This is a genomic window from Vibrio sp. 1069 (assembly GCF_033340555.1).
The window spans coordinates 1-51,710 of sequence record NZ_JAWOWP010000023.1; the positions used below are offsets into that span (position 1 = coordinate 1).

Sequence of the window (51,710 nt, forward strand, 5' to 3'; positions counted from 1 at the left end):
TTCAATTTAAGATTTTGTTCGGCTCAATGAATACTGAACATTACATAAAGTAATGTTTGAATTGACTGTGCTGAATCCGAAGATTCAATGGTCACTTCGTTTCATTGAAACCTAATTTGATACCGAAGTATCGAATTGGATTATCATCAACGAGTGCCCACACAGATTGATAGGTCTATATTGTTAAAGAGCAACTCTTCTTTGTGATTGACATCACTTCGGAAGAGGCGGCCATTCTAGCGATATAATTTATTGTGTCAAACACTTTCTTCAAATTATTTCGTTTTTCTTTTCAGCCTTATCAACTTCGCTTAAACCCTTGTGAGGCCTTGCCCTGTCGACGAGGAGGCATTATAGAGATCGCGCTCACATTGGCAAGTGTTATTTTTCAAAAATTGCAAAAATAATGGTTAAACGATGAGTTTTCGATCAAACCTTTATTTATTCAACTTTACCCCAAACTCTCACACAACTTATCCACAGAGTTGTTCTTTGAGGCGTGTTTTTCAAGTACCATAAATAAAGAAAGCTGCTTTATTGCAGCTATCTTTATTAAACTTAACCTAAACTCTATTTAAAGAGCATTATGGCTATATGCCAGACCCATCTTGTTCAGAGCCATCATCTTCGTGTAGGCCACATTCTCGCTTTAAGCCAAAGAATCGAGTTTCTTCCTCTGACATTCCCGGCTCCCATTTACGAGTGGTATGTGTATCACCAACTGAAAGGTAACCTTCATCCCACAATGGATGGTATTTAAGGCCGTGTTGTTCTAAGTAGTAATGAACATCTTTATTAGTCCAATCAATTACTGGTAGAAATTTAAACACACCGTTCTGAATTGATAGAATCGGTAAACCTGCACGAGATTTACTTTGCTCTCGACGCAGTCCAGAGAACCACGTTCCAACACTAAGCTCTTTTAACGCTCGACGCATCGGCTCAACTTTATTGAGCTTGTTGTATTTTTCAATTCCCTCTACGCCCTGCTCCCATAATTTTCCATATTGAGCTTCTTGCCAATTCGCACTTTCTTTGGCTCGATAAACTTTTAAATTTAGGTTGAGAGCATCTGTCAGCTCATCGATAAATCGGTACGTCTCAGCAAACAGGTAACCAGTATCGGTTAGAATGACGGGGATGTCCGCTTTGGCGCGAGTAACTAAATGAAGCATAACCGCGGCTTGAATACCAAAACTAGAAGAAACCGCGAACTCGCCTTCTAGATTATCTAAAGCCCACGCTACTCTCTCTTGTGCTGAAAGCTTTTCGAGCTCGACATTAATTTGAGCAAGACGGAGGATTTGCTCCGTCTTTGTTAATGTCAGTAACTCTGTGAGCTCCAGCTTGGATGCTACAGAATCAAGCATGAAAGTCCCTCTTTGATACGAGCACTTCTTGGATAATGCCAGCACGAATAGTGAAATCGCCAAAGGCTTCGCCTTCTTCACGCTCTTTCGACCATCGAGCCACCAGCAGATCAATCTCTTCTAAGATTTGCTTATCCGTGATGTTCTCTTTATACATTTTTGGTACTCGAGTACCGGCACGGTTACCACCTAGGTGCAAGTTGTAACGACCCGGCGCTTTGCCAACTAGACCAATTTCAGCCAACATTGCGCGACCACAACCATTTGGACACCCAGTTACACGCAAAATGATGTTGTCATTTTCTGGTAGGTTGTGCTTCTCCAGAATCCCCTCCACATCAGTAACAAACTGAGGAAGGAAACGCTCAGCTTCTGCCATCGCTAGCGGACAAGTTGGAAAAGCAACACAAGCCATTGAGTTCTTACGCTGTTCACTTACGCCGTCGTCCATTAAGCCATGTTCACGAGCGATCTTTTCAATCTTCGCTTTTTCGTTTTTAGGTACACCCGCAACAATTAGGTTTTGGTTTGCTGTCATGCGGAAATCGCCTTTGTGGATTTTGGCAATTTCAGCAACACCCGTCTTAAGTGGTTTACCTGGAAAGTCTAATAAGCGACCGTTTTCGATGAAAAGCGCTAAATGATATTTACCATCAATTCCTTCTACCCAGCCAATACGGTCACCACGTTCTGTGAATTCATATGGACGGCTTTGCTCAAACTTAACACCAGCACGTTTCTCGACTTCCGCTTTAAAGACATCGCTACCGACACGATCCAATGTGTATTTGGTTTTTGCGTTCTTACGGTTTGAACGGTTACCCCAGTCGCGCTGAGTTGTTACTACAGCTGCGGCAACATCAAGTGTCTTGTCCAGCGGAATAAAGCCAAAGTCGTCAGCGCGGCGCGGATAAGTTGATATATCGCCATGCGTCATCGCTAAGCCGCCGCCGACCAGGACGTTAAAGCCTACCAGCTTACCGTTATCTGCAATCGCTACGAAGTTGAGATCGTTAGCGTGTACATCTACGTCATTTTGCGGTGGGATAACCACTGTAGTTTTAAACTTACGTGGTAAGTAGTTCTTGCCTAGAATCGGTTCGTCTTCTTCCGTGCTTTCTACTTTTTCACCGTCTAGCCAAATCTCTGCATAAGCGCGCGTCTTTGGTAATAGATGCTCACTGATCTTCTTCGCCCATTCGTAAGCTTCTTGGTGTAACTCTGACTCCACTGGGTTAGTGGTACACAACACGTTACGGTTTACATCACCCGCGGTTGCAATCGAATCAATGCCAATACTGTTGAGCGTTTGATGCATCAACTTAATATTCGGTTTTAATACCCCATGAAACTGGAACGTTTGGCGAGTCGTCAGACGAATACTTCCATATAAAGAGTGCTCCGTTGCGAACTTGTCGATCGCTAACCATTGCGTTGGCGTGATGATGCCTCCAGGCATACGAGCACGAAGCATCACATTATGTAATGGTTCCAGTTTTTGCTTTGTGCGTTCATTACGGATATCACGATCGTCTTGTTGATACATACCGTGGAAACGAATTAACTGGAAGTTGTCGGCAGTAAAGCCACCAGTAATACGGTCCTGTAAATCTTGCTCAATAGTGCCACGTAATAAGTTGCTTTCTCGCTTCAGGCGCTCGTTATCAGATAGCGGCCCTAACTCTTCACCTAATACAACCTGCTTATTATTGTCCGTAGAAAAAGTCATTAGTACACATCCCTCTGATAACGTTTCGCTTTACGTAGGTCATTAATAAATTGTTCTGCATCGTCACGCGGCATCTTGCCTTCTTGTTCAGCAACGATAACCAATGCGTCGTGCACATCTTTTGCCATACGCGTTGCATCACCGCAGACATAGATATAAGCGCCTTCTTGGATCCACTGCCACACTTGAGCTGCGTTTTCTAAGATGCGATGTTGTACGTAAACCTTTTCTACTTGGTCACGACTAAAGGCAACATCCAATCGGCTTAGTACTCCTGACTTGAGATACTTTTGCCATTCCACTTGGTACAAGAAGTCTTGAGTGAACGTGCGATCACCAAAGAACAACCAGTTTTTGCCTTCAGCATCGCGGTTTTCACGTTCCTGAATAAAGCTACGGAATGGTGCGATCCCTGTGCCAGGACCAACCATGATAATTGGAGTACTATCATCTTCCGGCAGTTTAAAGTTGTTGTTATGCTCAACAAATACTTTAACTTCATCTCCCTCTTCGAGACGCTGTGCTAAGAAACTAGACGCACCACCATATCGTTTTTCGTCGTTTTGTTCGTACTCAACCAAAGCAACCGTTAGGTGTACTTCTTCATCGACCTCTTCTTGGCTTGATGCAATAGAGTAAAGGCGTGGAGTAAGACGACGAAGCAAACCAATCAATTCATCTGCGGTTAACTTGGTTTTCTTTTCTGCCAGTACATCAACGATTTGAGTATTTGCAGAGTACTCGCGAAGCTTATCTTTATCTTCAACTAACTTTTGTAGCTTCTTGCTACCGGATAACTCGGCAAACTTTGTGATGAGCTGTGGGTTAGATGTTGTGATTTCATATTTACTCACAAGAGCACTGTGGATTGACAAGCTTTCACCATCAACGTCAACAGTCTCAACCCCAGACAAACCGACCTTACCAAGAATGGCGTTTGCAAGTTCCGAGCTATTTTCAAACCACACACCTAGTGCATCACCTGGCTGATACGTTAAACCCGAGCCTTCTAAGTCGATTTCTATATGACGGACGTCTTTTCCAGAGTCACGGCCCGTGATTTTTTGACTGGTCAGTAACGTCGCAGTGTACGGATTCTGTTTATTGTAAGGAGAGTGCGCAGTCGCAGCTTGACCCACAGGAAGTTGAACCACATCCGCTTCAGAGCCAGAAGACAGTGTATCTTTTACCTTGTCTAACGCATTCTTACGCCATTCAGTTGCAGGAGCCTCATAATCCACATCACAATCAAGACGCTCGATAAATGGAGTCGCGCCTAGCTTTGATAGGTAAGTGTCGAAGTCTTTACCGGTCTGACAGAAGAATTCGTAGCTAGAATCTCCCAATGCAATAACACCATATTGCAGGTTTGGCAGCTTAGGGGCCTTCTTCGATTGCAAAAACTCATGTAGCTCAATGGCATTGTCTGGCGCTTCGCCTTCGCCGTTAGTCGATGCCACAATAATGACATGCGTTTCTTTGGCTAAGTTTTTACCTTTGTAATCGCTTGCATCAAAAAGTTCGACTGCAATTCCTTCTGCTTTTGCTTCCTGCTCCAGAGCTTCAGCAACACCTTTAGCATTGCCCGTTTGGGAAGCAAAAATAATACTCAACTTACCTGCTGGCTTCGCTGATACGGCTGCCGTTGCTTGTGCAATTGGCGTTACCGCTGTGTTTGGTTGATTTTGAGCTAATCCCCAAAAATACCCACTGACCCAAGCAAGTTGCTGTGAAGACAACTCAGAGACAGTTTGTTGGAGTGAGCTAATTTGTTGGTCATTCAGAGGGCTTGCGATTGGAGGATTTCCTCCTTGCCCATTATTATCTTCAGACACATTCTTGTGAGAATACTCATTCTTTTGAAAAGACATTATCACGACATCCCTATTCATTGCGTGACGATAGAGTACCCACTCTCCTTAATAACAAGAAAGAATAGAAGTGAATGTTTTATAACTTTTTGGAAGTAAGAACGGCTTACTTTTTGCTCATCGATCTTCAATGCGGACTTGTTGAAAGCCTACTGCCATTGCCGATTTTGACGCAGTATCCAAATCTTCATAAAGACATTCTTCGCCGTGACTGTCCGTTAGAAAAACAAAACCACCGCGCGCATGTCTGAACTCTACAACCCAACCACCCTCTTGGATTGCAGGCTCAATAATCGCTTCGATAAGCTGATTTTCACGGAATAGATGTCTTAGTTCATTTATTGTCATCGCTATCCCTGCTTTAACTTTCACATTGCTCCTAGGTAAGCATGGTCTAAGTCAGCCAAATAGGGAGAAATTTCGATTGGATATAATGAAGTGATATAAAAAAACGCCGCTTATAAAGCGACGTTTTAAGTAAATCGAATATCTAATATGGCTGAGTTTAGAACGCGTATTCCGCACTCACAAAGAAGCCGTTAGCAAAAATAAACTCTTTCCCTAGATCCGACATGAATTTATCGGACTCTAAATCAATCACACGGTAACCTCCACGAAAAGCCAGTCGAGCTTTTTCGAGCGGTACATTGTATTGAACACCTGCCATGAAATCGGTGCTTTTGATGCCTTTGTTGTCACCAAAGTTTATCTCACCAATCACATCAAAGTTTGTATCCGGAACTTGAATTTCTGCGTAACCATACCAAGCCCAAATCAGCTCATCAAATTCTTCTACACGCCTGCTTGAGCCAGCATCAATGTATTTAGTGTCACTTAAATTACTGAACGTGAGACCCGCATCAAAGTGCAATAAATCATGCTCTAGAACGTGGTAATACAAGGTTAAATCGAGCTTATCGAACCCCATGTAATCCGCATCAACACTTGAGTAACGAAGGCGCGCATTAGGGACGTATTTAACATCATGTTCAATCGCCGCGTAAAAAGTGCCTGCGGTACTGCTATCTCGTCTCACTTCATTAACTTTAGTGTCGGCAGCCCATACCTCTGCGCCGACTTTTGTCGATACAGAGTACTCTGCAAAAACAGGAAAAGATACTGCCAACGATAATGCCGTTAAAGCGATGTTCGCTTTATTTGTCATGTAGTATTTACTCCGAGATAGCTGATATTCACGTAGAGGACGTGGGAGGAAATATACCATATTCTCACGCCTCTCCATCAACTAAATGATGTTACTCATTATTTATAGCGGGGCTGAGCGACGTAATTCTTGAAGAACCAAATACCCAATGCAATCACGATTAACCATGGTAATAGTTTGAGTACCGCTCCAACCATTCCCAGTAAAAACATCACAACTAACGCAATACCAGTTGCTGCGAATACGGTCATCATTGTGATACCCGTAACCAACAAGGTCGCCGCAAAGACTAAAATAAAGATTAGCTCCAACATAATCACTTCTCCATTTGTTTTCAATAAACAGAGCAGTTTCCATACCAACTTATAGAGAAGAATTTAAGATTATGATTTTTAATAAAAAAACAAAACCAGAGGCATTTCTGCACTCTGGCTTTATCATTCTTTAGTTGGTAATTTTAGCCATTCACTGGCGAATTTTACACATTCAATTCTTTTGGAATCTTAGCTAGCGCGTCTTGCAATACTTCTAGACCAGAACCTGGTTTGTGCGCATTTTCACTGATATGACGACGCCATTGACGAGCACCGGGCATGCTTTGGAACAAACCTAACATGTGACGGGTAATGTGACCAAGGTACGCACCTTTCGCTAATTGCGCTTCAATGTATGGGTACATCTCTTCAACAATTTCGCTGCGTTTCTTCACTGGAGCGTTAGAGCCAAACAACTCTTGGTCTACCGATGCCAGTAGATATGGGCTTTGGTATGCTTCACGACCAATCATCACACCGTCAAGATGCTGAAGATGTGCTTTTGCTTCTTCTAATGACTTCACGCCACCGTTAATCGCAATCGTTAGGTGTGAGAAGTCTTGCTTCAATTGGTAAGCGCGTGGGTAATCCAATGGTGGGATCTCACGGTTTTCTTTTGGGCTTAAACCACTTAACCAAGCTTTACGAGCATGGATAGTGAACTGCTCACAGCCACCCTTTTCTGAAACAATAGAAACGAAATCCGTTAAGAACTCGTAAGAATCTTGATCATCAATACCAATGCGAGTCTTGACTGTTACAGGGATATCGACCACGTCTTTCATTGCTGCGACACAATCCGCAACTAACTGCGGTTCAGCCATTAGGCAAGCACCAAATCGACCGTTTTGTACGCGGTCAGATGGACACCCCACATTTAGGTTAATCTCATCGTAGCCACGCTCTTGCGCTAGCTTGGCACACGTAGCCAAATCTGCTGGGTTTGAACCACCAAGTTGAAGGGCTAACGGATGCTCTTCTTCGTTATAAGCCAGGAAATCTCCTTTTCCATGAATGATCGCACCTGTCGTCACCATTTCAGTGTACAGCAGGGTTTCTTTGGTCATTAAGCGATGGAAGTAGCGACAATGACGATCAGTCCAATCTAACATTGGTGCTACGGAGAGCCTGCAAGAATGAGTCATGATATAAACACCCGTTTTTATGTTGCCAAGGTCGAGCGCAGCGGTACGCTCAAAAAATAAGTCGGGTATTGTATACCCAAGCACCTCTGGGTGCTAGTTTCAGCGAGAATGATTTGGTTGGCTGACTAGCCAAGTGCTTAGGAATACGCAGAAGTAATACGAATCTGTCATTCGTTGATTCATTCTGTGATGATTATTCCGCCTTCACACCACCACCGACTTGCTTTAATTCATGATTTTCGTTCTGATAGTGGGTAAAATGAAGCATTTCTAAACGAACTTCGTATAGAAATGATTTATCATAGAGCACGTCCGATAGTTATGGTGAAAGGTTTGAACCCAACAATCATTGAACAAATTGAAAGTATCTGCGCAGAGCGTGGAGTACGACTGACTCCGCAACGCCGACGCGTATTTGAACTCATTTGTTCTAATCGCCGCGCCTCAAGTGCGTATGAGCTATTGGAGCAACTAAAAGAGAGTGAGCCTCAGGCTAAGCCGCCCACTGTTTATCGAGCATTAGATTTTCTCCTAGAGCAAGGCTTCATCCACCGAGTGGAATCGACAAATAGCTTTATTACTTGTTGTTCTTTCAATACTCAGCAGCACTTTTTCCAATTACTAATTTGCGATAAATGTGGTGATGTCGTTGAACTCGAAGATGAGACGCTGATATCCTTGTTAGCCGAAAACGCCGAGAAGCATGGATTCAAACTGACCAACCAAGTTATTGAAACTCATGGTGAATGCCAGGCCTGTTCCTCCGAGACGAAAGAAAAAGTATAGAAGAACGTTATGCGCGCTGAATTTGTAAACCCGTTTTTAGCTTCTTTAATGAACGTGCTAAAAACTATGGCTTCTCTTGAGCTGAAGCCACAAAAACCGCGAATCAAAAAAGATGAGATCGCACGAGGTGACGTTTCTGGTCTGATTGGTATGGTAGGCCCACAAACTCGTGGTTCAATGTCGATCACCTTTGATGAAGCACTCGCCCTAGAAATCATGCAGAACATGCTTGGTGAACGTCCAAATGGGCTCAATGAAGAAGTGACCGATATGGTGGGTGAGATCACCAACATGGTTACTGGTGGTGCGAAACGCATTCTGGCGGAAAGTGGTTTTGACTTTGATATGGCAACACCGGTTGTGGTTTCGGGCCGAGGTCATACGATTCGCCACAAGTGTGAAGGCTCAATTATTATCATGCCTTTCTCTTCCCAATGGGGAAATGCCTTTATCGAAATTTGCTTCGAATAAAAGAGAAAAAATAGGTTGGCACTGGCCAACCTATTTTGTTTTTGCCTCAGGCAATAAAAAGGTCAGCATTTGCTGACCTTTTCTTTATCTATTCAAACATTAAGCTTTGAACGCTTTAAATGCGTTGATTAGACCGTTTGTTGAGCTGTCATGCGAGCTGATTTGAGACTCGTCTGCAAGCTCAGGTAGGATTTGGTTAGCCAGTTGTTTACCTAGCTCCACGCCCCACTGGTCAAAGCTGAAGATATTCCAGATAACACCTTGTACGAAAATTTTGTGTTCGTACATTGCGATCAAGTTACCTAGCGTACGAGGCGTGATTTGCTTCACTAGAATAGAGTTTGTTGGACGGTTACCTTCAAACACTTTGAATGGCGCAATCGCTGCCACTTCTTCAGCATTCTTACCTACTTTCACCAACTCTTCTTTCACGGTTTCTTCATTTTTACCAAACGCAAGAGCTTCAGTTTGCGCGAAGAAGTTAGACATCAGTTTTTGGTGATGATCGCTAGCTGGGTTGTGGCTAATTGCAGGTGCAATGAAGTCACATGGGATAAGCTTAGTACCTTGGTGAATTAGCTGGTAGAACGCGTGCTGACCGTTGGTACCTGGTTCACCCCAAATGATTGGGCCAGTTTGGTAAGTTACAGCATTGCCGTCACGGTCAACGTATTTACCGTTTGATTCCATGTTGCCTTGCTGGAAATATGCTGCAAAACGGTGCATGTATTGATCGTAAGGTAGGATAGCTTCTGACTCCGCACCGTGGAAGTTGTTGTACCAAATACCAATCAAAGCAAGAATCACTGGAATATTGCTTTCTAGATCTGTTGATACGAAGTGCTTGTCCATCTCGTGAGCACCATCAAGCAACTCAACAAAGTTGTCGAAACCTACTGCTAGTGCAATTGATAGACCGATCGCAGACCATAGTGAGTAACGGCCACCAACCCAGTCCCAGAATTCAAACATGTTCGCTGTATCGATACCAAATTCAGACACGGCTGTCGCGTTTGTTGAAAGCGCAGCAAAGTGCTTAGCCACATGAGCCTGATCACCCGCCGATTCTAGGAACCAATCACGAGCAGTGTGCGCGTTAGTCATGGTTTCTTGTGTTGTAAACGTCTTAGACGCGATCAAGAATAACGTCGTTTCTGGGTTAACTTTCTTCAACGTTTCAACGATGTGTGTACCATCAACGTTAGATACGAAGTGAAGGTTTAGATGATTTTTGTATGGCGCTAGAGCTTCCGTCACCATGTAAGGGCCAAGGTCAGAACCGCCGATACCGATGTTCACAATATCGGTAATTGCTTTGCCTGTGTAACCTTTCCATTCACCGCCGATAACGCGCTCAGTGAATGATTTCATTTTTTCTAGAACCGCGTTCACTGCTGGCATTACGTCTTCGCCATCTACCATAACTGGAGTATTAGCGCGGTTACGTAGTGCAGTGTGAAGAACAGCGCGACCTTCTGTTTGGTTGATCGCTTCACCACTGAACATCGCTTCAATTGCAGATTTCAGCTCGGTCTCTTTCGCAAGAGCAAACAGGTGCTTCAGAGTTTCCTCATTGATGAGGTTCTTTGAGTAATCGACTAGGATGTCTGAGCCGAAACGTGCAGAGTATTTGTCGAAACGCGCTGCGTCTTGAGCAAACAGCTCTTTAAGATCCATATCTTGTGCAGATTCGAAATGCGCCGTTAGCGCTTTCCAAGCTTGTGTTTGCGTTGGATTGATATTTTTCAACATGGTCTTTATCCCGATGTTACAGTAGGTTCCATTCCTTACAGTCTAGCGAAAACTGTGGAATCCCCGATTTAGCAAATAGAATATAAATTAGATGTTTGGGCAAATTGCCACAAAACAAGTCTTTGTAATTTTTTTTCAGGCGCCAATTATGACCGAGAGCTTTTACACTCACATTGAGTTAGGTCACGTTCCCTGCCCTGAAATTGAACAATTCATTTACGATGACAAGAATCATATCATTTACTAATGACAGGCTCTAATTGGAATAGGATAGACGCCAATTTATAAATTTCCAAAGGAACACATATGTGGGCACAAAAAACACTGCAATTAAAAGCGAGAAGCCGCGGTTTTCACCTGATAACTGATGAAATTGAACAACAATTACCACAAATAAACGAACTTTCAGTAGGTTTATTACACTTATTTATTCAGCACACCTCCGCCAGTTTGACCTTAAATGAGAATGCTGATCCAACCGTGCGTATGGACATGGAAGCGCACTTCAATAAGTTTGTGCCAGAGCGTGCTCCTTATTATCAGCACACCTATGAAGGTGACGACGACATGCCGGCACATATTAAAGCATCACTGCTTGGCAGTAGTGTGACGGTACCAATCCAAAATGGTCGATTAGCTTTAGGAACATGGCAAGGTATTTACTTGGGTGAGCATCGAGACTTTGGTGGCGGCCGCCGCGTTATTGCTACGATTAACGGTGAGTAGATAAAACAAAGGCTAACCTTGGGTTAGCCTTTCGTTGTTTATTTGGAGTATTCCATCTCGACGCGAGGCGTTAGCTTAGTCACGAGTTCATACGCAATCGTACCAATGTGACCCGCTACTTCTTCTACTGGGAGCTCTTTCCCCCAAAGAATCGCTTCGTCGCTGACTTTATCCGTTGCGTCTGGTCCCAAATCGACCGTCAGCATATCCATGGAAACTCGACCTGCAATAGGTACTTTACGGCCATTAACCCACACCGGCGTACCGTTTGGAGCACTTCTTGGGTAACCGTCGCCATACCCTACAGCAATGACACCAACTTTTGTATCTCGCTCACTGGTCCAAATACCACCGTAGCCAACACTTTCACCCTTCTTCACTTCACGTACTGCAATAAGGTGGGATTTAAGTGTCATGACAGGCTGATACCCAAGATCTTGCGCCGTTTTGTCATCGAATGGCGACACACCATACATGATAATACCCGGACGAACCCAATCTAAATGGCTTTGAGGCCATGCCAATAACCCCGCAGATGCCGCCAGTGAACGTTCCCCTTGGCAACCAGAAGTCAATGATTTAAACAGCTCAATCTGTTGTGGGGTAATATCGCTATCCAACTCATCTGCACAGCCAAAGTGGCTCATGTAACGCAACGGTTTCGCTACATTTGGACACTCCTTCAGCCGCGTTACAAACTCGTCATATTGTTCAGGACGAACCCCAAGGCGGTGCATGCCACTGTCAATCTTCAGCCACACGACAACCGGAGTTTCAAGGTCTGCTTGCTCCAAGGCGATAAGCTGCTCTTCACAGTGCACCACAGTTTGGATGTTGTTCGTCACAAGAACAGGTAAGTCACCAGGAGAGTAAAAACCTTCTAGCAATAGAATCGGCTTTACTACTCCACAAGCGCGCAGTTGCAATGCTTCTTCAATACGAGCCACACCAAACGCATCCGCATGGTTAGCATGTTTTGCGACATGACGTAATCCGTGACCATAACCATTGGCCTTGACGACAGCCATCACTTTACTTTGTGGCGCTTGAGCTTTTACGCGCTGTAAGTTGTGCTGCAACGCAGACAAATCAATGCACGCCTTGGCCGCTTTCATATAGCTCATGGGATTACTCATCATCAATATCGAATGCAGGACCCGCGTAGTTGTCGAAACGCGAATGTTGACCTTGGAAAGTGAGGCGAACAGAGCCGATAGGACCATTACGCTGTTTACCAATAATGATTTCGGCCGTACCTTTGTACGGACTATCTGGGTGATAAACCTCATCACGGTAGATGAACATGATCAAGTCGGCATCCTGCTCGATGGAACCGGATTCACGCAAGTCCGAGTTTACTGGTCGTTTATCCGCACGTTGCTCTAGGGAACGGTTTAGCTGCGACAGTGCCACAACAGGCACATTTAGCTCTTTTGCCAGCGCCTTAAGAGAGCGAGAGATCTCAGCAATCTCAAGAGTACGGTTATCGGTTAACGAAGGCACGCGCATCAACTGAAGGTAGTCGACCATGATCATCGATAGACCGCCATGTTCACGAGCGATACGGCGAGCGCGCGAACGCACTTCGGTCGGAGTTAGACCAGAGCTATCATCAATGTACATATTCTTCTTCTGCATCAGGATACCCATAGTAGAAGAAATACGCGCCCAATCTTCGTCATCTAGCTGACCCGTACGGATCTTGGTTTGGTCAACACGAGACAAAGAGGCCAACATACGCATCATCAACTGTTCAGCTGGCATCTCTAACGAGAAAATAAGTACGGGCTTTTCTTGTTGCATGGCCGCATTTTCACACAAGTTCATCGCAAAGGTCGTTTTACCCATCGATGGACGCGCTGCGACAATCACCAAATCAGAGCCTTGCAAACCTGCGGTTTTCTTATTGAGATCGGTGAAACCGGTATCGACCCCCGTAACACCATCTTGTGGCGTTTTATACAACAACTCGATACGTTCTAACGTCTTTTCGAGGATGTTGTCGACGTTTTGTGGTCCTTCGTTTTCACTAGTTCGAGACTCGGCGATAGCAAAAACTTTACTCTCCGCCATGTCTATTAAATCTTCAGAACTGCGACCTTGAGGGTCATAGCCCGCGTCCGCAATTTCATTCGCGACACCAATAAGGCCACGAACAATCGCACGCTCAGCGACAATATCAGCATACGCATTGATGTTAGCTGCACTTGGCGTATTCTTCGCCAAGTCAGCGAGGTAAGCAAAACCGCCTACATCTTCTAACAACTCGTGACGCTCTAGATATTCCGATAAAGTAATAAGATCGAGAGGTTTACCCGCTTCAAGAATGGTTTTTACACCTTCAAAAATCAGGCGGTGTGGACGACTATAGAAATCACTGCTCACAACACGTTCGGCAACGGTGTCCCAACGTTCATTATCCAGTAAAAGACCACCAATTACTGATTGCTCGGCTTCTAGTGAGTGAGGTGGCACTTTGATTGCGTCGACCTGACTGTCTGAAGGTTTGCGATTTCTGTTTTCCGCCATGACTTTGCTCGATAACTACTATTGACCCACGATTATAACCTTAACCTAACTGAGATGCTTCCCCGAAGCGACAATTACTTGTTAAGAAATCATCATGTGAACCACCCAGGTAATAGCCTGGTTCTTCCGCCTAGCTCTAATAAAAATTAACCTACCATTGACCCAACCAAATATCTGTATCAGTATCATGCCCCTCCTTTTTGATTACGTTCGAGGTTGATGTGTCCCGATACTGGTTACTTAGCTTTAGCCTACTGTGCGCTAGTGCATCGTATGCTGACGAATCAGTACAGCCAGAGCAAAATATTGATGTACCCGACCCACTAAAAACCGAGGTGGAGTTCGGCTATCAAGCTCACACAGGTAACACGGACTCTCGTTCCCTGAATGCTCGTTTGAGTGCTGAATATACGTCAGGTCGACACCGTTCTAATGGTGAATGGAAGTACTACAACTTGTACAAAGACGGTGAAGAAGACAAACGCTCATCCACCTACTCCCTACAGAGTGACTACAAGTTAGGCCCTAAGACATATTTGTATGGCAGCTTTAAAGGGGTGGATTCTCGCTACAGTGCTTATTTTAAAGACTATACGTTGTCAGGTGGTTTGGGTTACCAGTTCTCCTACACTGAGAACTTCATTTTAGAGGTAGAGGTAGGCCCTGGTTTTCGCTATCAAGAGCCAAACTTAGACGAAATAGATGATGACGATATTGTCTTTCCCGATATCGTTAGAGAAGGCATTTTTCGAGGAAATATCAACACAACTTGGCATGCGTTGGATAATTTAAGTTTCGCAGCTGATATTACGTTGGTAACAGGTAGAAGTAACACACGTACTGATAGTGAACTCAGTGTAACCAATGATATTACTGAAGATATTGCACTGAAACTGGCGCACTCTCGTCAGTATCACGATAAAGTTCCTGAAGGCTTAAGCAAAGCGGACAGCGTATTTTCCGTTAATTTACTTTTCGCTTTTTAACCCTTTTTCTCTCAGTTTTAGAAATAAAAAAAGCACCTCCGAGGAGGTGCTTTTTAGTATTTCGTCTTGATACTGAATTACTCAGCAGCAACAACTTGTAGGTTCACAGTTGCGAAAACTTCAGAGTGAAGTTGAACGCTGATCTCGAACTCACCAGTTGTACGTAGAGCACCTTCAGGAAGGCGAACTTCGCTCTTAGCAACTTCAACGCCTGCAGCTGTGATAGCATCAGCGATGTCACGAGTACCGATAGAACCGAATAGTTTGCCTTCGTCACCAGCTTTAGAAGCGATAACTACAGCTTCTAGAGCGTTAACTTTCTCTGCGCGAGCTTCTGCAGCAGCTAGTTGCTCAGCAACTTTAGCTTCTAGTTCAGCACGACGAGCTTCAAACATTTCAACGTTAGCTTTAGTTGCCATAACTGCTTTACCTTGTGGGATAAGGAAGTTACGAGCGTAGCCAGATTTAACGTTTGCAGTATCGCCAAGACCACCTAGGTTACCAATTTTATCAAGTAGAATAACTTGCATTGCTTAATCCTCTTTCTTAATAAAATGAACCGATTACTGATGCTTGTCAGTGTACGGTAGTAGAGCTAGGTAGCGTGAACGCTTGATAGCACGTGCTAGTTGACGCTGGTACTTAGCGCTTGTACCAGTGATACGGCTAGGTACGATTTTACCAGCTTCAGTGATGTAGTTTTTAAGAGTTGCTACGTCTTTGTAATCAATCTCTTGTACGCCTTCTGCAGTGAAACGGCAGAATTTACGACGACGGAAGAAACGAGCCATGGGCTATCTCCTGATCTTAAATTTGAGTAATGTTGTCGGCGTGTAACACTAATTTTCCCACGCCATTTCGGCCGGTTTGATAAGTGACAAAACCACTTACCTTAATGTTACTGCCTTGAACTAAATTCTGAGTTAGTGCTTGTGACCCAAGCCCGCTGACGACTACCGGCATACGACAATAAACTTGTCGAGGTAAGTCAGCTTCGATAATAGTAGAGCGATGCTCCAGCCAAAACCGACAGTGTTCAATACCACCAGGGCTTTTACTACGAATGGGCGGTTTGGCAATGGTGCCGCTCAGCTCCATTCGATTGGCCATAAGAAAACTTACTCAGCAGCTTCTGACTTAGCTTCAGGCTTAGCTTCAGAACGCTCTTCACGACGTGGAGCACGCTCTTCTTTTTGCTTAAGCATGATAGATTGCTCAGTGATCGCTGCTTTAGTACGCATGATCATGTTACGTAGAACTGCATCGTTGAAACGGAAAGCAGTTTCTAGCTCATCAATTACAGCTTGGTCAGCTTCAACGTTCATAAGAACGTAGTGAGCTTTGTGAAGCTTGTTGATTGGGTAAGCCAGTTGACGACGGCCCCAGTCTTCTAGACGGTGGATTTTACCGCCAGCTTCAGTGATTGAACCAGTGTAACGCTCGATCATGCCAGCAACTTGCTCGCTTTGATCTGGGTGCACCATGAATACGATTTCGTAATGACGCATTGGTTGCTCCTTACGGATTATTCAGCTTCCACAAATGGCTCAGTCGTCCAGAGGAAGCAAGGAACTAAAGATAATTGACTGAGTTTAAGGAGCACGAATAGTACAGAAAGGGCGTAAAATAGGCAAGTGATTATTTGCTCAGCGCAGCGGATATTTAATTTCTTCTAATACTAGAAAACACAAAGGCTGCCAACAAGCTAGCAGCCTTTAAAATCAGCGTGTTATTGCGTTGGCTTATCGGTGCTTATTTAACTTCAGCCAGTTCAGCGCGCATTTGATCGATCACTTGTTTATAATCTGGCTCACCGAAAATCGCCGAGCCTGCGACAAACATGTCTGCGCCCGCTTCTGCAATTTCACGAATGTTGTCAACCTTCACACCGCCATCGATTTCTAAGCGGATATCACGGCCAGACTCGTCAATCATCTTACGAACGGCACGCAGTTTATCTAGTGTATGAGGAATGAATGATTGACCACCAAAACCAGGGTTTACCGACATCAGTAGAATCATGTCGACTTTATCCATAATAAACTCAAGACTTGCAAGTGGCGTTGCTGGGTTTAGTACCACACCAGCCTGACAGCCGTGCTCTTTAATTAACTGCAGTGTACGGTCTACATGATCAGAAGCTTCTACATGGAACGTAATCATCGACGCACCCGCTTTTGCGAAATCAGGAATAATACGGTCAACGGGTTTTACCATTAGGTGAACATCGATTGGCGCTGTGATGCCATAATCGCGTAGTGCTTTACACACAGGCGCACCAAAAGTCAGGTTTGGTACATAGTGGTTATCCATAACGTCGAAATGCACCACATCCGCACCCGCTGCGAGTACTTTTTCTACATCTTCACCGAGACGAGCAAAATCTGCCGATAAAATGGATGGAGCAATAAGAAAATCTTTCATACCTGACCTCAGTAGTAATGAGCAAACAATCTGCGCGCAATTCTACCGAAGCCAGTGGGGAGATCCACTATTTAGATATAATAGTGTGAGAATTAAGAGCTTGATTTATCCATGTCTGGGGCATGAAAAAGCGCAAGTAGCTCATCAACTTTATTACGACCATTACCATTACGGCTAATGGTACGCTTTACTTTTACCACATTAAGATCCGCACCGTGATACAACCGACGTGTCAAGGTAGTGTCGTGGTTAGAAATCAACACAGGAATGCCACGTTCAGTCGCTGTTCTTTCAGCAATGTCGGCTAATGCAGCTTGGTCGTCCAACGTGAAACCATTACCTGCGTATGAGGTGAAATTTGCCGTATTTGAAAGCGGCGCATAAGGTGGATCGCAATACACGACGCTCCCTTTGCGCGCACGACGAAATGTTTCAGGATAACCTTCACAAACGAACGTAGCTTTTTTGGCTTTTTCTGCAAAAAACTCCAATTCCGCCTCAGGGAAATACGGCTTTTTGTAGGAGCCGAACGGTACATTAAAGCCACCTTTTTTGTTGTAACGGCATAGGCCATTAAAACCAAAGCGGTTCATGTACAAAAACGCTAAAGAACGGTACATCACGTCATCGGTTTTATTAAACTCAGCGCGAATGTGTAGGTAGGCTTCTTTGCGGTTGTTCTCAGCGACAAACCAACGCTTCGCTTCAGAGATATACTCCTCAGGGCGTTCTTTCAGCAGGTTGTACAGATTGATCAAATCTGGATTGATATCTGCAAGTAGATAATGGTCATAATCGGTATTCAGAAACACTGAGCCCGCACCAACAAAAGGTTCAACTAGCTTTCGAGCCGGTGGCAAATGACGTTGGATGTCTTCAACCAGTCCGTATTTTCCTCCTGCCCATTTAAGAAAGGCTCGTTGCTTTTTCATCTACTGCTCTATCTATCGACCAAAAATTAAGGCTGCGGAATGTAACATATTTTTCAGGGAAGCTCAGGTTTATTTCACTCGTTCAATTTCACGGTGAACCTGACGGAGTGATTTTGCCCAAGGACTCACCGACTTAACCGAATCTGGCAAGCTTGCGACGGCATCACGAGCCATTTGAATTGTCGGATAATCTTGATATGTGATGATATACCACTCGGTGTCATTACGAACGGTAGGATAAATTCGCACTTGATTATTCAGTTGATGCTCATTGAGAAAGGATTGTACATCTTCCATTGAGGTCATAGCTGCGAGTTGTAAAGTATAAGCTCTTGGCGATAGCGCTTTTAGTTCTTCACGGGCAAATGAAAACTTCACAACAGGTTGGTTTACGTCACCCTCTTCTGACTGAGCAGGTGCTTGCGCCATATCTTGATTCGGTTTTACGACTTTAATCAAAGGAGAGCTAGTTTCATCGGCGGTTTCTGTCTTCTCAATACCTACGACGTCATCAATCGCTTTTGTGTCTGCTGAATCAGCTTTACCTTCAAGCAATGCATCGACCACATTCGACTCAATCACCACTCTTTGTTGATTGTCATCACTGCCTACGCTCGCTACTTCTTCTGTCACTGCTGGCGGTAATGAATCAGAATCATCAATCGCACCAGAGTTATCAAGACTGCTAGAGCCATCGGTTACAGGTTGCAGTGAAGACTGCGCTGCACTGATTCCTGACTCTTCAAAAGTTGGAATAGCCGTTTGCTCTAAACTGCCAGCAATTTGCTGCGCCTTATCATCAGGACTTGGTTGACTAAGCATCCACCAATAGCCACCAGCAGCAAGCAACAGTAATACTAATACCACCAACGCAATATTCAGGGGTGAACCGACAATCGAGCGGATAATGATCCTTTTTTCCACTTTCATCTCTCCTAACGCCATGATGTCACCCGGTACTGGGTCGACTTTTTTAAATGCATCTCGAACCCGTTTCTCAGACTCATCATCGACGTAGCGCGCAACAAGTGACTCAAAGAAACGACGAGCTTCCACTTCGGACAACATATCAATATCAAGCTCAACAGGCTTTATCTCTTGTCCATAACTGAGACGTGCTAGCAAACCTTCTAAACGTCCAGACTGTGTAAACAATAAGACATTGATGGTCCAATTTGGCTTATGGTGCGCCTCTAAGACCAGCATCCAAAGCTCAGAGATAAGTGTCTCACTCAATAAATGCGCATCATCTACAACAATTGCAATGTCACACGGCTCATCACCTAAAAGCCTTTCAAGGCTATCAAGTAAAGGCTCTTGCTGATTAAACAATGCGTCCGAAACTAGTTGACTCAAAATAAGGACGCGATGCTGCACATCGTCTTGATTAGAATGACAAAGTAACAAACATTGATTCTTGTTACTGGCACCCACTTCAAGGTATCGCTGCGCTAACCAAGATTTCCCGTACCCATCATGACCATTAATCGCAATGAGATTGGAACCAAAGTTAGTCAGTAGACCTAATCTATCAAGCAACTCGATTTGAGAATCTAATTCCAGTACGTGAGCAACACTCATCTAATAACCTTAATACACTACAAGAATGACGCCCAAAGGCGCCATTACAAGGTTAAATATCGCGACCGAAGTCTATTGCCTGCTTGAGTACGTCTTGCGTCGTATCAGCAATTACCTCGGCAGTGCCAATGCCTGTAGGCAAAACCAATCGTAATTGACCAGAGAGGACTTTCTTATCTCGCATCATGTGCTTGATGAAGTCATCGAAATTCATACTGTCTGGAGTATGCACAGGCAGTTTTGCACGACGCAAAATCGCAACAATACGCTCAAATTGCTCTTCCGAGATCAGACCGCGTAGATGCGACGTTTTGGCCGCCATAACAGTGCCGGAAGATACCGCTTCACCATGCAGCCAATTGCCATAGCCAAGTTCCGCTTCAATCGCATGACCAAAGGTGTGACCTAAGTTAAGCAAAGCACGGATGCCCGATTCTTTCTCATCCTGAGCCACCACTTCCGCTTTTATTTCACAGCAACGTGCGATCGCATAAGTTAGTGCTTCTTCATCCAACGCATACAAGCGCTCAAGATTGTCTTCTAACCATACAAAAAAATCTGCATCGTAAATAATGCCGTACTTAATGACTTCGGCGATACCCGCAGCGAACTCACGTTCAGGCAACGTCGACAGGCAGTTCGTATCAATGATCACGGCTTTAGGTTGGTAAAACGCACCTATCATGTTCTTACCCAACGGATGGTTAACCGCGGTTTTTCCACCAACCGAAGAGTCCACTTGGGATAGTAATGTGGTCGGTATTTGAATAAAGTCGACCCCACGCTGGTAACAGGCAGACGCAAAACCCACAAGGTCGCCAATAACACCACCACCTAACGCGATGATCACAACATCACGAGCATAACTCCCTTCCAGTAAGAAGTTCATTACTTGATTAAATACATCCAAGTTTTTGTACTGTTCACCGTCAGGCAATTCTAACAAGGATGCACTACAACCGAGCTGCTCGAGTTGCTTTAAAATTTTGTCTGCATACAAAGGCGCCACTGTGACATTACTGATCACAACAACTTTTTGTTTTGCATTTTTGTTTGAGAGAACTTGAGAGAGGTACGCCGGGTCCTCAAATAACCCGGCGCCAATAGAGATTGGGTAGCTACGCTCAGCTAGGTTGACCGTAATCCGTTCCATCGGTTTGCTCCAATTAAAAAAAAGATAAAGACTTATCTCTCTTCTAGCATTTTTACGATCTGGTTGGCTACCACTTTTGCACTTTGATCGTCAGTGCGAACAGTGTAATCCGCTACTTCTTCATATAAAGGATTACGTTCTTCAGCTAATTGCTCCAGTACTTCGCGAGGGTTATCCGTTTGAAGTAAAGGACGCTTCTTGTCGCGGTTTGTACGCGCAAGTTGCTTTTCAATCGTCGTTTCTAAGTAAACAACAACACCACGTGCCGAAAGACGATTGCGGTTTTCTTTGCTCTTAACAGAGCCACCGCCAGTCGCAAGCACGATGCCTTGCTCTTGTGTTAGGTCTTCAAGTACCGCTTCTTCACGCTTGCGGAAGCCTTCTTCACCTTCTACATCAAAAACCCAAGAGATGTCTGCACCAGTGCGTTCTTCGATCACTGTATCGGAGTCAACAAACTCCATATGCAGTTGCTGTGCTAGATGTCTACCAATTGTACTTTTGCCGGCGCCCATTGGGCCAACAAGGAAAATATTACGTTTCTCAGCCATGTTTAGCAGTAATTTACAACATTGATTCAATAAGATCGCCACAAGAAAACACAGCTAAACTGCTGTTCTACAAGGCTTGTGGCACCAGTTCCTCACAGATAATTCGTGATAAGACCCGAAATTATCCAAGCATGGTGCCACTATTGCAACTTTATTTTTGATTTAATCAGTTTTTCCCGAGACAGAACTACTGAATCACCACCTTAGGCGTGACGAAAATTAACAGCTCACTTTTGCCAACATTCTCATAACTTCGACGAAAAAGAGCACCTAATAGCGGCAGGTCGCCCAACAAAGGCACTTTGTCCACCGAGTTAGTAATGCTGTGCTGAAAAATACCACCAAGAACGACCGTTTCACCGTTATTCACTAACACTTGCGTCCCGATACGTTGAGTATCAATCGCAACAGCTTCACCAGTGCCTGTCTTCACGACTTGTCCTGGTCTATCTTGCGTGACACTTAAATCCAATACTAAGCGGTTATCCGGTGTGATTTGCGGGGTTACCTTCAAACTTAATACCGCCTTTTTGAACGTCACCGTCGTTGCACCACTTGATGATGACTCTAGGTAAGGAATCTCTGTACCTTGTTCGATATAGGCAGGTTTCTTATTGGTAGTGATCAAACGTGGGCTCGAGATAATCTCAGCTTTAGACTCTTGTTGCAGCGCAGAAAGCTCAAGATCCAACAAGGTGTCTGAACCTAACTTTGCGACCTGAAAAGCAATGCTGGTCGCATTCGGGCTGGTTGCAGCTAAGTTTACATTTAGGAAGTCATCGATCCCTACTCCATCACCGTCACCACCGTCACCACCGTCATCACCCCCTTCTCCATTATAGAGACCGATCGTGGCGAGGTTGTTCTCAATAGAACCACCCACTGTATTACTGCCATTAATAGACGTAAAACCCCAACGAATCCCTAACTCGTCCATGTTACCTTCATTGATGGTCACAATACGCGCCTCAATTTGAACCTGTTTAACTGGAATATCCAAAGACTCAATAATTTCTCGAATCACCTCGATGTTTTCAGGTAACTCTCTAATCAATAACGAGTTAGTTCGCTCATCAATGGTCATACTGCCGCGCTCTGACAGCATGCTGATATTTCCTTCACCATTGATCATCTCCGCAATGTCTGATGCTTTAGCAAAATTAACTTTGATGATTTCAGATGAAAGCTCTCCCATTTCTTCCGTAAGTTTTTGTTTTTCTAACTGCTGCTTCTCACGCAAGTCCAGCTCAGCAGTCGGAGCAACTAAAATCACGTTGCCATCAACACGCTTATCTAACCCCTTAACTTGCAAAATAATATCCAGCACTTGCTGCCAAGGGACACCATCAAGACGAAGCGTGAGGTTGCCTTCTACAGAGTCGGAGACAACCAAATTGAATTGGTTGTAATCAGCAATAAGCTGCAAGACGTTTCGCACAGGAATATCTTGGAAGTTAATCGAAATAAGCTTACCTTCTCTTTCTAAAATGCTTTTATCTGGGGCTTTCTCATTGGGTTTGATCTTCGCTACTTTGATTTCCAAAAAACGCCCCGTTAAACGGTAATCATGCATGTATTCTTCATTGATGTGCGCAACCAAGCGCGTCGTCGAGGTGTCGCGAAACACTTCTACGCTCTCAACCACAGTCGAAAAGTCTTTCACGTCTAGGAGATACAATTGCTCGTCTTTTACTGAAGTGTTAAGCAAATCGATACTTAACCCTTCCTGTACACGCTTGATATCTACAATCGCGGCCGGTGACGCCAATTCGACGACAATCACGGCGTCTTTATCTTTATTAGTTCGAAAGTCGATACTTTTTAGGGCATTGGACGAAACTTCTTCAGCTGCCGCTAAAGGGGCTAAAAATACAAACAACCATAAGGAGAAGAGCCCAGTAAGTATCCTTGGTGTACGTGTTAATCCTTGTCTCATTTTCATTACTCAATATCAAAAATAAATGGGGCTATCTCAAAGCCAACTTAACTTTACGTTTTTGCCAACATCCTAAGCCGTCGGGCAACGTTTCATTAATCAACAAGTAGGAGTGGCTGACATGGGTCACTTTGCCATTATTGCGTCCGAGGTATTGACCCGGCTTAACTTTATAGACGGTGCCATTGGGAGCCTGAACAAGGCCAGAAACCGTGTTATCCATGCCCATGACACCTTTCAAACGTAATTGGCTTAATGGGAATTTTTCTAATTTACCAGTTCGCCTTCTTGAGGGCGGTTGCCAACAATCTTTTCTTGCAACTGGCTGAGTCGCGATAGTGGCTTCTTTGGGTAATTCAAAGGGTGCACGCTGTACTTCCGGTGCGTACGTGACTGCAACATATTTGTCTGCGGGCTTAAGCTTCTCGACCTCTCGACGCGCCTGTGTTTCCACTCCTCGAATAAAATCCGTCAATGATTCATCATTCGCCTGGCAACCCATCAATAGAGAACCCATCAGTACCAGCAACAAAGACTTACTTGTCATTTTTCGTCTCCTCCGGCTTAAACTGATAGGTGTTAGCGCGCACCCGAAAGTGCAGGGTTTCACTCTCTTGGCTGACACGTTGCCAAGTCACATCTTTAAACGTGATGATTCGAGGTAGCGTCGCTATCGCCTGAGAAAAATGGCCGATGTCATGAAAGTCGCCCGTTAACTCTATGTTTAAAGGAAGACGATAAAGGAAGTGCTCTGATTGTTTTTCGCCCCAGTCGATTCGGGTGAAAGTCAGCTTATTGTCGATGCCAAGCTCATTCACTGAAGCGAGCATTGTAGCCAGCTCTTTTTGCGCAGGCAGTTGTTGCAGTAATAACTCGTAACGAGTGGTAAGTTCATCCAATTGAGATTGAAGCTGAGGCAACGCTGCCACTTTGTTCGCTTTGATCTTCAATGCCACCTTGAGTGTCTGCTCCTGCTGGATCAAGTGATTCAACTGTTCTTCTTTCGGTTTAAGGTAAAACCAATAACCTAAGCCTTGAATCGCCATGATCAGAAGCGCGATTACTACAATCTGGGGCAACAATGGCCACTCGGCCATTTCATCTATTTCGAGATCCTGCCAATCAACCACGTTGAGCCTCCAATTTCTTCTCCGTTACTTTGAACATGAAAGACACTTTGAATGTTTGAAACTCTTTCCCAAAACGGGCTTTGCCGTGAACGATGGAATGCATTTCTACGTCGTTCAACTTGGCCGAGCGCTCCATGTTGTCCAGCATCGTGGCAAGTTTTGGAGTGCTATCTGAGATCCCAGAGATCTCAATTTCCAGATCATTCATTTTGATCTTGTCGACATATACACCTTCAGGGATAACGGCAGGCATTAAGTTCATGAACTCGGTCGTTTTGTTTCGTCCGTTTTGTAAACCTTCAACGACCTTTAGACGTTCGAGGATTTTGCTATGCTCTTGCTCTGCAATTTTCATTGCTTCAATACGCTGGTCGAGTTCGGCAATGTAGTGAGTGAGGTAATCGAGCCGATCCTGTTGTTGATCTTGTTGGTACTCAAAAAACTTTCCAATACCCCACTGGATGCCAACAGCGACCAACATGCCTAATGCGACCAAACTGATGAAACGACGTCGGTGCTCTTCTCTTTGATTCTCTCGCCAAGGAAGTAAATTAATGCGATAAAGCACGGGCGCCTCCTAGCCAATGAATGCCACGAACGGCCAGTCCGGCTGCTGTTGAGAAATGCTGCCAATCCACAGCACGACGCTTACGCTTAGACACCTTCATCTCAAATAGCCCTAGCGGATTTAGCAATTCACACTCTAACGACAATTGTTGAGACAACTCCTCTGCGAGCATGGGAGTGGAGGCCCCTTCCCCTGATAACCAGATACCCTTGATGTTTTGTGAGCCATTGATTGAGGTATAGAGCTGCATCTGGCGCTTTACTCGCTCTATGATTTGACGGTTAAACAGCTCTGTTTTCTCCTGAGCATCATCGGACAGAAAATCGACTGGAGAAGCGCTGTTTGCTCCGCGTGTGCCGTAAGCAAACTCTTTGTGAAACAGTTCACCTTGTTCGGTAAACATGGTGAAGGAGCTCGATAAGGTGCCAATATCGAGTAAGCAGTATTTGTTTTTGTCAGGAAAGCGATCGGCGGTGAGCTTCCAGATATGACCAAGGCTTTGCGAATGCACGTCCACTAAAACAGGTTTTAGTCCGGACTTTTGTAATGCATCGACTCGGCCTTCTACCACATCTTTTCTTGTCGCAAACACTTGATAGCTATCACTGCCACTCTGCCCGCCCTCAGCGCGAAGACGAACGAAGTCTAAACTCAGCTCTTCGACAGGGAATGGCGATTGATGAGAAAAGGCTTGTATCACTGCAAACTCAACTTCACTCTCTTCAAGATTTTGTTCTATTTGCAGTTTCTTGCTAATTACCGAGTTATCAGGAACTGAAATCGCAACTTTTTTAGCGCCAAAAGGCAGTTCTTTTTTTATCTGCTTGAGGGTCTTTACAATTTCTTGATGATTTATGGTGTTATTTTCAGCGACAATACCTTCCTTTAGTAATATTTCTTTGTAACCCAACAGAGCGTAATTGTTGCCTGTGGGTTTAAGTACTACGGCTTTGAGGCTGTTATGGCCTATATCGATGCCGGTAACGATTAGCTTATCCATCTCTTACTCTCGCTCCGAAATTTCTTCGTGCAAAGGTTGTTATTAGCATCCAAATAAGAGTTAATATCTCTTATGTGCTAAATTTTTGACCTAAGAGTACAAGGGTTTGCCGTTACACAGCCTCAACCAATCAGGGATTCTCCGGTGAAGTTCATAAAGCGTTTATTATTTTTAACATTGATTTGCATAATTCTTGGAGTCACCACAATATTTGGCTTCTATCAGTACGTGAAGCCTGAATTGCCAGATGTTGCAACTCTAAAAGACGTTGAATTACAAACACCTATGAAGGTGTTTAGTCAAGACGGGAAGCTGATCGCACAGTTCGGTGAAAAGCGTCGTATTCCTGTTACTTATGACGAAATTCCTCAAGACTTAATTCACGCGCTCATCGCAACCGAAGATAGCCGTTTCTACGAGCATCCCGGTATCGACCCTATCGGCATCACTCGTGCAGCTGTTGTTGTTGCGGTTTCAGGCTCGGCTAAACAGGGTGCAAGTACGATTACGCAACAGCTAGCTCGTAACTTCTTCTTATCTAATGAGAAGAAGATCATGCGTAAGATTAAAGAGATTTTTATTGCTATCCATATTGAGCAGCTTTTAAGTAAGCAAGAAATCATGGAGCTTTATGTCAATAAAATCTTCCTTGGTTACCGCTCATATGGCTTTGGTGCTGCCGCTCAAGTGTATTTTGGCAAGAGCCTTGATGAATTGACGTTAAGTGAGATTGCAACACTCGCAGGTATGCCAAAAGCGCCATCAACCATGAACCCAATTTACTCTCTTGAGCGCGCAACAAAACGCCGTAACGTTGTATTAATGCGAATGCTTGATGAGAAATACATTACACAAGAGCAGTATGACGAAGCACGCAATGAGCCTATTGTGGCGCGTTATCATAGCGCTGAGATTGAGCTTTCCGCACCTTACGTAGCAGAGTTGGCTCGTGCATGGGCAGTAAAAGAATACGGTGAAGAAGAAGCTTACACCTCTGGCTTGAATATCTACATGACTGTGGATTCTAAACTGCAAGATGCTGCAAATACGTCTGCGGTAAATAACCTCTTGTCATACGATGAACGTCATGGCTACCGTGGTGCAGAAAGTGTGCTTTGGAAAGAAGGGGAAGCGGCCTGGGACAATGAGCAAATAGAAAAGCACCTGAAGAAACAGCCAACTTATGGTGACCTTTACCCTGCGGTTGTGACGAAAGTCGATGATAAGACCGCGCAAGTATGGGTTAAGAACCATGAAGAGCAAACCATCCCTTGGACTGGAATGCACTGGGCGCGTAAGTACATTACCGATAACCGCCAAGGCTCAACACCAAAGTCAGCGCATGATGTGCTAGCGACAGGTCAACAAGTTTGGGTTCGCGAAGTAAGTGAAACCGATGAAGATGACAACAAAACACTGAGCTGGAAACTGAGCCAAGTGCCGACAGCAAACACCGCGTTTGTTGCGATGAACCCAGAAAATGGCGCGATATTGTCGCTGGTTGGTGGTTTCAACTTTGTTCACAGCAAGTTTAACCGTGCAACCATGTCAGTGCGTCAGGTTGGTTCAAGTATCAAGCCTTTCATCTACTCGGCAGCAATTGACAAAGGACTGACTCTAGCCACTTTGATTAACGATGCGCCGATTAACAAGTGGGATGCAGGTTCTGGTTCAGCTTGGCGACCAAAAAACTCACCACCAACTTATGGTGGTCCAACACGTCTTCGCCTCGGCTTAGCTCAATCAAAAAACGTCATGGCAGTGCGTACACTCCGTGAAGTTGGCCTCGAGGAGACACGTCAGTACCTTACTCGTTTCGGTTTTGATATTAACCAAGTACCACGCTCTGAGACCATCGCACTCGGAGCTGGCAGCTTAACACCAATGAAAGTGGCACAAGGTTACTCTGTGTTTGCGAACGGTGGTTATTACGTTGAACCATTCTATGTAGAACGCGTGGAAGATGCATTCGGTGAAGTACTGTTTAAAGCCAATCCAAAGAGTGTTTGTCATAAGGATTGTCCGCAAATGAGCGAGCAGCCAGAAAATCGCTACGCTGATGAATTTGGCGAACAAGACGTCGCGATTGATGGCCTTGCAACAGACAATGCCCTTGAAAATGATGAACCTCAATATGCACCGCAAGTTATCTCTGAACAGAATGCATTCTTAATGCGTGAGATGATGTACAGCAACATTTGGGGTGGCGGTAACTGGCGTGAAGGCACAGGTTGGAATGGTACAGGCTGGCGCGCGCAAAAACTTGGTCGTCGTGATATCGGGGGTAAAACGGGTACAACGAATGATTCCAAGGATGCTTGGTACAATGGCTATGGACCTGGTGTCGTTGCCATAGCTTGGGTTGGCTTTGATGATCACTCACGTGCACTTGGCCGCACCACCGTTAACAGCAACCTAGGGCAAGGCCAAATTTCTGGTGCCGAGTCGGGTGCGAAAACCGCAGAGCCTGCTTGGATTGACTTCATGCGTGTTGCGCTAGAAGGGACGCCGGAGCAAAGTAAAAATATTCCAGAGGATATTATTCGAGTTCGTATTGATCGCAACAGCGGTATGCTAACGCACAAGGTAGATAGCACATCAATGTTCGAATACTTTGAAAAAGGCACGGAGCCTACCGAATACGCTGGCGACCGTTTAGAAGATAGTATTTATTCTTCAGGTTCTGGCGCAGAAGAACTGTTCTAAATCACAAAAGCACAAGGGAGAGCATCAAGCTCTCCCTTTTTATTTCTGCTTTTTATGCTGCAGCATTCAATGATGGATAAGAAGCCAACACCTCTTTAATCTTCGCTGCTAAAGCTTCAAACCTAGCTCGTAATGGTGAGCCCGGACGGTATACGAGCACGATATTACGCGAGGGGGTTGGGTTAACAGCTGGTACGTAGCATACGCCATCTTTTTGCTTCTCATTAGGGATAGAAAGCTGAGGCAATAACGTAATCCCCGCACCGGCAGCAACCATGTTGCGTAACGTCTCCAAGCTGGTGGCTTTAAAACGCTCATCGTCTTTTGCACCAGCGGCAAAACAAAAACCTAACGCTTGATCTCGCAGACAGTGGCCGTCTCCCAACGCTAAAACGGTTTTACCATTCAGCTCCAACATATCAACATGGTCGAGAGAGGCCCACTCGTGGTCACATGGCACTGCGACACTTAATGGCTCTTGATACACTTCGATCTCTTTAAATGGCGCAGTTTCATCAACCGAAGCTAAAACTAAGCAATCTAGTTTGCCTTCTTCCAATTGACGCACTAATTGATGTGTTTGAGCTTCGTGCAGAAATAGTTCCAACTCAGGAAATGCTTCTTTTATCTGCGGCAGAATTTTGGGTAGTAGATAAGGCCCAACCGTCGGGATGAAACCAATATGCATCGGTCCAGTCATAGCTCCGCTTTGACCGCTTGCCATATCTCTGAAGGTTTTCACTTCACTTAAGATGCGTTTAGCCTGCTCCACCAGCTGTAACCCTGAATCGGTAAACAAAACACGTCGGCTGCTTCGCTCTAAAAGCGTGGTCCCGAGTTCATCCTCTAGTTTACGAATTTGCCCACTCAATGTTGGCTGGCTAACAAAACATGCCTCTGCCGCTTTACGAAAGTGCTTATGTTCCGCAAGTGCAACTAAGTACTCAAAATCTCGAATATTCATAATTCACGCTTCGCTTCTTTAACAATAGCTAATACCTATCAAAACCATAACACCAAACGATTAGAGCTATCAAAGGATTTTTACAATAATGGGCTCAACAAAACGAAACAGAGCGACGAAAAACGCTAAGCTCTATACGCATAGTTTAAAATAATTAAAGGAAATCATTATGTTTGTATCTAAAGAAGGTCAACAAGTCCCTCAAGTTACTTTTCCAGTTCGTCAAGGTGACTCTTGGGTGAATGTAACGACCGATGAGCTATTTAAAGGTAAGACCGTTATCGTATTTAGCTTACCGGGTGCATTTACTCCAACCTGTTCATCAAGCCATCTACCTCGTTACAACGAATTGTTCCCTGTATTTAAAGAGCACGGAGTGGATGAGATTATTTGTGTCTCGGTCAATGATACGTTCGTGATGAATGCATGGAAACAAGACCAAGAAGCAGAAAACATTACCTTCATCCCGGATGGTAATGGTGAATTCACCGATGGCATGGGTATGTTAGTGGATAAAAACGACATCGGCTTTGGCAAACGTTCATGGCGTTACAGCATGCTAGTAAAAGATGGCGTAGTGGAAAAAATGTTCATTGAGCCAAACGAACCAGGCGACCCATTCAAGGTGTCAGACGCAGATACGATGCTGAACTACATAGCGCCTGACTACAAAACGCAAGAATCCATCACGGTGTTCACTAAACCAGGCTGCCCTTTCTGTATGAAAGCGAAACAAAATCTGATTGACCACGGTCTTCAATATGAAGAAGTGATTCTGGGTAAAGACGCAACAACAGTTAGTCTACGAGCTATATCTGGTCGCACGACTGTTCCACAAGTCTTTATCGGTGGCAAGCATATCGGCGGTAGCGAAGAGCTAGAAGCGTATCTAGGCTAAGCTGTCCATAGCCTACACCCTCGGTCTCCGGTGCCTTTTGGCTCGGAGGCCAACCCTAAACCACTTCTTCTACTAGTCTAGATAAGTAGTCATCTGCCAATAAGGTGACTACTTATCCAGATTCAACTATCCAATTCACTCTCCAAGCTCAATGTAGCTAGCTTGGCTTAAAACAAAAGCGAGAGTTCACGATGAAACAAGTTAATGTCGACGTAGCGATTATTGGTGGCGGGACGGCTGGTCTTGGTGCTTATCGAGCAGCAAAAGCTCATACCAACAGCGTGGTAATCATTGAGGGCGGTCCCTACGGAACAACCTGTGCTCGTGTCGGATGCATGCCGTCTAAGCTGTTAATTGCGGCAGCAGAAAGTGTTCATCAAATCGAAAAAGCACCTGGATTTGGGATACACCCGCAAGGTGAAGTACGAATTAACGGACGAGAAGTGATGGATCGTGTAAAGCGCGAACGCGATCGTTTTGTTGGCTTTGTGCTTGAAAGTGTCGATGATATTCCCGCTGAAGACAAACTATCGGGCTACGCGAAGTTTGCCGATGACCACACTCTCATCATAGATGATCATACTCAGGTCACCGCACAGCGCATTGTTATTGCGACAGGATCTCGTCCAGCATATCCGGCAGCTTGGAATGAACTGGGTGATCGCCTAGTGATTAACGATGATGTATTTGACTGGGATGACTTACCAGAGTCCGTGGCAGTATTTGGCCCAGGAGTCATCGGCCTTGAATTGGGTCAGGCTTTACACCGCCTAGGGGTGAACGTGAAGCTCTTTGGCCTTGGAGGACAAGTGGGCCCACTGACAGACCCAGAGGTGATGGCGTATGCAGATAAAGCCTTTAAGGAAGAGTTCTACCTTGATGCAGATGTAAAAGTCGAAAGCATGAAACGCATTGCTTCATCAGACAATGACGGCGAAGACAAGGTCGAAATCCAATTCATCAACCATGATGGTGAATTAGAAACTTTCGTTGTCGATTACGTATTGGCCGCAACGGGTCGTCGTCCAAACGTCGATAAGCTGGCGATCGAGAACACCAATGTGGCTCTCGATGAACGTGGCGTACCAACGGCGGATCACTATACATTGCAAACTTCGGTAGAGAGCATCTTCATCGCAGGTGATGCAAGTAACCAAATTCCACTGTTGCACGAAGCCGCTGACCAAGGCCGTATTGCTGGAGACAACGCAGGCCGTTTCCCAGATATTCGTGCGGGTCTGCGTCGTTCACCAATTTCAGCCGTGTTCTCCGACCCTCAAATTGCTATGGTTGGAGAAACATATAAGCAACTAGAAACACGTCTAGGCACATGTGGATGTTTCGCAACCGGTGAAGTCTCGTTTGAAAATCAAGGACGTTCGCGCGTCATGCTTCGTAATAAAGGCATTCTGCATGTCTACGGAGAGCAAGGCACTGGACGTTTTTTAGGTGCAGAAATGATGGGCCCGAATGCAGAGCATCTTGCTCACCTTTTAGCGTGGGCGCACCAAAATAGGATGACGATTTCTGAGATGTTAGATATGCCCTTCTATCACCCAGTGATTGAAGAAGGCGTCCGCACCGCTCTACGTGATTTGAATTCAAAACTACACTTAGGGCCAGAAATGGTGAAACATTGTCTTGACTGCGGCCCAGGCTGCTAACGCTTTCGGGCTTCTATCTAAATATAAAGCAAAGCCTCGTCATCAACGAGGCTTTGCTTTACTACTTTGGCGCAATGAAATCTCTCTTACGCTGCCATCATTGCATAGCGACTGACCATACAAATCGCGACAACACCGATCATAAAGAACCCACCAGCGATACTTAGCGCAAGTTTCAACTCTGTCGACATCATTATATTTCCTGTTAAAGACTGACAGCGCACCATACATCAATTACGTGCCACAAAGCTTTTACAAAGCTAACTTTCCATTTTTGGTTGTGTCATAGCGCTCTAAGTCCGGTACAAGAAACGCTTTCCACCATTTAGTTAGATATATAATCTGAAGCAACACTAATGGTTTGGAAAACACTATGACTTGTCGCCGCTGCGAGGAACATTGGTTTTGGAAAAAACTTGGACGTTGCCAACGATGCTTGGATCAATTGACGGTACTTTCTGTACTGTGTTGGATTGTGTGGTGGTTTACGCTCAAAGATGATCCACAAAGCATCGAGTCGATCGCTTTGATCTTTGCCGGCTTCGCTTTCAACGTTTTGTTGTTTCTACACTTATGGATGCGTTTTGTCATCTTGCCTTGGCAGCGTCGAAAGGGACAAAAAAAGGCCAATAAAAAAGAGAAAAGTGACAGATAGAAAAAAGCCCCAAAACCAATGTCAGTTCTGGGGCTCTCTTAGATTCTTCTAAGAAAAAGCAGTGGTACTTTAATAGACCGGGCTTCCTCTCAAAGGTTCCAAATTTTTTCGATTTTTTTAGCGAATACTGATGTAAGTAAACAGGAAAATGACTATGTCATTGAATGCTAATAAAATCACTCCACAACTTCAGTTCATGCCACATGCGTTTTTTGGATCACTTGCTCCATTAAATTGATCTCAAGCGCTACCTCATCACATGCATGTTGACGTGGGCACTGATCGCAATCTTTCAGAACTTTCTCCGGCAGTAATGACTTCGATGTAGGTAAAAAGCTTTGCTTCATAAAGAACTCAGGCGTTCGCGTTAGAACAAAGACTTTCTTGATCGCCATCTGGCGCGCTTTCTCAACCAAATAGTTCACAATCGCACTGCCCTGCCCTTGGCCTTGCCAGCCCGCTTCGATACCAAGAGAGCGTATTTCTGCCAACCCTGAGTCATACACATATAGAGAAGCGCAACCCGTCACTTCACCATGATGCTCAGCCACCGCAAAAGAGCCAATATCTCTCACGAGCTCATTACGAGAGCGCGGAAGATTCTCACCAAGGTTCGCCCAGTAAGCAACCATACCTTCCAACGTTTCAATGTCCGTCAAACGTGCAGGACGCACTTTCACCGCCGAGCTGTCACGCTGGCTCAGGCGCTTATCCGCTTGTTCTACCGCGTAAGCGACCTGGTGAGGCGAAACACCCCCCAAAGCACAACGCTTTTCCAAACACGAATCGATAGTCAGAATGTCATACACATCCGCTTCAATGACTTCTGAGAAGGCTTTTAACTCTTCGATAGACAGCTCTTCTAGCGCACAACCTTTAGCAATAGCACCAACGACCGCGACACCGACGATGTGGTGAGCTTCACGGAATGGGATGCCTTTCGCCACTAGGTAATCAGCTAACTCCGTCGAGTTTGCGTAACCTTGTTTCGCCGCTTCTAGTGTGCGCTCGCCATTCACTTTAATACCGTCAAAACACAGAGCTGCCATTTCCATGCAGTCGTTCCATGTATCTAAAGCGTCAAACAACCCTTCTTTATCTTCCTGCATGTCTTTGTTGTACGCCAATGGCAAAGCTTTAACTGTCATCATCATGCTCGATAATGCGCCATAGACACGCCCTGTCTTACCACGGATCAACTCAAGTGCATCTGGGTTTTTCTTCTGTGGCATTAATGACGAACCAGATGTCACCGTATCCGCTAACTCAATGAAGTTTGACTCGCCTGAATTGTAGAAGATCATATCTTCGGCGAGACGAGAAAGGTGAAGCATAGAAATCGACGCCACCGACATCAGTTCCATCACATGATCACGATCTGAAACCGAATCTAGTGAATTACGCGTAGCACGGTGGAAACCGAGATTATGTGCTAATTGTTCGCGATCAATCGGATAAGCCGTTCCCGCTAAAGCACCCGAGCCAAGTGGACAAGTGTCGAGACGCTGTAAGGCATCATTCAGACGAGAGTAGTCACGCTCGAACATTTCAACATAAGCCAAGCACCAGTGAGCAAAGGTTACAGGTTGAGCACGCTGAAGATGAGTATAGCCTGGCAATACGGTGCCTTGGTGCTGTTTAGCAACATGGACCATTTGTGCTTGTAGGCGATCTAAAGCAATCAACAATTGCTGACCTTGCTGACGACACCAAAGTTTCAAGTCTGTGGCGACTTGGTCATTACGAGAACGCCCAGTGTGGAGTTTTTTACCTAAATCTCCCACTTTACTGATTAGCTGCTGTTCAACCCAAGAGTGGATATCTTCTGCATCAGAGCGAAGAATTTGGTGAGGGTCTTCCATCACTTCTAACTTCAGCTCATTTAAAGCAAGTTCCAGTTTTTGCTGTTCTTCTGCCGATAGCACATCAACAGAAAGCAGAGCTTTAGACCATGCGATTGAACCTACGATGTCTTGCTCAGCCAATCGGTAGTCAAAACGCAACGAATCATTGAACTCTTTAAATCTGGTGTCTGCCGCTTGGGTAAATCTTCCGCCCCATAATGCCATTGCGTCTCTCCTGATGACTATTGCTTACTCTAACGTTCTCGAATGAGTAGTAACCAATTTGATGGTCATTTGCTCACTTTTTCTTATGTGTGAACGTTACGGCAATTTCGATAAAAAATAAAGTATAAATTCAATATTTTTACATATATATTCAAGCCAAATTTAGGTACCCGCTTTTAGAAACCAAAAGACCCGCCTATAAATGGCGGGTCTTTATTCAATCCAAGATGGATGTTAAGGGATTATTTCTTCTGGCTGTTCAATGCACGAATACGGCTTGATAGCGAGTAAAGACGGATGAACCCACCTGCATGGCTTTGGTCGTACACTTCATCTTCACCAAAAGTCGCGAACTCTTCTGAATACAAGCTGTTGTCAGAACGTTTTTGCGTGACTGTCGCTTGACCTTTGTAAAGCTTAACAACCACTTCACCGTTAACGTCTTGCGCTAGCTCTTCTGAAGCAGCAAGGATCGATTTACATAGTGGCGTAAACCAACGGCCATCGTATACAAGGTGAGACGCTTTTAGACCTAGCTCCTCACGGAATTCGAATGATGATTTGTCTAGCACAAGCTGCTCTACAGCGCGCAGCGCTTCCATCATGATGGTGCCTCCCGGTGTTTCATAGCAACCACGAGACTTCATTCCAACAAGACGGTTTTCCACGATATCGATACGGCCAACACCGTGCTTAGCGCCCTTCTCGTTTAGGTAAACCAGTGCGTTGTATGGTGTCATCGCTTCACCATCAACTTCGACCACTTCACCTTTTTCTACTTTCAGCGTGACGTACTCCGCTTCATTTGGCGCTTGCTCTGGGTCGACAGTCCACACCCAGCAGTCTTCGTTTGGTGCGTTCCAAGTATCTTCTAAAACGCCGCCTTCCGTCGAAATGTGCCATGCGTTTGCATCACGTGAATAGATCTTAGTAAGAGACGCAGAGCAAGGAATATTACGCTCAGCGAGGTAATCCAAACACTCTTCACGGCTCACTAGGTCCCACTCACGCCAAGGTGCAATCACTTGTAAGTCCGGTGCTAGTGCTGCGAATGCACCTTCGAAACGCACTTGGTCGTTACCTTTACCTGTACAGCCATGACACAGTGCGTCCGCGCCCACTTTACGTGCCACTTCAACCTGCGCTTTAGCAATGATTGGACGCGCCATTGATGTACCTAGCAGGTACTTACCTTCGTAGTACGCGCCGGTTTTTAGCGTTGGGTAAATGTAGTCTGCGACCATTTCTTCTTTCAGGTCAGCGATGTAGCATTCAGAAGCACCGGAGGCTTTTGCTTTCGCTTCAATGCCTTCTAGCTCTTCGGCACCTTGACCAACATCGGCAACGAAAGCCACTACTTCACAGTCGTAGTTCTCTTTTAGCCACGGGATAATTACTGAAGTATCTAGACCGCCTGAGTATGCGACTACCACTTTATTTACGTTCACTTTGCTCATGTTTTTTCTCCAAACTTAACTGGTGCTGCGCTCGGCGGTCAGTGCCAACTACGACTTCCTAATATTGAATTCTTTTGCTGATGCTTATTGAGGCAAGAATTGAGTACCAATACTTTCACCAGCGAATAACTGTGCTAATTTTTCTGGGTAACGCCAGGTCGCGACTTCAATTGGACGGCCAAGATCATTGGCGGCCTCCAAAGCGGCTTTAACTTTGACGATCATGCCATCGGTGATCACATGTCCATCGATCAACGAGTTAGCTTGCTGCTCTGACAGGGTTTTGATCAAATGGCCTTTTCCATCTAATACACCACTCACGTCTGATAACAGGACTAACTCCGCATCTAATGCGCCCGCAACCGCGACTGCTGCTTGATCAGCATTCACATTCATCATCTGGCCATCTTTGGTTAAACCAATTGAACTGATGATCGGCAGTGCACCTGTGTTTAGCACCGCTTGTAATAGTGCTGAGTCACCCGGTGATGCTTTGCCTACCGCGCCGAGTTCTGGGTCAAGTTCTTCAACAAGACACAAACCACCATCCGCAAGGCTAAGGCCCACAGCGTTAAGACCGTCCGCAATCGCTTGACCTTGAAGTAACTTATTCGCAGTGCCTGCAAGCGCGCCTGCAATCACAGGAATTTGATCGTAAGGCGTTACGCGTAAACCGTTTTTCTTAACGGTTTCAAGCTGAAGCTTTGCCATCAACTCATCAACTAGGTAGCCACCGCCATGAACGATGGCGATTTGTCGCTGTGCCGATTTTTGGTAAGCCGCAATGGCACCAAAAAGTTGGCTTAAGGTTTGAGTGCATGATAGAGCTGCACCACCTAGCTTAATGACTAAAGGAGCTTGATTGGTTTGCGTCATCGCATTTCCCTCTTTCAACGACTACAGCAACGCTGTCAGTTCTGGGTAACCGTAATGAATATTGAGACATTGCATCGCTTGACTCGATGCACCTTTAAGTAGGTTGTCGATAGCTGAAATCACAATGATGTGTTCGCCTTGTACCTTCCAGCCGATATCGCAGAAAGGGGTATTTTCGACATCCTGAATACGTGGAATACCGTCGCCTTTAAGACGCACCGCAGGCTTGCCTTGATAAGCTTGTTCAAACGCCTGTGCCACTTGTGCTTCTGTCACACCTTGCGCAAGCTTCATGGTGATAGTGGCAAGAATGCCGCGTTTAAAGTTGCCGAGGTGCGGAGTAAAAATCACATCGCAACCCAAGTGCTGAGCAATCTCTGGCTGGTGACGATGGTTAAATACACCATAAGGTTGCAAGCTCACTTCACAGAAGCTGTTAACCATGGAGGCTTTACGCCCTGCACCTGATACACCACTGGTTGCGTTGATCACTGGCCATTGGTTGGTATCGAGCAACGCATGTTCTAATAAAGGTTTGATTGCAAGCTGTGAAGCGGTTGGGTAGCAACCTGCTACTGCAATCAAAGGAGTGGTTTTTATTGATTCTTGGTTCCACTCTGCTAAGCCGTATGCTGCTTTATCTAGCCAGTTGTTATGTTGATGTTCGAAGCCATAAAAAGTGTCGTAAAAGCCTTCACTTTTCACACGGAATGCACCCGATAAATCGAATACCTGACAGCCTGCCTCCAAGAAAGTTGGGGCTAAATCATGGCTGACTTCGTGAGCCGTTGCCAAAAACACCACGTCCGATTCTTGAGCGATTTGCAGTGGATCCGTTAGTGGTAAAACTGGCATATCAATGATGCCCGCTAGCTTACCGTGCAGCTGCGCGATGCTCTTTCCCGCATCAACACTGTTGGCGGAAACGTATAAACCTGATAGCGTGAGTTGTGGGTGTTTATTAACCATTAACGCTAACTCTGCGCCGGTGTAACCGCTGGCTCCAATAATCGTGGTTTTTAGCATTGTGTAACATCCATATACTTAAAGGCTCAAATGACTATTCATATTTAATTTTTGCTTTATTTTGATTTTTTATTCATTAAATATGATTTAATATGTGTTTTACATTTTTGTGGTCTGTCTGTCAACAGGAGATTTGAAGAATCCATGCAATTACCAACTTTTCTAGAGGTCTATGAAGGACTCATCAGCACCTCTTCTATCAGCTCCACGGATCCGAGCTGGGATCAGGGCAATGCAAAAGTCATCGAAAAACTCGCATCTTGGTTTAAAGATCTGGGTTTTAGCGTTGAAGTGATCGAAGTCGAGCCAGGCAAGCACAATATGATCGCACGTATGGGTGAGGGTGAAGGTGGCCTTTTACTTGCTGGCCATAGCGATACCGTGCCATTCGATCAAGGGCGATGGAATTTTGATCCGCATAAACTGACGGAAAAAGACAACCGCTTCTACGGTTTAGGCACAGCAGACATGAAAGGCTTTTTCGCCTTTATTTATGAAGCAGTGAAGAAAGTCGATTGGAGCAAGCAGAGCAAACCACTTTACGTATTAGCCACTTGTGACGAAGAGACCACCATGTTGGGCGCGCGACATTTCACAGCAAACGCCCCATTTAAGCCGGATTACTGCATCATTGGTGAACCCACCAGCCTTGTACCAATTCGAGGTCATAAAGGGCATGTGGCAAATGCCATTCGCGTAACAGGCAAGTCCGGTCACTCATCGGACCCAGCGCTTGGCGTTAACGCTATTGAGATCATGCATGAAGTCATGTTCGCCATGATGCAACTGCGTGACAAATTGATTAAAGAATATCACCATCCGGGTTTTGCCATTCCAAGCCCTACCCTAAATCTTGGACACATTCACGGTGGTGACAGCGCTAACCGTATTTGTGGTTGCTGTGAGCTGCATTACGACGTGCGTCCTCTTCCCGGCATTAGCCTTGATGGTTTAGAGAACATGTTGCGCGGAGCATTAAAAGAAGTCGAAGCGAAATGGCCTGGGAGACTGGAGATTATTCCATTGCATGAGCCTATTCCGGGTTACGAATGCCAACATGACCACCCATTTATTGGTGGTGTTGAAGAGATCTGCCAAACCAGTTCAGAAACCGTGAACTACTGTACTGAAGCACCATTTCTACAACAGTTGTGTCCAACCTTGGTGCTCGGCCCTGGGTCAATCGACCAAGCCCATCAACCGGATGAGTTTCTATCCTTCGACTTTATCGACCCCACAATTGATGTGCTTTCAAAGGCAATGGTCAAGTACTGCTGTTAATACGCGTTTAAGCTCAAAAGTCTGTGCAGCTCGATTGAGCTGCATCTTTTTATCTTCACAATTTAGCGCTAGTCTTAACACTTATTTAACTTGTTATTTTGTAATTAATTTTCACTTCTTACTCTATGGCTGCCGTAAATTTGCTCTAAATCAGGAGACAGCGGAATAATTGCAAACTTAGTCTGCTTTATTTGACTATAACTGGTGCTTTTCGCTAGATTGGAGTCTTAACAAGGACAATGGATGTAGTTTTTTTACGAGGCAGGACGACAATGAACGAGAAATACGCCGCACTCAAAAGTAATGTGCGCATGTTAGGCCACTTATTGGGTAACACCATTCGCGATGCCCATGGCGAAGAAATCTTCGAGAAAGTGGAAACCATTCGTAAATTATCCAAATCAGCTCAAGCAGGGAATCAAGCAGACAGGGACAGCTTGATCGAAGAAATCAAACATCTACCTGATGAGCAGCTAACGCCCGTTACTCGCGCGTTTAACCAATTTCTAAACCTCACCAATATCGCTGAGCAATACCACACGATTTCACGCCATTGTGAAGAGCACATTTGTGAACCAGACGCGATTAACTCGCTATTTTCTAAACTGGTACAAAACGATGTGAGCAAACTGGACACTGCCCAAGCGGTTCGTGATCTAAATATTGAATTGGTATTGACGGCTCACCCAACAGAAATTACGCGCCGTACGATGATCAACAAACTGGTCAAGATAAACGAGTGCTTATCAAAGTTGGAGCTAAGCGATCTTTCTTCTAAAGAGCGCAGAAAAACCGAACGCCGCCTAGAGCAACTGATTGCCCAAGGCTGGCATTCAGACGTGATTCGACAACAACGCCCTACTCCGTTGGATGAAGCAAAGTGGGGCTTTGCGGTCGTTGAAAACTCTCTATGGGAAGCAGTACCGGACTTCCTACGTGAGATGAATGACCGTCTAAAATCTTACCTTGGAGAAGGTTTACCCATTGATGCTCGCCCAGTGCACTTCTCCTCTTGGATGGGCGGTGACCGTGACGGTAACCCGTTTGTTACTCACAACGTTACGCGTGAAGTCTTACTATTGTCTCGTTGGAAAGCCGCCGATCTTTATCTCAATGACATCAACGAGTTGATCAGCGAGCTGTCTATGACAGTTTCAAACGATCAAGTCCGTGAACTTGCTGGCGAAGATCAGCACGAACCATACCGTGCGATCCTGAAGCAATTACGCACTCTGCTCAATGAAACCAAAGATATTCTCGATGCTAAGATCCACGGTCAAAAACTGGCCGTTAAAGCCCCACTGCAAAAAGTCGAGCAACTTTGGGAACCACTGTATGCCTGCTACCAGTCACTAAACGAATGTGGCATGGGTGTAATAGCCAACGGCTCACTACTGGATACACTACGCCGCGTAAAAGCATTTGGTATCCATCTTGTACGTCTTGATATCCGCCAAGAGAGCACGCGTCACTCAGATGTCTTGTCTGAACTAACTCGCTACTTAGGTATTGGTGATTACGAACAATGGAGTGAGCAAGATAAGATTGCTTTTCTAACTAACGAGCTGGCATCTAAACGTCCGCTTCTCCCTCGTGATTGGGAACCGTCTGAACCCGTCAAAGAGGTTTTGGATACCTGTAAGATTGTTGCAGCACAACCGCGTGAAGCGTTTGGCGCTTACGTTATTTCAATGGCACGTACCGCCTCTGACGTACTCGCCGTTCATCTACTGCTACAAGAAGCAGGTTGCCCTTACCGCATGGATGTGTGTCCTCTGTTCGAAACGCTAGACGATTTGAACAACGCAGAATCGGTCATCAAGCAGCTTATGGGGATTGACCTTTACCGTGGTTTTATCCAAAACCACCAGATGGTCATGATTGGTTACTCTGACTCAGCGAAAGATGCAGGTGTTATGTCTGCTGGTTGGGCTCAGTATCATGCGATGGAATCGTTAGTTAAAGTGGCTGAAGAAGAAGGCGTTGAGCTAACTCTATTCCATGGTCGTGGGGGCACAGTCGGTCGCGGTGGCGCACCTGCGCATGCTGCGCTTTTGTCGCAACCACCAAAAAGCTTGAAAGGCGGTTTACGTGTAACAGAGCAAGGCGAAATGATCCGCTTTAAACTGGGACTCCCAGATGTCGCAGTAAACAGCTTTAACCTATATGCAAGTGCGATTCTGGAAGCCAACTTGTTACCGCCACCAGAGCCAAAACAAGAATGGCGCGACTTGATGGAAGTGCTATCAGAAGTAAGCTGTGAGTCTTACCGAAATGTGGTTCGTGGCGAGCCAGATTTCGTGCCTTACTTCCGCCAAGCAACACCAGAACTCGAACTCGGCAAGTTGCCACTTGGTTCTCGTCCTGCAAAACGCAACCCTAAGGGCGGAGTAGAAAGCTTACGTGCAATCCCGTGGATCTTCTCATGGAGTCAAAACCGTTTGGTACTTCCTGCATGGCTAGGCGCAGGTGAAGCGATTCAATACTCGATCGATAAAGGCCACCAAGCATTGCTCGAAGAGATGTGCCGCGAATGGCCATTTTTCTCAACTCGTCTCGGCATGCTGGAAATGGTGTACTCGAAGTGTAATATTGATATCTCTCGCTACTACGATGAGCGATTGGTGGATGAGTCGCTCCGTCCACTCGGTGAAAAGCTTCGTGCTCAGCTTCAAGAAGACATCAAAGCGGTACTGAATGTAGAGAACAATGAAAACTTGATGCAGCATGACCCTTGGGGACTCGAGTCTATTCGCTTACGCAATATCTACGTTGAGCCATTGAATATGCTACAAGCAGAGCTGCTATACCGCACGCGTCAAACCGAAGAAGCTTCTGCAAACTTGGAAGAAGCGTTGATGGTGACGATTGCTGGTATTGCTGCAGGTATGCGCAACACAGGCTAATCGTTTCATTTTTAATAGAAAGCTGGGCAAATGCTCAGCTTTTTTTTATCACAGGATAATCGCACCAAAACAAAGGCAGTTAAATACACCACTAGAGGCCCAAAAAATACCAAAATAAAAGAATAAAAAACCACAAGTTAACACTATTGATTATTATGTTAGTTTTTTAGGGTAATTTTGTCCTACTATTCCACTTCATGCTTATTATTTATATACTACTTGCCTGCTGAGAGCTCATAAATCCAATCATACCTGCTCCAGCCTTGATGGGACTCCCCATCTCTCTAGGTGATAAACGGCTTTAAGGTGACAGGACCAACATTGTTGGTGCTACTTATACATTAAAAAACTCAAGTGCCAGTAAGAGCGCAGCTGAAAGTATAAGTAGCTTGTTTACAAGTTTATTGACCATTTGGATTGAAGACATGTCATTACCACACGTAATCTTAACTGTTCTTAGCACTCGCGACGCAACCGGTTACGATATCACTAAAGAATTCTCTGCTAGCATCGGTTACTTCTGGAAAGCAAGCCACCAACAGGTGTACCGTGAACTCAACAAAATGGCTGAGAAAGAACTGGTTACTTGCGTATTAGAACCCCAAGAAGGCAAACCAGACCGCAAGGTTTACTCCATTACAGACGCTGGTCGCAGCGCTTTAGGAGAGTGGTTTGATCAACCAACTGCACACCCAACAGTTCGTGATGAGTTTTCAGCGAAATTGATGGCATGTGCCGTTCAACCAGCGGCTCCATTCCGTGACCAACTCGCCGAGCTAGTTGAAGAGTCTCGCAAACTGGTTTCTCACTACAAAGAAATTGAAGCGGCTTACTACGCAACGCCGTCAACTTTAGATAAACAAGCTCGCCTAGAACGTCTAACGCTTCGCCGTAACCTACTGTTACGTGAAACTTGGATCACTTGGGCAGAAGAAGTTCTAACTGAACTTGAAGTGATTGGTTAAACTCCTTTTGCTTTGATAAAACGAAAAAGGCTTGCCACTTGGCAAGCCTTTTATCTTTTTGAAACTAGGTTTACGCACCGACTACTGCGCGAGGACGAACACCCAACGTATGGCATAACGCGTAAGTCATCTCTGCACGGTTTAGTGTGTAGAAGTGAAAATCCTTAACCCCTTCACGACTCAGTACACGCACCATATCAATAGCTTGGCTAGCTCCTACAAGCTGGCGAGTCACCGGATCATCATCCAAGCCATCGAATTGTTTGCTCATCCATCCTGGTACTTTCACATTGTTCTGTGCCGCAAAGCGAGAAGCTTGCTTAAAGTTCGATACAGGCAAAATTCCTGGCACAATCTCTACGTCAATTCCTGCTGCGACACAACGGTCACGGAATCGCAGGTAAGACTCAACGTCAAAAAAGAACTGAGTAATAGCACGGTTTGCACCTGCATCTACCTTACGTTTTAGGTTCAATAAGTCAGACTGTGCGCTTTTAGCTTCAGGGTGAACCTCAGGGAATGCTGCAACGGAGATATCGAAATCGTGGCGTGATTTCAGCAGCTCAACCAAATCCGAGGCATACATATCAGGCGCACCGCCACCTGGAGGAATATCACCACGCAGAGCGACGATATTTTCAATACCATTGTTCCAATAATCATCGGCAATATTAATCAACTCTTCACGAGTCGCATCAATACAAGTGAGATGGGGAGCGGCAACCAATCCGGTTGTGGCTTTAATTTCTTTAATGATGGAGTGTGTTCTGTCACGCTCGCCGGAGTTCGCACCGTAAGTCACAGAAACAAATTTAGGTTGAAGCGTTTTAAGACGGTGCACTGAATTCCAAAGTGTTTCTTCCATCTTAGCGCTGCTTGGCGGAAAAAACTCAAACGATACATTGATGTTATCTGATAACTCAGCAATATTCTGGTTCAAGGCGTCGATATGGCCTGCGTGCGTATATCCCATCTTACTCTCCCTGCGGCACTCCGCCACGAAAACAAATCCTTAAAATCGACGTTTAGACGTCTATATGTCTACAGAATGTATTGAATACGATTTAATGTCAACCTTGTAATTATGAATTTTTCTCAAGTTAATAATGAAGATAGTTCAAGTTTCTACTTGAGCATCATCTCACCATTTTGCACGGGTTATGACTTCAGTATGGCACTGATAGGGGAATAAAAAACCCTGGATTAATTCCAGGGTTTTTAGGTCAATCGCAACTTTAAAATAAACCAGCCAATCGGTTGAGGTCGGATTGAATAGCGCCGGCTGTCACTTCTCTGCCAGCGCCTGGTCCTCGAATGACCAGAGGGTTATCTTTGTACCACTTGCTCTCTATGGCAAAAATGTTATCGCATGGCAATAAGTTGGCGAGCGCGTGCTCACGAGATAACGCTTCGACTCCCACCGTTGCTTTACCATTTTTTTCTAAACGCGCCACATAGCGAAGCACTTGATCGTTTCTCTGTGCTTTTGTCAGACGCTCTTGAAGTATTTCACTCAACAACGCTCCATTATCGAAGAAATCATCTAAGCTCAGTTCTCTTAATTCTTCTGGCACCAAAGACTCAACTTTAACGCTGTCTGGTTCTATATCTAGGCCCGACTCTCGAGCCAAGATGACTAACTTACGCATTACATCGGAGCCATCTAAATCAGAACGAGGATCAGGTTCGGTTAAACCTTGCTGCCAAGCAAGATCGACTAAATCATTAAATGGCACAGAACCATCAAACTGTTGGAACAGCCATGATAGCGTCCCCGAGAAAATACCCGATAGAGCGACGATTTCATCCCCACTTTCACGAAGATCTCGCACGGTATGGTTTATCGGTAACCCAGCACCAACCGTTGCGTTGTATAGCCAATGACGACCAATTTTAGCGAATGCATCTTGAACCTGATGGTAGTACTGGCTATCTGCGGAACCGGCAACTTTGTTAGCGGAAATCAAATGAATGCCTTGCTGTGCGATTTCTACGTAGCGCTGAGCCAACTCTTTACTTGCGGTAACATCAAGCACGACGGCTTCATCGTAGCTTTTAAGCGCTCCCAAACGTGCCAGCCAATCCCCATTGTTTGCTATGCTTTCATCATCAAATCGTTCAGCAACACTCGCCGCCTCAATACCTTGCTCATCGAACCAATAGGTTTGGCTATCCACAACCGCGACAAGATCAAAGCTCATACCATGACGTTTTTCGAGCTCACTTTTTTGCGTCGCAAATAAATTTAACCAACTAGAACCAATATTACCCTTGCCACATAAAGCCACTGCCACGCGTTTTTGCGCTTGGAACAACTGGCTATGAATCGTTTGAACCAACGCCTCAGTATCAGTACGGCGCAAAACAGCGACTAGGCTCAGCCCTGAGTCTGTTTCAGAGATAAATTCTACCGGAGAGTGCTTTAGCTTCTGATAAAAGCCAAAGCAATGATTGGCGTTTTTCGTAACGCCTGCACCTACCGCAGCTAAGAGCGAGTAACCTTCTTTTAGCTTAATTTCAGCCTCTACCGCAAGCTCTTGCAAGTGTTTCAATGCACCACCGGCGATTTCTGCGGTGTAAGCCAAGCGTAGCGTGTGCTGATCGGATTGAGCTTCAAATGCCAGTGGCTCTAATTGCGCGCGCTGCAACGCTTGTAATACATCACTCTGTGTTTTTTCGAAGTCGTGCCCATGCATGAAAGACAACTGCACCAATAAAACATCATCCAGTGAAGTAATAATTTTAGCGCCACGACCAGATGCCAATACACGCTCAATACGAGTAGAACCCGACTCTGGCAGATAGCTACACTTGAGATTAAGGTCCATGGTACTTTGCGCCACAGGCTGAAGCGTGCGACTGTGTAGCACTGGGGCAGCTAAGCGAGCAAGTTCACTGGCTTCATCCAATCGAAGTAACGGTAATAAACAAGCGTCAGACACCAAACGTGGATCGGCACTATAGACACCAGCAACATCACTCCAAATCGTGACAGTACTGACTTCAGCAAGCGCGCCTATGACCGTTGCAGAATAGTCAGAGCCGTTACGACCAAGTAGAATGGTTTCTCCTGCCTCGTTCTGAGCCATAAAGCCAGTAATTACCACACGTTTATGGTTATGCTGCGCGAGGATCTCTTTAATTAAAGGGTATGAACGAGCGCGATCAACCTCTGGTTGAGTTCCCGCTTCTGCACGTAAAAACGCTCGTGCATCTTGTGCAACCGCAGGGATAGAACGTTGAGATAATAACGCGGCCAATAGGCGAGCAGACCATACTTCTCCGTGCCCCAGTACCGCGGCTTTTTGCGCATTAGTGAGTGGTGCAGTCAGCTCCGAGAGAGTACTGAACTCATCATGTAATAAAGCTAACAGCTCTTCTTTTGCTTCACTCTCCAACAAGCTTTCTATTAGCTCAGTTTGAAACTGTCTTAAGCTTTGAAGCGCTTCATGCGCAATTCGGCCATCTTTATTTAACCCTTCCAAAAACTCAATCAAGCGATTAGTGGTTTTTCCTGCAGCAGAGACGACCACAAGATCATTTTCTGTCGAATACTCTTTGAGAATACCCACAACGCGTAAGTAGCATTCTGGGTTTGCTAAGCTACTGCCACCAAACTTATGCAGCTGACGTTGTACAGTCATTGTTATCGTCTCCTATTACTGGGTAGCTTTAGCGAACGCTTGTTCTAAATCTGTGATGAGGTCTTGTGCATCTTCCAAACCGACAGACAAACGCAATAGTTGATGAGAGACCCCAGCCTCCGCCAGTGCCTCCTCACCCATTGCACGGTGAGTCATGGATGCCGGGTGGCAAATCAAACTTTCTACACCACCTAATGATTCAGCTAATGAAAACAGTTGGAGCTCTTTCACAAACACCTTTAACTGCTCAAACGAACCAGCAAACTCAAAACTCAACATAGAGCCAAAGCCCGTTTGCTGCTTTTTAGCGATGTCATGACCTGGATGTTCCGGCAGGCTTGGATGATAGATAGTTTTAACTAACGCTTGTTTCTGTAGGTAAGCCAGTACCTGCTGTGAGCTCTCTTCATGTACTTTCATACGAGCACCAAGCGTACGAATACCTCGCAGTGTCATGTAACTATCGAAAGGTGTGCCCGTTGCACCAATACAATTGCCCCACCATGCAAGCTCTTCTGCATGCGCTTCTGTGTTGGTGATGATTACCCCACCAATTACGTCCGAATGACCGTTGATGTACTTTGTTGTGGAGTGGATAACAAAATCCGCACCTAGCTCTAAAGGTTTTTGGTACACGGGTGTCAAAAAGGTATTGTCCACCGCAACTAACGCGCCGACTTGTTTCGCTTTTTCACAGGTAGCTGCAATATCCACTACGCGAACCAGAGGGTTTGACGGAGTTTCTAGCAAAATGAGTTTTGGTTTTTGTGCCAATGCAGCATCTAAAGCCTGTTCGTCTGATTGATCGACAAACTGAACCTTAAAATCGCCTTTGCTAGCTCGAGTATTAAAAAGACGATAGGTGCCGCCATAACAATCGTGAGGAGCAATAATGAGATCATCTGGGCCGAGAAAAGCGGAAACCCATAAATTTAATGCCGACGTACCGCAGTTAGTAACAACCGCTCCTTTTCCAGACTCAAGTTCAGATAGCGCACTTTCCAACAGTCCGCGGTTTGGATTACCAGATCGTGTGTAATCATACTTGGGCACTTCACCAAAAGCAGGAAAACCATAGTTAGTGGAAAGATAAATAGGTGGAACGACAGCATGATATTGGCTGTCTGATTCAATACCAGTGCGTACTGCAATGGTCGCAGGTTTGCGAGTGCTCATGGGTGTATCCTTTCACGGGTAATGACTTCTAAATAGGAATGCGCTATATCTAATGAGTAACATAAAGTGATCAACACGCTTCCTTTGCTGTTATGTTCACTTTACTCGTCAAAAAATGAGACGTCAACACTTCTAGACGTCTATATGTCTTTGCTTATGGCGGTAAATGCAGCTAAAATCAGCACCTAAATTATTTTTAACCGATTACATAAATGAAGGTGTGCAATGGCTGACTGGAATGGCGAATACATTAGCCCATATGCAGAGCACGGCAAAAAAAGCGAACAAGTAAAAAAAATTACCGTCTCTATCCCGCTAAAAGTTTTAAAGGTGCTAACTGATGAGCGTACTCGCCGTCAGATCAATAACTTACGCCATGCAACCAATAGCGAACTGCTATGCGAGGCATTTTTGCACGCGTACACAGGTCAGCCACTTCCGACAGATGAAGACCTTCGTAAAGACCGTCCTGATGATATTCCAACAGAAGTAAAAGCGCTGATGACGGAAATGGGCATCGAATTTGAGTCATTCGACGAAGAATAAAAAAGCCTGATAAGAGGTTTCAGGTAATAACTCTTGCCTCGAGCCAAATGAATGACATAAAAAATGGGACGCAATAGCGTCCCATTTTTTATGTATCACATCTGAAAGATATATTACTCTGCCATGTAGTTTTCAGGCATCTCGATACGAGCTACACCTGAATTAACCGCCGCCTGAGCAACCGCTTTTGCAACACGTGGTAGCAAACGTGAATCCATTGGTTTTGGAATAATATAGTCCGCACCAAACTCTAGCTTATCAACACCTGCAGCCTTCAATACGGCTTCAGGTACAGGCTCTTTTGCTAGCTCACGAATCGCCTCAACGGCTGCAAGTTTCATTTCATCATTGATTTCACTTGCACGCACATCAAGAGCACCACGGAAAATGAATGGGAAACACAATACGTTGTTAACTTGGTTAGGATAATCACTACGGCCAGTACCCATGATCAAGTCATCACGAACTGCGTGAGCAAGTTCCGGCTTGATTTCAGGATCCGGGTTAGAACATGCGAATACGATTGGCTTATCTGCCATCAACTTCAACGCTTCCGCTGGCAATAGGTTTGGACCAGATACACCTAGGAACAGATCTGCACCTTCAATCACGTCTTCTAGTGTGCGCTTATCTGTATTGTTCGCAAATAGCTGCTTATATTCATTAAGATCATCACGACGAGTGTGAATCACACCTTTGCGATCTAGCATGTAGATTTTTTCGCGCATTGCGCCGCATTTGATCAGAAGCTCCATACACGCTACAGCGGCAGCGCCAGCGCCAAGACAAACAATTGTTGAATCTTCAAGTTTCTTACCTTGAAGTTCGATTGCATTCAGCATACCCGCTGCCGTTACAATAGCAGTACCATGTTGATCATCGTGGAATACTGGTACATCACAACGCTCAATCAGACGCTTTTCAATCTCAAAACAGTCTGGTGCTTTAATATCTTCAAGGTTGATACCGCCAAAAGTGTCTGCAATGCTCGCAACAGTATCAACAAATTCATCGATCGTGCGGTGCTTAACTTCAATATCAATAGAGTCAAGACCTGCGAAACGCTTAAACAGTAACGCTTTACCTTCCATCACTGGCTTAGATGCAAGTGGACCTAGGTTACCTAGACCTAGAATAGCGGTACCGTTAGAAATAACAGCAACCATGTTCCCTTTTGCAGTGTACTTGTACACGTTATCCGGGTTTTGTGCGATTTCACGCACTGGCTCTGCAACACCAGGGCTGTAAGCAAGGGCAAGATCACCCGCCGTTTCCGCAGGCTTTGTAAGTTCGACAGCAATCTTTCCTGGAGTTGGATAAGCATGGTAATCCAATGCTTTTTGGCGATGTTCTTCTTCTGGAGTGGCTGCTTGGTGGTTGTCTTCAGACATGGACGTTTCTCTTTTTTATTTTTAGGTAAGGGGGCATAAATTCTATCGGATAGAAATCAAACTTCATAGGCAAGATTGCGAGCAATATCCTTAAAAAGCCGATAATAAAAGAGATTAGACCAGATAACGGGGTTAAGCACCTGATTTTCGAGTCAGGTGCTCTTTCTTCTTACTATTATTGGAGTATGCAAACTCAGAAAGTATCGTTACTCTTCGTCCACGTATTGCGCTTGGAGATAATTCTCAATACCAGACATTTCAATCAAGCCAAGTTGCGTCTCTAGCCAATCAACATGTTCTTCTTCATCTTCAAGAATATCTTGGAAGAGATCTCGAGACACATAATCTCGAATGTCTTCAGCGTAGGCAATCGCATCTTTTAAATCTGGAATAGCCGCCATTTCAAGCTTTAAGTCACACTCGAACATTTCCTTGGTATCTTCACCAATCATCAACTTACCTAAATCTTGTAGGTTCGGTAGGCCTTCAAGGAACAAAATACGCTCAATTAGATGATCGGCATGCTTCATCTCATCGATAGATTCGTGATATTCCTTGTCTGCTAGGTGCTTTAAGCCCCAGTCTTTATACATTCGGGCGTGAAGAAAATACTGATTAATAGCGACGAGCTCGTTACCGAGCACTTTATTGAGATGTTGAATGATGATTGGATCGCCTTTCATGACAAAACCCTCCTCTTTGGCTTCATTTAAATGTAGAAGCAAATGAGAAGGTGTCAAAATGTAAGGCAAATAATTACTGCATACTTACAGCAATTAGCTGGCTTGTTTAAATTCCGTGTAACTAGTTTCCGCTAAAATTTCCTTGGCCTGTCTGATGCACTTACCACATTGGCTGCCCAATGCCGTGCACTTTTTGATTCCTTTAATATCTGTTACGCCTTCATCTATCGCCAACTTCCTAATTTTTTTGTCGGAGACACCATGGCAAAGACAAACGTACATACTCAAAAAACCTATAAAACTAATCTGTGACAAACAATATAAACAAGAATAGTTCTTGTTACCAGTCGCATTATGGTGTCCGCTCAGAATATTTGGTTATAAAGATTTTACCGCTGCAGGAAAAGATCAAAGGGTTAAGAGGGGTGAGTAAAAGCGTTAAGAAACAAAGCCGGTAAAACTCTGTTTTTAAATCGAAAAAGTGACGTCTTTTATTTCAACACTTATAACTAAATGTAATCTAGAAATGAAAAAGGGAAGCCTAAGCTTCCCTTTTCGATGCGCTTTCTTCAAAAAGAAGAACAGTGCAAGATTTCGTTTAATTCGTTATGAATTAGTCGAAGATCTTAGCAACAACACCAGCACCTACTGTACGGCCACCTTCACGGATCGCGAAACGTAGAC

General features: G+C 45.0%; 47 protein-coding genes and 1 pseudogene. 12 read left to right on the forward strand and 36 right to left on the reverse strand.

The window, feature by feature from the left end; genetic code table 11:
• Positions 1–590: 590 nt before the first annotated feature.
• The 7 genes from R7040_RS21960 to dusA form a co-directional block, all read right to left on the reverse strand.
• On the reverse strand, positions 591–1,370 hold the full coding sequence (locus R7040_RS21960; protein WP_213896547.1) for a phosphoadenylyl-sulfate reductase: 780 nt from the start codon (positions 1,368–1,370) through the stop codon (positions 591–593).
• Positions 1,363–3,099: an assimilatory sulfite reductase (NADPH) hemoprotein subunit gene (cysI, locus tag R7040_RS21965; RefSeq protein ID WP_182039485.1), complete on the reverse strand. Its 1,737-nt coding sequence runs from the start codon at positions 3,097–3,099 to the stop codon at positions 1,363–1,365. Before cysI ends, R7040_RS21960 begins: the two co-directional genes overlap by 8 nt.
• Positions 3,099–4,970 (reverse strand): assimilatory sulfite reductase (NADPH) flavoprotein subunit, encoded by a 1,872-nt coding sequence (locus tag R7040_RS21970; RefSeq protein WP_005381262.1) that lies wholly within the window; start codon positions 4,968–4,970, stop codon positions 3,099–3,101. Before R7040_RS21970 ends, cysI begins: the two co-directional genes overlap by 1 nt.
• A 117-nt stretch (positions 4,971–5,087) precedes the next feature.
• Entirely contained in the window at positions 5,088–5,318 is a 231-nt protein-coding gene (locus tag R7040_RS21975) for a hypothetical protein (protein ID WP_005381264.1), read from the reverse strand.
• A 157-nt stretch (positions 5,319–5,475) separates the two neighbouring features.
• A complete protein-coding gene (locus R7040_RS21980) occupies positions 5,476–6,135 on the reverse strand; it encodes a TIGR04219 family outer membrane beta-barrel protein (RefSeq protein ID WP_005381265.1) in 660 nt (219 codons plus the stop codon).
• A gap of 98 nt (positions 6,136–6,233) precedes the next feature.
• Positions 6,234–6,449 carry an envelope stress response protein PspG gene (pspG, locus tag R7040_RS21985; RefSeq protein WP_005381266.1) on the reverse strand — a complete coding sequence of 72 codons (216 nt, stop codon included), beginning with the start codon at positions 6,447–6,449 and terminating at the stop codon, positions 6,234–6,236.
• 164 nt (positions 6,450–6,613) lie between these two features.
• The gene (gene dusA, locus R7040_RS21990; protein ID WP_017821727.1) at positions 6,614–7,594 is read right to left on the reverse strand and encodes a tRNA dihydrouridine(20/20a) synthase DusA; all 981 of its coding nucleotides are present in this window, start codon (positions 7,592–7,594) and stop codon (positions 6,614–6,616) included.
• Positions 7,595–7,915: 321 nt separating this feature from the next.
• Here dusA and zur point away from each other — a divergent pair, with 321 nt between their 5' ends.
• The gene (zur, locus tag R7040_RS21995) at positions 7,916–8,380 is read left to right on the forward strand and encodes a zinc uptake transcriptional repressor Zur (protein WP_005381268.1); all 465 of its coding nucleotides are present in this window, start codon (positions 7,916–7,918) and stop codon (positions 8,378–8,380) included.
• A 9-nt stretch (positions 8,381–8,389) separates the two neighbouring features.
• Positions 8,390–8,851 carry a chemotaxis protein CheX gene (locus tag R7040_RS22000; protein WP_005381269.1) on the forward strand — a complete coding sequence of 154 codons (462 nt, stop codon included), beginning with the start codon at positions 8,390–8,392 and terminating at the stop codon, positions 8,849–8,851.
• A gap of 99 nt (positions 8,852–8,950) precedes the next feature.
• Here R7040_RS22000 and pgi read toward each other — a convergent pair whose 3' ends face one another.
• Complete coding sequence (gene pgi / locus R7040_RS22005) at positions 8,951–10,603, reverse strand: glucose-6-phosphate isomerase (RefSeq protein WP_005381270.1); 1,653 nt, start codon at positions 10,601–10,603, stop codon at positions 8,951–8,953.
• 306 nt (positions 10,604–10,909) lie between these two features.
• On the opposite strand from pgi, the gene R7040_RS22010 reads away from it, so the two are divergent.
• On the forward strand, positions 10,910–11,329 hold the full coding sequence (locus R7040_RS22010) for a secondary thiamine-phosphate synthase enzyme YjbQ (RefSeq protein ID WP_005381271.1): 420 nt from the start codon (positions 10,910–10,912) through the stop codon (positions 11,327–11,329).
• 38 nt (positions 11,330–11,367) lie between these two features.
• Here the strand turns inward: R7040_RS22010 and alr are convergent, their stop codons facing one another.
• The gene (gene alr, locus R7040_RS22015; protein ID WP_031777284.1) at positions 11,368–12,444 is read right to left on the reverse strand and encodes an alanine racemase; all 1,077 of its coding nucleotides are present in this window, start codon (positions 12,442–12,444) and stop codon (positions 11,368–11,370) included.
• A gap of 13 nt (positions 12,445–12,457) precedes the next feature.
• Positions 12,458–13,858 (reverse strand): replicative DNA helicase, encoded by a 1,401-nt coding sequence (locus R7040_RS22020; protein ID WP_005382759.1) that lies wholly within the window; start codon positions 13,856–13,858, stop codon positions 12,458–12,460.
• A gap of 221 nt (positions 13,859–14,079) precedes the next feature.
• Here R7040_RS22020 and R7040_RS22025 point away from each other — a divergent pair, with 221 nt between their 5' ends.
• Positions 14,080–14,844 (forward strand): DUF481 domain-containing protein, encoded by a 765-nt coding sequence (locus tag R7040_RS22025; protein WP_005381276.1) that lies wholly within the window; start codon positions 14,080–14,082, stop codon positions 14,842–14,844.
• A gap of 77 nt (positions 14,845–14,921) precedes the next feature.
• Here the strand turns inward: R7040_RS22025 and rplI are convergent, their stop codons facing one another.
• The 14 genes from rplI to pilM all read right to left on the reverse strand — a co-directional run bounded on the left by rplI (position 14,922) and on the right by pilM (position 26,119).
• Positions 14,922–15,374 carry a 50S ribosomal protein L9 gene (gene rplI / locus R7040_RS22030; protein WP_005381278.1) on the reverse strand — a complete coding sequence of 151 codons (453 nt, stop codon included), beginning with the start codon at positions 15,372–15,374 and terminating at the stop codon, positions 14,922–14,924.
• A 33-nt stretch (positions 15,375–15,407) separates the two neighbouring features.
• On the reverse strand, positions 15,408–15,635 hold the full coding sequence (rpsR, locus tag R7040_RS22035) for a 30S ribosomal protein S18 (protein ID WP_000090472.1): 228 nt from the start codon (positions 15,633–15,635) through the stop codon (positions 15,408–15,410).
• A gap of 16 nt (positions 15,636–15,651) precedes the next feature.
• Positions 15,652–15,954 carry a primosomal replication protein N gene (priB, locus tag R7040_RS22040; RefSeq protein WP_005381298.1) on the reverse strand — a complete coding sequence of 101 codons (303 nt, stop codon included), beginning with the start codon at positions 15,952–15,954 and terminating at the stop codon, positions 15,652–15,654.
• 8 nt (positions 15,955–15,962) lie between these two features.
• Positions 15,963–16,352 carry a 30S ribosomal protein S6 gene (gene rpsF / locus R7040_RS22045; RefSeq protein WP_005381299.1) on the reverse strand — a complete coding sequence of 130 codons (390 nt, stop codon included), beginning with the start codon at positions 16,350–16,352 and terminating at the stop codon, positions 15,963–15,965.
• A gap of 244 nt (positions 16,353–16,596) precedes the next feature.
• Entirely contained in the window at positions 16,597–17,268 is a 672-nt protein-coding gene (gene rpe / locus R7040_RS22050) for a ribulose-phosphate 3-epimerase (protein ID WP_005381300.1), read from the reverse strand.
• Positions 17,269–17,360: 92 nt separating this feature from the next.
• Positions 17,361–18,200 carry a Dam family site-specific DNA-(adenine-N6)-methyltransferase gene (locus R7040_RS22055; protein WP_005382762.1) on the reverse strand — a complete coding sequence of 280 codons (840 nt, stop codon included), beginning with the start codon at positions 18,198–18,200 and terminating at the stop codon, positions 17,361–17,363.
• A 69-nt stretch (positions 18,201–18,269) separates the two neighbouring features.
• Positions 18,270–19,781, reverse strand: a complete 1,512-nt coding sequence (locus R7040_RS22060) for an SPOR domain-containing protein (protein ID WP_213967964.1) — start codon at positions 19,779–19,781, stop codon at positions 18,270–18,272.
• Positions 19,782–19,833: 52 nt separating this feature from the next.
• On the reverse strand, positions 19,834–20,934 hold the full coding sequence (aroB, locus tag R7040_RS22065; protein ID WP_005381318.1) for a 3-dehydroquinate synthase: 1,101 nt from the start codon (positions 20,932–20,934) through the stop codon (positions 19,834–19,836).
• Positions 20,935–20,966: 32 nt separating this feature from the next.
• A complete protein-coding gene (gene aroK, locus R7040_RS22070) occupies positions 20,967–21,485 on the reverse strand; it encodes a shikimate kinase AroK (RefSeq protein ID WP_005381319.1) in 519 nt (172 codons plus the stop codon).
• 187 nt (positions 21,486–21,672) lie between these two features.
• Entirely contained in the window at positions 21,673–23,427 is a 1,755-nt protein-coding gene (locus tag R7040_RS22075; RefSeq protein ID WP_213967963.1) for a type IV pilus secretin PilQ, read from the reverse strand.
• Positions 23,428–23,452: 25 nt separating this feature from the next.
• Entirely contained in the window at positions 23,453–23,968 is a 516-nt protein-coding gene (locus tag R7040_RS22080) for a pilus assembly protein PilP (RefSeq protein WP_005382766.1), read from the reverse strand.
• Entirely contained in the window at positions 23,958–24,551 is a 594-nt protein-coding gene (locus R7040_RS22085; RefSeq protein WP_033907305.1) for a type 4a pilus biogenesis protein PilO, read from the reverse strand. Before R7040_RS22085 ends, R7040_RS22080 begins: the two co-directional genes overlap by 11 nt.
• Entirely contained in the window at positions 24,544–25,119 is a 576-nt protein-coding gene (locus R7040_RS22090) for a PilN domain-containing protein (protein ID WP_054577259.1), read from the reverse strand. Before R7040_RS22090 ends, R7040_RS22085 begins: the two co-directional genes overlap by 8 nt.
• Positions 25,103–26,119 carry a type IV pilus biogenesis protein PilM gene (gene pilM / locus R7040_RS22095; protein ID WP_017821733.1) on the reverse strand — a complete coding sequence of 339 codons (1,017 nt, stop codon included), beginning with the start codon at positions 26,117–26,119 and terminating at the stop codon, positions 25,103–25,105. Before pilM ends, R7040_RS22090 begins: the two co-directional genes overlap by 17 nt.
• Before the next feature lie 144 nt (positions 26,120–26,263).
• Between pilM and R7040_RS22100 the strand changes: the two genes are divergently transcribed.
• Entirely contained in the window at positions 26,264–28,825 is a 2,562-nt protein-coding gene (locus tag R7040_RS22100) for a penicillin-binding protein 1A (protein ID WP_085570127.1), read from the forward strand.
• Positions 28,826–28,877: 52 nt separating this feature from the next.
• Here the strand turns inward: R7040_RS22100 and oxyR are convergent, their stop codons facing one another.
• The gene (gene oxyR / locus R7040_RS22105; protein WP_005381326.1) at positions 28,878–29,789 is read right to left on the reverse strand and encodes a DNA-binding transcriptional regulator OxyR; all 912 of its coding nucleotides are present in this window, start codon (positions 29,787–29,789) and stop codon (positions 28,878–28,880) included.
• A 169-nt stretch (positions 29,790–29,958) separates the two neighbouring features.
• Here oxyR and R7040_RS22110 point away from each other — a divergent pair, with 169 nt between their 5' ends.
• The 3 genes from R7040_RS22110 to R7040_RS22120 all read left to right on the forward strand — a co-directional run bounded on the left by R7040_RS22110 (position 29,959) and on the right by R7040_RS22120 (position 33,006).
• Positions 29,959–30,687: a redoxin family protein gene (locus tag R7040_RS22110; RefSeq protein ID WP_005382781.1), complete on the forward strand. Its 729-nt coding sequence runs from the start codon at positions 29,959–29,961 to the stop codon at positions 30,685–30,687.
• A 191-nt stretch (positions 30,688–30,878) separates the two neighbouring features.
• Positions 30,879–32,351 carry a dihydrolipoyl dehydrogenase gene (locus R7040_RS22115; protein ID WP_085570126.1) on the forward strand — a complete coding sequence of 491 codons (1,473 nt, stop codon included), beginning with the start codon at positions 30,879–30,881 and terminating at the stop codon, positions 32,349–32,351.
• Between the two features lie 373 nt (positions 32,352–32,724).
• Entirely contained in the window at positions 32,725–33,006 is a 282-nt protein-coding gene (locus R7040_RS22120) for a DUF3624 domain-containing protein (protein WP_025768083.1), read from the forward strand.
• A 194-nt stretch (positions 33,007–33,200) separates the two neighbouring features.
• Here R7040_RS22120 and argH read toward each other — a convergent pair whose 3' ends face one another.
• The 4 genes from argH to argC form a co-directional block, all read right to left on the reverse strand.
• Positions 33,201–35,075, reverse strand: a complete 1,875-nt coding sequence (gene argH, locus R7040_RS22125; RefSeq protein ID WP_005381331.1) for an argininosuccinate lyase — start codon at positions 35,073–35,075, stop codon at positions 33,201–33,203.
• 242 nt (positions 35,076–35,317) lie between these two features.
• Entirely contained in the window at positions 35,318–36,532 is a 1,215-nt protein-coding gene (locus R7040_RS22130) for an argininosuccinate synthase (RefSeq protein WP_017821738.1), read from the reverse strand.
• An 84-nt stretch (positions 36,533–36,616) separates the two neighbouring features.
• Positions 36,617–37,408, reverse strand: coding sequence for an acetylglutamate kinase (argB, locus tag R7040_RS22135; RefSeq protein ID WP_005381333.1), 792 nt, complete (start codon positions 37,406–37,408; stop codon positions 36,617–36,619).
• 21 nt (positions 37,409–37,429) lie between these two features.
• Entirely contained in the window at positions 37,430–38,434 is a 1,005-nt protein-coding gene (argC, locus tag R7040_RS22140) for an N-acetyl-gamma-glutamyl-phosphate reductase (protein WP_005382790.1), read from the reverse strand.
• 144 nt (positions 38,435–38,578) lie between these two features.
• Here argC and argE point away from each other — a divergent pair, with 144 nt between their 5' ends.
• The 3 genes from argE (at position 38,579) to R7040_RS22155 (ending at position 43,586) form a co-directional block, all read left to right on the forward strand.
• Positions 38,579–39,715: an acetylornithine deacetylase gene (argE, locus tag R7040_RS22145; RefSeq protein WP_005381335.1), complete on the forward strand. Its 1,137-nt coding sequence runs from the start codon at positions 38,579–38,581 to the stop codon at positions 39,713–39,715.
• A gap of 272 nt (positions 39,716–39,987) precedes the next feature.
• Positions 39,988–42,621, forward strand: a complete 2,634-nt coding sequence (gene ppc / locus R7040_RS22150) for a phosphoenolpyruvate carboxylase (RefSeq protein WP_005381336.1) — start codon at positions 39,988–39,990, stop codon at positions 42,619–42,621.
• A 425-nt stretch (positions 42,622–43,046) separates the two neighbouring features.
• A complete protein-coding gene (locus R7040_RS22155; RefSeq protein WP_005382791.1) occupies positions 43,047–43,586 on the forward strand; it encodes a PadR family transcriptional regulator in 540 nt (179 codons plus the stop codon).
• A gap of 70 nt (positions 43,587–43,656) precedes the next feature.
• Here R7040_RS22155 and metF read toward each other — a convergent pair whose 3' ends face one another.
• From metF to R7040_RS22170, 3 genes are all read right to left on the reverse strand, one after another.
• Positions 43,657–44,559: a methylenetetrahydrofolate reductase gene (gene metF / locus R7040_RS22160; protein WP_005381345.1), complete on the reverse strand. Its 903-nt coding sequence runs from the start codon at positions 44,557–44,559 to the stop codon at positions 43,657–43,659.
• A 262-nt stretch (positions 44,560–44,821) separates the two neighbouring features.
• Positions 44,822–47,230, reverse strand: coding sequence for a bifunctional aspartate kinase/homoserine dehydrogenase II (locus R7040_RS22165; RefSeq protein ID WP_017633523.1), 2,409 nt, complete (start codon positions 47,228–47,230; stop codon positions 44,822–44,824).
• A gap of 15 nt (positions 47,231–47,245) precedes the next feature.
• Positions 47,246–48,406, reverse strand: a complete 1,161-nt coding sequence (locus R7040_RS22170; RefSeq protein WP_017821741.1) for an O-succinylhomoserine (thiol)-lyase — start codon at positions 48,404–48,406, stop codon at positions 47,246–47,248.
• Positions 48,407–48,631: 225 nt separating this feature from the next.
• Between R7040_RS22170 and metJ the strand changes: the two genes are divergently transcribed.
• Positions 48,632–48,952 (forward strand): met regulon transcriptional regulator MetJ, encoded by a 321-nt coding sequence (gene metJ, locus R7040_RS22175; protein ID WP_005381353.1) that lies wholly within the window; start codon positions 48,632–48,634, stop codon positions 48,950–48,952.
• 113 nt (positions 48,953–49,065) lie between these two features.
• Here the strand turns inward: metJ and R7040_RS22180 are convergent, their stop codons facing one another.
• From R7040_RS22180 to R7040_RS22195, 4 genes and pseudogenes are all read right to left on the reverse strand, one after another.
• Positions 49,066–50,343, reverse strand: coding sequence for a malic enzyme-like NAD(P)-binding protein (locus R7040_RS22180; RefSeq protein ID WP_005381358.1), 1,278 nt, complete (start codon positions 50,341–50,343; stop codon positions 49,066–49,068).
• Positions 50,344–50,549: 206 nt separating this feature from the next.
• On the reverse strand, positions 50,550–51,026 hold the full coding sequence (gene bfr / locus R7040_RS22185) for a bacterioferritin (protein ID WP_213962143.1): 477 nt from the start codon (positions 51,024–51,026) through the stop codon (positions 50,550–50,552).
• 93 nt (positions 51,027–51,119) lie between these two features.
• Complete coding sequence (locus R7040_RS22190; protein ID WP_005381360.1) at positions 51,120–51,308, reverse strand: (2Fe-2S)-binding protein; 189 nt, start codon at positions 51,306–51,308, stop codon at positions 51,120–51,122.
• Between the two features lie 331 nt (positions 51,309–51,639).
• A pseudogene (locus tag R7040_RS22195) lies at positions 51,640–51,710 on the reverse strand (elongation factor Tu); the annotation flags it as partial.

Bases quoted from the DNA above. Each gene is read 5' to 3' on its own strand.
- argB (WP_005381333.1), bottom strand. From the start codon at position 37,408: ATGACGCAAACCAATCAAGCTCCTTTAGTCATTAAGCTAGGTGGTGCA.
- R7040_RS22120 (WP_025768083.1), top strand. From the start codon at position 32,725: ATGACTTGTCGCCGCTGCGAGGAACATTGGTTTTGGAAAAAACTTGGA.
- argC (WP_005382790.1), bottom strand. From the start codon at position 38,434: ATGCTAAAAACCACGATTATTGGAGCCAGCGGTTACACCGGCGCAGAG.
- bfr (WP_213962143.1), bottom strand. From the start codon at position 51,026: ATGAAAGGCGATCCAATCATCATTCAACATCTCAATAAAGTGCTCGGT.
- alr (WP_031777284.1), bottom strand. From the start codon at position 12,444: ATGAAAGCGGCCAAGGCGTGCATTGATTTGTCTGCGTTGCAGCACAAC.
- ppc (WP_005381336.1), top strand. From the start codon at position 39,988: ATGAACGAGAAATACGCCGCACTCAAAAGTAATGTGCGCATGTTAGGC.
- argE (WP_005381335.1), top strand. From the start codon at position 38,579: ATGCAATTACCAACTTTTCTAGAGGTCTATGAAGGACTCATCAGCACC.
- rplI (WP_005381278.1), bottom strand. From the start codon at position 15,374: ATGCAAGTTATTCTACTTGATAAAATTGGTAACCTAGGTGGTCTTGGC.
- R7040_RS22155 (WP_005382791.1), top strand. From the start codon at position 43,047: ATGTCATTACCACACGTAATCTTAACTGTTCTTAGCACTCGCGACGCA.
- pspG (WP_005381266.1), bottom strand. From the start codon at position 6,449: ATGTTGGAGCTAATCTTTATTTTAGTCTTTGCGGCGACCTTGTTGGTT.
- cysI (WP_182039485.1), bottom strand. From the start codon at position 3,099: ATGACTTTTTCTACGGACAATAATAAGCAGGTTGTATTAGGTGAAGAG.
- rpsR (WP_000090472.1), bottom strand. From the start codon at position 15,635: ATGGCTCGTTTCTTCCGTCGTCGTAAATTCTGCCGTTTCACTGCAGAA.
- zur (WP_005381268.1), top strand. From the start codon at position 7,916: ATGGTGAAAGGTTTGAACCCAACAATCATTGAACAAATTGAAAGTATC.
- R7040_RS22010 (WP_005381271.1), top strand. From the start codon at position 10,910: ATGTGGGCACAAAAAACACTGCAATTAAAAGCGAGAAGCCGCGGTTTT.
- metF (WP_005381345.1), bottom strand. From the start codon at position 44,559: ATGGGATATACGCACGCAGGCCATATCGACGCCTTGAACCAGAATATT.
- R7040_RS21980 (WP_005381265.1), bottom strand. From the start codon at position 6,135: ATGACAAATAAAGCGAACATCGCTTTAACGGCATTATCGTTGGCAGTA.
- R7040_RS22130 (WP_017821738.1), bottom strand. From the start codon at position 36,532: ATGAGCAAAGTGAACGTAAATAAAGTGGTAGTCGCATACTCAGGCGGT.
- rpsF (WP_005381299.1), bottom strand. From the start codon at position 16,352: ATGCGTCATTACGAAATCGTATTCATGGTGCACCCAGATCAAAGCGAG.
- R7040_RS22060 (WP_213967964.1), bottom strand. From the start codon at position 19,781: ATGAGTGTTGCTCACGTACTGGAATTAGATTCTCAAATCGAGTTGCTT.
- R7040_RS22115 (WP_085570126.1), top strand. From the start codon at position 30,879: ATGAAACAAGTTAATGTCGACGTAGCGATTATTGGTGGCGGGACGGCT.
- priB (WP_005381298.1), bottom strand. From the start codon at position 15,954: ATGGCCAATCGAATGGAGCTGAGCGGCACCATTGCCAAACCGCCCATT.
- R7040_RS22080 (WP_005382766.1), bottom strand. From the start codon at position 23,968: ATGACAAGTAAGTCTTTGTTGCTGGTACTGATGGGTTCTCTATTGATG.
- R7040_RS22075 (WP_213967963.1), bottom strand. From the start codon at position 23,427: ATGAAAATGAGACAAGGATTAACACGTACACCAAGGATACTTACTGGG.
- oxyR (WP_005381326.1), bottom strand. From the start codon at position 29,789: ATGAATATTCGAGATTTTGAGTACTTAGTTGCACTTGCGGAACATAAG.
- R7040_RS21970 (WP_005381262.1), bottom strand. From the start codon at position 4,970: ATGTCTTTTCAAAAGAATGAGTATTCTCACAAGAATGTGTCTGAAGAT.
- R7040_RS22110 (WP_005382781.1), top strand. From the start codon at position 29,959: ATGTTTGTATCTAAAGAAGGTCAACAAGTCCCTCAAGTTACTTTTCCA.
- R7040_RS22190 (WP_005381360.1), bottom strand. From the start codon at position 51,308: ATGTACGTTTGTCTTTGCCATGGTGTCTCCGACAAAAAAATTAGGAAG.
- R7040_RS22180 (WP_005381358.1), bottom strand. From the start codon at position 50,343: ATGTCTGAAGACAACCACCAAGCAGCCACTCCAGAAGAAGAACATCGC.
- rpe (WP_005381300.1), bottom strand. From the start codon at position 17,268: ATGAAAGATTTTCTTATTGCTCCATCCATTTTATCGGCAGATTTTGCT.
- argH (WP_005381331.1), bottom strand. From the start codon at position 35,075: ATGGCATTATGGGGCGGAAGATTTACCCAAGCGGCAGACACCAGATTT.
- dusA (WP_017821727.1), bottom strand. From the start codon at position 7,594: ATGACTCATTCTTGCAGGCTCTCCGTAGCACCAATGTTAGATTGGACT.
- aroK (WP_005381319.1), bottom strand. From the start codon at position 21,485: ATGGCTGAGAAACGTAATATTTTCCTTGTTGGCCCAATGGGCGCCGGC.
- pgi (WP_005381270.1), bottom strand. From the start codon at position 10,603: ATGTTGAAAAATATCAATCCAACGCAAACACAAGCTTGGAAAGCGCTA.
- pilM (WP_017821733.1), bottom strand. From the start codon at position 26,119: ATGGATAAGCTAATCGTTACCGGCATCGATATAGGCCATAACAGCCTC.
- R7040_RS22055 (WP_005382762.1), bottom strand. From the start codon at position 18,200: ATGAAAAAGCAACGAGCCTTTCTTAAATGGGCAGGAGGAAAATACGGA.
- R7040_RS22000 (WP_005381269.1), top strand. From the start codon at position 8,390: ATGCGCGCTGAATTTGTAAACCCGTTTTTAGCTTCTTTAATGAACGTG.
- R7040_RS21975 (WP_005381264.1), bottom strand. From the start codon at position 5,318: ATGACAATAAATGAACTAAGACATCTATTCCGTGAAAATCAGCTTATC.
- R7040_RS22020 (WP_005382759.1), bottom strand. From the start codon at position 13,858: ATGGCGGAAAACAGAAATCGCAAACCTTCAGACAGTCAGGTCGACGCA.
- R7040_RS22170 (WP_017821741.1), bottom strand. From the start codon at position 48,406: ATGAGCACTCGCAAACCTGCGACCATTGCAGTACGCACTGGTATTGAA.
- metJ (WP_005381353.1), top strand. From the start codon at position 48,632: ATGGCTGACTGGAATGGCGAATACATTAGCCCATATGCAGAGCACGGC.
- aroB (WP_005381318.1), bottom strand. From the start codon at position 20,934: ATGGAACGGATTACGGTCAACCTAGCTGAGCGTAGCTACCCAATCTCT.
- R7040_RS22165 (WP_017633523.1), bottom strand. From the start codon at position 47,230: ATGACTGTACAACGTCAGCTGCATAAGTTTGGTGGCAGTAGCTTAGCA.
- R7040_RS21960 (WP_213896547.1), bottom strand. From the start codon at position 1,370: ATGCTTGATTCTGTAGCATCCAAGCTGGAGCTCACAGAGTTACTGACA.